A 57671-nucleotide genomic window follows, 5' to 3' on the forward strand; every position below is an offset into this window, starting at 1 on the left:
TTTTGCTGTTCTTCTGTGTCAACATGGAACATTTCACTTTTTGCTACCGGAATGCCTGCTGCAGCAAAAGATTCCTTTGCCTTCGACTTGCTCATCGCAAGCGAAGAAGCGAGAACTCCAGAACCGACATAAGGTATGTCTAGCATGTCCAGAAGTCCTTGAATGCGACCGTCTTCTCCGAATTTACCATGCAGGCCAATAAATACAAGATCCACATCCAGCTTAATTATTTCATCAAGCCGTTCCGGATGAAAATCAATTCCTTGAACATCGTGGCCATTTTTCTTCAAAGCTTCAATAATTCCTTTTCCAGAGGAAAGCGATACTTCTCTCTCTCCTGATACGCCTCCGTATAAGACTGCTATTTTCATGATGAACACTCCTTGCTTCTTGCCCGAAAACTCAGGGCAAGAAGCTTAACTAAATTTTTCAATAATGGTTTTCACAGCTTGATTCGCCATAATGATTTTTCCATATTCTTCTAACCTGTATGATGTTACCATACTTGGATTGGCGAACTCGGATAAAATGGCAATGACATTTTCTTTGTTCTCACCATTCAAGTCGTTTTCATCAAATTTCATATAATACAGGCCTTCCATAAAGAAGACTTTGCCACCTGAAATTCCAAGTGCATTCAAATACCCGGACACTTGGATAACCGACTCGAACTCCTGAAAGGAGAAAATCAACTCACTGCTCTCATCCAGGGTAACTTTCATCTCAACATAATCATCGTCTTCCCAATCAAGATTCTTCGGCTTTTGGGTAACAACGACATGCATTCCCTGTGCTTGCATCATATTGACCTGAACGAGGAGCATGCCCTCGAGTTCAAAACCGAGCTCACTGCTTGCTTCATTCATCATGTCGCTGAACAATGTTCTGACGCTTTGTGCATCCTGCCAGAGGTCTTCTTTAGTAAATCCACGCTCAATCAGATCATCAAAGGTGAGAAAAATTGTAAATTGACTTTCAGAGACTCGTTCAATACGCATGGATCATTCTCCTTTTTGCCATCCTTTGTGACTGCCGGACGCTTCATCTGGAAGCCGCAGCAGCGGTTCACATGCTTTATTGTTTATTATATGTATTCCCGCAATGAATTGAACTTCACCTGCATTATTTGTGCAGCCCAGTTCTACTTACGGTTGCTTGTATTCTTGAAAACCGTTAAATAGAACATATCTCAGATGTTCTTTCCAGGAATGCGGGACTGTTTCGCGCGCTGTCTCTTCAGGATGCCTAAACATGTCAAGATCAAGACCGCAATGGCTGCAGCAGTTGATTTCGGGAATTGTGCACGTTGGCTGCAAATAGTCATACAGCGCCACTCTAAGGCATTTTTCCTCATTAAGCCAGTCAAGCATCGATCCCAACTTGGCTTTTTTGAACTGCAAGCGGCTGGAAACATGCTCAGCGATTTTAGTCGCGGCTTCTTTAACATGTGCTTTTTTTATCATAATGCGATTGTCTTTAATCATACCATGTTTTTCAAATTGATAGTAAAGAAAACGCCACTGGGTCTCTGTCGTCTGGAATAAATTCCAATACTCCGGACCTGTCCCAATTTCATCCCTTCCGGACCTTTCAAGACTTTCAAGTAAGCGGACTGCGTGAAAAACCATTGATTGTTCCGGCAATTCACTTTCAATCAGACGCAGTTGCAGATGGATATCCTGGTCACTGTATAAGAGAACACTCAAGCTCTGCATTCCGTCTCGACCTGCTCGGCCAATTTCTTGAATAAATGATTCAATATCTGATGGAAAATGATAATGCATGACAAGCCTGACGTCGCTTTTATTGATTCCCATCCCAAAAGCGCTTGTACAACATATTAAGTCAAGTTGTTTATTCATGAATTGTTGCTGGACAAGAATTCGATCTGTCTGCTCCATACCGCCATGGTAAAAGGCGATTGATTGGTTAGGAAAACATCCAATCAGGCGCTGGGCGACGTCCTCACAAGCGCTTCTGCTTGAAAAATAAATAATCGTCGGACCAAGGTTTTCTTTCAGCCAATCAGACATAATAGAAAACTTCTCTTCGTCGTTTTTTACATGTTCAACAGCAAGCGCAATATTTTCTCTGTCCATTGGATGGATATGTCGTTCCATATTGGGACGATCAAGTATTTGGATTGTTTCTTCAACTGCGGCATCTGTTGCAGTAGCGCTTAATGCGAGAATTTGCGGATTGCCCAAATTTCGGGCCACTTCTCCGAGCTTCATATAATCTGTACGGAATTCATGTCCCCACTGACTAATGCAATGAGCTTCATCAATGACGAGAAGAGCAATCTTGACATTGCTCAAGTATTGCATTGCCTGTGGTTGCTGTAGAAGTTCCGGCGATACATAAAGCAAGTCCAGTCTTTTTAACTGACCATAGATTCGATTTCTCTCTTCTCGGTCAACAAAACTATTAATCGCAGCGGCCCCTTTGTAATGCATTGCCTGCAGTTGCTTCACTTGGTCCATCATCAATGAAACAAGCGGAGTCACAACAATTGTCAGTCCATCAAGCAGTTTCGCCGGCAGCTGATAGCAGAGAGATTTCCCAGTGCCTGTAGGAAGGATACCGAACACGTCTCGACCTGCCAGCACAGACTCAATAATATCTTTCTGTCCTCGTTTGAATACTTTATATCCGAAGTATTGCTCCAGACTTTGTTCCAAAGGAGAATCCATCATACACTACCTGCCTTTCTCTCCATTCTCGCAAGCGCCAGCCGGATCTGAAAATAGTCCGTATCATCATTCAGCATCTCCTTTATTTCCTTCAATTTACTTGTTTTTGAATTGCGGATCATCTGCTGAATTTTAGACTCTTTCTCTTTTGACAAATAGGACTCTACATTAAATTCCGGTTCATGGAGAGCGATTTCAACAATATGATCATGAATCGTATTCAGCTTAAGATTACGCTGTTGAGCGATTTCTTGAGCTTCCATCCCTACATCAAGCATCTGTTTTGTAACGGCTGTTGAGCCTGCAACTGTTTTTGTGTTTCCAACTGACTCTGCACATGCGCGTAAAATAGGAAACATTTTTATGTTTTCTTCAATCAGCCGTAGCATCTCATGATGGATTGCTATGAGAAGCAGATGCATGTCCGAATACGTCATCTTATACTGTTGTGCCAGTTGTTCAAGGCTTAACCCATAATATTCATAACCGGATAGACGTGCAGTAAAGATTTCTGCTTCATTGCTTAAAAACCCTTTAAGCACCTCCAACAATTCTTCATAAATCTGTTCAAGGAATTCCATTTCCTTGCCGCGAATGCGCGTATAATAACTGCGTACCCAGTTGATTGCATTTCGATCGTCGGTAACAGCGATGAATCGGTTATTTCCGCCCCCCATATTGGAAACGGTTTGAATGAGCAAAAGCAACCGCTGCATGAATTGATTAGCAAGTCTACCGTATTTAAGCCCATTAAAATAAGAAAACGGTCTTTCCGGCAACTCCTTTAACCATATGTATCCCGCTTCCTTTACATTGACGGATTCTCTTTCTCCAAATGTAAGTTCAATGATTCCTTCTATTTGAGATTGGTGAATGATTTGCTCAAAAGCAACCTTGGGAAGTCCCGGATATACGCCATACAGTTTCTCAAGATGGAACAGATGGACATCTTGTTTTGTTTGGATGGAGCTTCGCCCGGTAATAAGATGATATGCAGCTGCAGAGGAACGGCTACCGCTCATACCGATTAAAGCATGCAAAATCGCTTGTTTTAATATCAACAGTCCATCACTCCATTTTTGCCTTCGTTGTAATTTAGTTGGCTTCATTATACAATATGCTTGTTCAGCAAGTGGAAGAAGGGATTTGAATTGGCACTTTTCACGATTGTCGAGCAGGAGACATGCATTGCATGTGGAGCATGTGGCATGAACGCTCCGGAAGTGTTTGACTATGATGATGAGGGGCTTGCCTTTTCCTTACTGGATGGAAATAAAGGCATAGCCGAGGTTGCAGAAGAATTGGAAGATGAGGTTATGGAAGCTTACTATGGCTGCCCAACCGACTCAATCAAGATCTCGGAGTTCGGTCCTTTTAATGGGGATCCGCAGAAGTTTGCATAGCCCTCTTGATTATACGAAGTGCGGCCGGCAATATCAAGCCGGCCGTATTTTCATTTCCTCAAATATTTTTCATTATACTTTTCCAAAAGATAAGATAACGGTTTGTAAAGCAAAGCCATGAAAAACGCATTTCCAATTGCATGATATGTGTCAAATGGCAAGCCAGCCAAATAGTAAGGCCAGAAATCTCCTGTGATCTGAAAGGTAGGAATAGAGATTAGGAGGCCATATCCATACCCGCACAATACTGAATAAAAGATTAGAAATATTACATTCACTCTTAAAAGAAGATGGCTAAACAGTCCGCTCAAGCCACCAATCATTCCCCAGCAAACAACTTGCCATACACTCCAAATTCCCATGCCCAACAACATATTTGTCACAAATGTAATGACAATGGCGAGCATAATTGCTGGCCCTGCGCCCAGAAATAAGCCCGCCATAATTACAATTACTGTTACAGGCTGAACATTGGGTATATTGGCAAAAGCAATTCTTCCAATTACTGCGAGAGCACCTAACATCGCAATGACTGTCAGTCGGTAAGTATTATGGCTGATCACTTAAATGCCTTATATTCAAAGATAACTTTATCACCCGGCTTGAGTTTGTAGTCGGCCGCTCCAACATTCGGCATATCTCCATTAACATAATAGAGCCATCCGTAATTGTTCTCTTCACCTTTTTTCGGGTGGATTCCTTCTATACTAGTTATGAATCCTTTGTCTTCTTTGATGGAAAAGGTACTTTTCATCACATCCATCAAGATGTCATCTTTTTTTATGTCGACACCCTTCTGTGTAACAAGATCTTTCCCTTTCATAATTCTAATGCTGACTGTTTCTTTATTCTGCTCTGCAGTCTGATTTGTTTGTTTCTCGGACTTTTGATTCTCTGCTGTATTTTCTAGATTTCCGCAGGCGCCCAATGTTATTACAAGAAGTGCAGCGAATAGTATTTGAATTATAGATTTTTTCATCATATCATTCCTTTATCTTCTTTCAGATTATCAGGTACGGTCAAGCTGAAAACAGTTCCTTTACCGATTTCACTTGAAACAGAAATTGTTCCGCCATGTGCTTCCATGATGTTCTTTGCGATGGATAGTCCAAGACCGGTTCCCCTTTGCTTTCTCGTTCTCGATTTATCCGCCTTGTAGAATCTTTCAAAAACAAAGGGAAGGTCCTCTTGGGGAATCCCAGATCCCGTATCGGAAATTTGAGCAGAAAATGCTTCTCTCGTATTCCGGACATCTATTTGGACGGAACCAAATTCTTCAGTATGACGTAAAGCATTGTCTATCAGATTCGTGAATACTTGCTCCAATCGGTCTGGATCAAAGAATGCATTTGCTGTTTCATTATTAACGTTGATTTTCAGCTCAACTTTATTTTCCTGGGCGATTCCTTGAAACTTCTTAGCAATTTTGCTAATAAACTCTTGCACCGGAACTTCTGTAGGGTGCAACGTTATTTGTCCTGATTCCATGCGAGCAAGATCGAGCAATTCATTGACAAGGCGGCCCATTCGGAGTGATTCTTCATGGATGATACCGGCCAATTCATTCTTATCTTCAACCGTCTCTGCTATATCATCAACAATCGCTTCACTATAGCCTTGAAGCAGAGAAATCGGTGTCCGCAATTCATGCGACACATTCGCAATAAAGTCTTTACGAAGTTTGTCCAATCTCCGTTCCGCTGTCATATCACGAATTACTGCCACAGCCCCACGTACTTCATTCTCTTTATCATAGAGCGGTGTCATGATGATCACCCAGTAGCGGCCTGAATGTGAAATTTCTTTTTCTACTTCTTTTTCGCCACCAATGATCTGTTGCAGCAGCTCCGCCAAACCTGGTGGAACTTTTCTTTCCTCGCCTTCATTCTCAGCATAATGATTAAACAGTATTTCTGCTGTTGGATTAGAAACGATAAGTGTCCCTTCGCGGTTCATTGTCGCAACACCATCAGCCATCGAGTTCATAATGCTTGAGAGCTGCTCTTTCTCTTCACTTAGCGCCTGGATATTCATATTTAACTGTCTGCCCATCCTATTAAATGCAATGGCAAGTTCACCGATTTCGTCATGGGTAAGTATAGGAACTTTTGTATCAAACTTGCCTCTCGCCAAATCGAAAGCAGCTTCTCGCATCTTTATTAGCGGGGCAGTAATTCGAGTGGAAAGGAAGAAGGCAAAGACTGTCGTCAAGATGATCGCCGTGCCGGCAGCAACAAAAATTATTTTTGTCGTCTCCGCTTTTGTACGGTTAATCATTTCGAGTGATTGAAGTACATAGACAGCTCCTTCATTTTTCGGAAGCCGTATGCCGACGAGCATTACCTCTGTAGCGGTGCCCGGGAGCATGACCTCTTTATGCATCTTTTTCTCTTTATTAAGAAGCTTGTCAAAATCTCCGTAATCACGGTACCAAGAAAATTCAGGGTTCTCGCCTAAGGACTTATCTGTCGTACTTGAATTCCATACTGTACCATCTTTCAGTACAAGAGCAACTCTGCTTGACGGGTCCTTTACCCGTTCTACGGTTTCCTCCATTACGGAATTGCTGTCATATTCTTCGTAAAGAATTGATACTTTCTCGGCAGTCTGCAGCATCTGCTTTTTTGCTTCGTCAATATGATAGTTTTCAAAGAACTCCAGTAGCAGAATGGTTAGTACGAGCAATACAAATGATACAAGCAGTAAAATGGTTACAGCAAGCTTTCCAACTACACTTCTCCAGAACATCAGCTTGCCTCTACATCAAATTTATAACCGACGCCCCAAACAGTTACGATCATCTTGGCAGCTTCTTTTGATACACTTGTCAGCTTCTCGCGTAATCTCTTCACATGTGTATCAACTGTTCGCAAGTCACCAAAGAATTCATACTCCCATACTTCTTTCAGCAGCTGTTCTCGTTTGAACACTTTATCCGGGGACTTGGCCAAAAATACGAGTAGATCGAATTCCTTCGGTGTCAGCTGGATTTCCACATTATCGGAAGTGACTCTGTACGCATCAAGGTCTATAGATAAATGTGGGAATACAAGCAAATTCTTAGCCGACGGGTCAACCTCTTTCCGATCTGCTGGTGATGTTCGACGCAGTACCGCCTTCACCCTAAGCACTACTTCACGGGGACTGAATGGTTTCACTATATAATCATCCGCTCCTACTTCGAATCCCTGTACTCGGTTTGTTTCCTCGCCTTTAGCTGTAAGCATAAGAATTGGTGTTGTTTTCTTCTCCCGAATTCCGCCACAAACAGTAATTCCATCCATTTCCGGCATCATGATATCGAGGAGGATAACGTCATAATCATTTTCAAGCGCGAGGTCTAGTGCCTCCTGTCCATCTACCGCTTCGTCCACTTCAAAATCTTCTCTTTCCAGATACATGCGCAATAGTCTTCGAATACGATCTTCATCATCGGCAATCAGTGCTTTGTATTGTGTTTCCATCTTCTCATCCCTTTTAAATTTTTTAAACAAAAAACATGGCATAAGTTAAACTTAATGCCATGTCCTCTGTTTGGTCAAGCGTAGGAATGCAAGCCAGCCAGGATTAGATTGACAGCTACGAGGTTGAACATAATTATTGCAAATCCAACAACTGCAAGCCATGCAGATCTTTCTCCATGCCAGCCGCGTGATAACCTCAAGTGCAAGAATGCGGCATAAAAGAACCACGTAATAAGCGCCCATACTTCTTTAGGATCCCAGCCCCAGAAGCGATCCCATGCAATCTGAGCCCATATCGCTGCGAAAATCAGTCCTCCTAATGTGAAAACTGGAAAACCGATTGCCACAGAACGGTAAGAAACTTCATCTAGGAGATCTGGCTTAACTCTTTGCATGAGCGGTTGTAAAATGGCTCCCACACGCTTTCTGAACAGAAGCAGTGTCAAACCATAAAGTACTGCACCAGCGATTACAGACCAAATTAATGTGTTAAATTTACGACCTGCATCCGCTCCATGGAACCATGACGGGGTTTCTACCCAAGGCTTCATAACATCTTTTGAAAGAAGTTTACCTTCATTGGGTCCGGCAATGGCAGGCAAATGGTATGTTGTGTTTAAAGTCTTCCCATCAGCATTGTATTCAAACTCGGCATTATAGCCAATTGAATTGAATATGACTGTAATCAGGCTGAACCCGATGAATATATATAGGCTGAACATTACAACTTCCAGGAAGAAACTTCTCATATTCAATGTAGACTGGTCAATCTGACGTATTAAATAGATGAGACCAGCTACGAAACTGATCGTCAGGATGCCATTGCCAAGTGATACTGTTGTAACATGGATGTACAGCCAATGGCTTTGCAAAGACGGTACGAGGGGCGCAATATCACGCGGGAACATGCTTGCATAGGCAATGATCAGCATCGCTACCGGCAAAGCGAAGAGACCAAGCACATTCACTCTATAAATGAACCAAAGAATTATAAAGCCAAGGATGATTGTCATGCCAAAAAACGTTACAAATTCAAACATATTACTTACTGGTGCATGTCCGCTTGCAATCCACCTAGTTATAAAATAGACAGCTTGGGCAAGAAATCCAATTATCGTAAGCCCTATGCCTATTTTTCCACTGAAGCCTATTTTATCCTTTTGCTTTTGGTCACGGATTGTTGCTCCAAAGAAGAAGGTTGCAATCAGATAAAGGATGAAAGCGGTATAGAGAGCTGTACCGCTTACTTTAATCAGTTCTTCCGTGCTCATTCATTTTCCCCACTTTCCCTATCTCTCTCTTTGTCTAGTTCCTGTTGATCCTCTGGAGAATTAATTGGCAGATTACCTATTGCCCGCTCAATATCCCGCTGCAGGCTGAACCAGTTTTTGTTCGTATGAGCAGCTAGGAGAAGTTTGCCGTCATCAGTCGGGTGTATCCAAACACGGCGGTGTTGCCAATACATGCCTTGAATTACACCAATCATGAAGATAGCCGCACCAATGATATAAAACGGCAATGTATAATCTCTTCGTACCGTAAGACCGCTTACATTTCTCGTCGTGAAATCAGCGATGGCAAGTTTATATTTGTTCTTGCCTGATGCATCAATATTCTGACCAATGCCAGCAAAACTGACCTCAGGATTTTTTGCATCTTTTTCATAGACCGAGAACACAAATGCCGGGTTTCGCGGATAAGGAGACTTTGAATCCGGCTGCGGACCGCCTTCTTTATCCTCATTCAGAAAATAATCAGGATAGAACTGGGTCAGCTGAACTTTATAGCCGTCTTTTAACTTGTACTCTTTTTCAGGCGAGGTCAGGTCAACTTTAAAGGAATCAACCGGTTTTGCATCACGGTTGTCTTTTGGAACAAGCTTGAAGGTCATATCTTTGAATTCATTCAGCTGATAGTTTCGCTGGTACAATGCATAACCATCGAACTTTAGAGGCTGATTCATTCGAATTTCACCTGATTTGTATTGCTCAAGCTTAGGATCCTCTCCTGGAACTGCGCCTTCTTTCGTTTTGTATATGACAGCATTCGTCTGATAATTTTTGGCTACATCGCCTCTTTTTTCAATCGCATCTTTGAACTTTTCATCTTTTTCTCCATACGTCTCAAGGATAAACTTCTCGTTCTCGATGTAATAGGCACCATCTGTTCCTGGGATAACGATTCTCTCTCCTTCGCGTACGGAGACTGCTGCATCTTTGTACATTAGTGGAGTGAATCGCAGTATGGATGCAAGAAGGATGATAATTAGACCAATATGATTGATATAAGGACCCCATCTTGAGAAGCGTCCTTTTTCGGCAGCGATGTGACCGTCTTCTTCACGAATTCGATATCGCTGTTTGCGCAAATTATCGGTAAGTTCTGCCTTATGCTCAATTCCTTCTGTCACAGAGAAGAGACGCTGTTTGCGCAAGAACATTTCATGACGTTTCGGCTTTTGCTTTTTTAACGCTCTGTATAAAGGAACGACTCTATCAAGACTGCAAATGACGAGCGAGATCCCAATTAGAGCAACTAATGTTATGTACCACCAAGAACTATAAAGATTATGGAAGCCAAGCTGATAATAGATTTTTCCAGGCAATCCATAACGATCCTCATAAAATATAGACGGATCCCTTGAAACTGCCTCAGCCGGTATGTACATTTCTTGTGGAAGAAGTGTTCCAATGGCCGAGGCGACCAAAGTCAGGACTATTAGCCAGATACCTACTTTTACCGAAGAAAAAAAGGCCCATACTCTATCTACAATGGAAGTTTGATAGACTTGGGACCGACGGGCGCTTCCATCATAGCGCATGTTCGCAAGCCCGCCGCTGTTATATTCTTTTTCGTCAATCGGTTTACCACATGCTTCACAAAGAACTGTTCCTTCAGGGTTGACATGACCACATTCACATTTGATCCTGTTCATTTTAATTACCACCCTGTCCTGACTGGATTTCCTTCAAATAACTTTCCAGTGAATCCTCGTCTAGTTCTCCGTTCACTTTTCGGACAATTTTACCTTCGGGATTGATGAAAATAGAACTTGGTATTGGCTTAATTCCATACAAATCCCTCACTGTCATATCCTTGTCGCGGAGAACCGGGAATGTCAGATCGTATTTGTCAATGAAATTCTGAACGACGAGTTCAGTTGAGTCTAAATTGACGGAAACGATGGCAATACCCTGATCCTTGTATTTGTCATACATGGACTGTATGTAAGGCATCTCTCTTTCACATGGCGGACAATAAGTTGCCCAGAAATTAAGCATGATCCCTTTCTCTTTCAGTTTACTGAGCTGTACCGCATCCTCGGGATTCGCTTTATTCAGTTGGGAAAGCTTAAAATCCGGAGCCTTGTCCCCTTCAGCATATGTTTCCTTATCTCTTGTGAAATTAGAAATGAGGGCAAACGTCGTCGCACCTACGAGGACGACAAGGATTGCCGAACGGAACAGCAAGCGCTTTCTTTTTTTTCCTTTCTTGCTGTTTATCCGATCTTCCAAACTCATGCTGTTCACCTCCAATAATAAGTATAACATTGATTGTATGCTGAATTTCGACAATTCGGAAACAATTAGAGGGAGACTTGTTTCCGAAGTGCCTTAATTTCATGAGGTGCCAGCGGGCGCGACTCGCCTGGCTGCAAACTGTCAAGAGTAAGCGTGCCATATCTTTCACGCTTTAGTTTGAGAACAGGGAAACCTAATCCTTCCATCATGCGTCTTATATGACGGTTCTTCCCTTCCTCGAGTGTGAGCTGGATTATCATAGTATTCTTTTTTCTGTCTGTTGAAATAACATCATATCTGATTGCTTTTAACAGATCTTTTTCTGAACGAACACCCCTTTTAAGCTGTTTCAACTGTTCAGAAGTTGGAATCCCTTTGATTTTAGCAACATAAACCTTTTTGATGCCGTGGCGCGGGTGCATGAGCATGTTGGCAAATTCACCATCATTCGTCATGATCAACAATCCCGATGAATCATAATCCAGACGTCCGACAGGGAATAGACGTTCTCCAACGTGTCCGAAGAAATCCGTTACTGTCTTGCGGTCTTTGTCATCCTTAACACTGGAGATGACACCGCGGGGTTTGTAGAACACATAATAGGCGAGTTTCTCTTTCTTAATCTGCTCCCCTTCAACTTCTATTCTGTCAGTCGGAGAAACCTTAGTCCCTAGTTCAGTTACTGTCTCACCGTTCACTTTAACAAGACCGTCAAGAATCATCTGTTCAGCTTTTCTTCTTGAAGCAATACCACTGTGGGCAATAACTTTCTGCAATCTTTCCATTAATTGATCACCATGTCTTCTCTTTAAATTTGAACAAAAGTGCAGAACCGGTCTTAGGCCAGCACTGCACTCGTCACTTAACCAAATATTATTGTAACAATAATGATTGATGCTATTATACCAATTAGATCCGCCAATAGTCCAACCTTTAATGCGTATTTCATACGATTGATGCCAACTGCACCAAAGTATACCGTCAGTATATAAAGTGTCGTATCCGTGGAACCTTGCATTGTTGCGGCAAGCCTGCCGATGAAGCTGTCGGCTCCAAAACTGCTGATGATGTCTGTAGTCATGCCGAGTGCTGCTGTTCCTGAAATCGGCCTGATCAGCGCAAGTGGAAGTATTTCGGAAGGTACGCCTATATACGCAAGAAAAGGAGCAATAAGTCCAATTGCTGCATCAAGCGCACCCGAGCTCCGCAAAATAGAAATTGCTACAATCATGCCAACGAGAAATGGCAACAGGGACAAAGCCATTTTTGCGCCTTCCTTGCCGCCTTCAACGAATGCTTCATAGGCCGGGACACGCTTAATGGTCGCTACTACAAGTACTGTCGCTATGAAAAGAGGGATCAGCCAGACACTGATCCCTGTAAGAATGCTCATAGTACTCCTCCAATCAGCCGGACTTGCGCCGGTCAAGATAATAGAATAACCTGTCCAAACATAGGGCACCAGTTAGTCCAATGATAGTCGCGAGCAACGTCGGTCCGACAATTTCCGTAGGTGAAGCTGATCCGTATTTAAGCCGAATGGCAATCACAGTAGAAGGAATCAGTGTCAAGCCAGCTGTGTTGATAGCCATAAATGTAATCATTGAGCGTGAAGCTTCATTCGAGCCCGAGAGATTTTTTAATTCTTTCATCGCTTTTATTCCCATTGGTGTTGCCGCATTACCAAGTCCGAAGAGGTTTGCCGTTATATTGGATAAAATATAACCCATTGCCGGATGATCCTTTGGCACTTCAGGGAAGATACGACTAATCAGTGGACTAAGAGCTTTGGCCAGCATTTTTAGCATACCTGCCTGCTCAGCAACCTTCATAATACCAAGCCAGAAAACGAGAACACTAACGAGCCCGATTGTAAGGGCCACAGCATCATCTGCACTTTGAAAAATTGCTTTGTTCACTGCGTCCATATTGCCGAAAAGAGCCGCATACACAATGCCGATGACTGCCATTGCAGCCCAGATGATGTTGATCATTCAGCTCACCTCACTTTCAGAATCCGTAAAAACATCACTTGGACATCTTTAAGGAAACTTGACTCATCATTAATAGTACTTGCCGTTTCCTCCGTGAGACGTCCGAATCCATACTCATAAAGCTGGATATGATCATTCCAATCATCTGGAGCGTTTAAAGTAACGACTACAAGTGCATGTCCATCTTTCTCCGCTGTTGTTAGAAGGGTTCTCCCCGCTTTTTTCGTGAACCCTGTTTTTCCGCCCGTACAATATCTGTACTTTTCTGTAAGAAGGCGATTTTTGTTTTTCCAGGCATATGATCGTGACTCTGCTTTATGCATTTTTGTTCCGGAAATCTTTTGGAATTCCTTGTTTTCCATCGCATACCGCATAAGCAATGCCATATCATAGGCTGTTGAATAATGAGTGTCTGATTCAAGGCCATGCGGATTATCAAAATGTGTATTTTGCATGCCAATCCAAGCTGCTTTTTCATTCATCAAATGAACAAAACCCTCTTCACTGCCACCGATTTGTTCGGCAATTGCGATTGCTGAGTCATTGCCAGATCGAAGCATGAGCCCATACACAAGATCTTCCACGTTCATTTTCTCGCCTTGCTCCAAATAAATAGAAGAGCCTTCTGTATAAATTGCTTTTCGGCTTGTTTTGGCGATCTCATCCATTTTCCCCGACTCGATTGCTATAATAGCAGTCATCACTTTTGTTATGCTGGCAATAGACTGCTTCTCATGAGCTCTCTTTTCAAAAAGAACTTTCCCGCTCTTTTGATCAAGCAAGACGGCATTATTTGCAGAAACACCCTGAGCAGCAATTTCCTTCGCCGGAAAGAGAAACAGCAGCAGACAAGCCAAACATAGCGGGAATATACGCATCCCTTGTCCTCCCCGGTAAAAAAGTTAGTTCCCTAGAATGTATGCTCAGTTTGTCCTTCCTATGAAAAAACATGTCATGGCTTAGGCCATGACATGTTTAATGTTCCTGCTCTTTTTGCAAAGTCCTGAAGAAAAGATCTGCCTCTGTTTTTTCCTTGCCATCGTCCGGCAACTCCAAAGGCGGCAATTCCATAAGGGAAGTAAGACCAAATGAGATAAGAAACAATTTGCTAGTCCGGAATAATATCGGGCGTCCAATCGTTTCTTTCCTTCCTGCTTCTTCTATAAGTTCTCGCTGCATCAGCGTATGAATTGGCCGATCACTTTTCACTCCGCGTATTTCTTCAATTTCTGTTTTTGTTATTGGCTGCCGATAAGCTATAATTGCCAAAGTTTCCAACGATGCTTGTGAAAGTCTTGCCGGCTGTGCTGTTTCAAATAATTTTCTGCAATAGCTAGCCATTTCCGGTTTCGTCGCAAAAAAATAGACATCGCCTGATTTCATAATAGCGAGTCCGCTTTGATCTTTACTGTAGCGTTCTGAAAGGCGCGATAAAGATTCTCCTGCCTGATCCGGCTTAATAGAAAGGATGCTTTGAATTTGCCGCAGCGTCACACCTTCATCCCCGCTGGCAAATAGCAATGCTTCAACTGCAGCATCCATATGTGCATGTTCCAAAGGAATCCCCCCTTTTTATCGGCTTTTAATTAGTCCGATATGCATATCTGAAAACTGCCTTTCCTGATGACAATTGATACGACCGTTTTTAAGCAGCTCCAACAGTGCAAGGAAAGTCGCTACAATATGAGCTTTGGAAGGATACTGGAATAGCGTTTCAAACCGGAGTCCCTGCGGTGCATTCTCAAGAAGAAGAACGATTTCTCTCATTCTTTCTTCAACCGGAATTTCCGACCTTGTTACCGTAGCAAAAGAAGGTTTCTCCCATTCTTTTCGTTCCAACATATTTCCTAGCGCACTGATCAAATCGTAAACTGTACTCTCTGTCGGCGCTGGTGCTGTATGCTCGGCTTCATTATTTTCTTCAGGCGGCACAGAGGGCGCTCTTGTAAAAACAGACTTCTCTTCTTTTTCCTGCAGCTTGCGTGCAGCTTCCTTGAAAGTCTGATATGTAATGAGACGATCCATCAATTCTTCGCGTGGATCTTCCTCATACTCCTCATCCGGCTCAGGCACTTCCTGTCGCGGTAGGAGCATCTTGCTTTTAAGTGCAAGCAAAGTTGCGGCCATTACCAAATATTCTCCAGCAATATTCAATTCCAGTTCCTGCAGCTGGCGTATGTATTCAACATACTGCTCTGTTATAACTGCCACTGGAATGTCGTATATGTCTATTTCCAATTTATTGATCAGGTGTAGGAGCAGGTCAAGCGGGCCTTCAAATATATCTAGTTTTACTTCATATCCTTCGTTCATAAATTCATGCATCTCCTCATACCAAACGCCCAGACATCTTTTCGGGCTGGACATAAGCTAATCGTGTAAGGACCACAAAAAACAAGGAGGAATCAGCCATGAGTACAGGTGTAGGTTACGGTGGAGGTTTCGCTTTGCTTGTAGTATTGTTCATCCTTTTGATCATTGTGGGAGCTGCTTGGGTATATTAAGTCCGGTAAAAGCAGGAAAACCAGCTCATTTATGGAGCTGGTTTTCTACTTTTCCCCAACCTGTTCATCTTCGCATTTGCGATGAAAATCACCTGTGAAGTCATCCGCGCTGAACTCATACTTGCCATCATACATTTTTTTCACTTCATTGATCATCTTGCGACCAATCCCCTGATTCCTGTATGAAGGGTTTACTGAGATGTGCTGGAGGACAGCATGTGTTCCTTCCTCAATCTTAATGCCTATAATCCCAAGAATGTCATCTTCTCTCCAAAAGTAAAGGTGCCAGTCCGGATTTGTCTCATATTCCTTAACGGTCTGTTGCAGCTTTTTGACATCTTTTTCTTCGGGCATGAAGGAAAGCAGCCCCATCGCAATCTTTTCCAAGTTCTTTTTATAGCGAGTTAGCATATTGACCCCTCATTAAAATTAATTCACGGCTAGTATATAAAATGTGCGTTCACCGTCTGGCTTCGTCTTTTAAAAATCCACATACATATATAGTTATGCACGAAGTCCGTTTTTTTGTCAATTGACAGGAAAATGATGAGTTCCTGTTCATTCTTTTGCCATTAGCCTTGATATAGCAGAGTACCCATCCGATTCCAGATTTCCTATTTTAAATGGAAGGAAGTTAATGCAAGCAATCCATAAATTGAAGAGGAACGTCAATTCCCCCGTAAATTGAAAAACTGGTACATGTATAACATAAAACAGAAGTGCCATAATACCACTTGCCATTGGTCCGCCGAGAGATACTGCAGCCCTCTGCCAATGTTTTAGGCCCGGTTTTTCCACTCCTGAAGTGCTGCCTCCCGATATCCAATACAACCTTATGATCAAACTGAAGCCTGCAAAGCGCAAATAGGCAATCTTTTTGCCGATACCAATTGAGATTACAATCTCATCCGCTCCACAAAAATACGCTACTGTTGCATGACCAGCCTCATGAATCATAATTGATAAGGGAGCTGCAATAAGGAGGAATAGACACATTTCAATAAAAAGTTGCATTCAAAGTTCTCCGCAAAACAGGCTTAGCACATTCCGCACTAAGCCCGTTTCATAATTAGCCTTCTACTCGTACTTCTTTCATTACATCGCCATTATTCATAGCTTTCGCTTTGTCGATGCCTGAAGTGACCTGTCCAAATACAGTATGCACACCGTTCAGATGCGGTTGCGGCTCATGAACGATGAAGAACTGGCAGCTTCCTGTATCCTTGCCGGCATGTGCCATGGAAAGAGATCCTTCCACATGCTTATGAGGATTGCCCTCTGTCTCACATTTAATTGTATATCCTGCAGACCCAGTACCGTTACCGGTCGGGCAACCACCCTGACTGACAAATCCAGGGATGACACGGTGGAATGTCAAGCCATCATAGAAATGTTCATTCGCCAACTTTTCAAAGTTAGCTACAGTACCAGGTGCTTCTTCCGGGTACAATTCAAATTCGATTTTGTCGCCATTTTCCATCAAAATATGTCCTGTTTTTGCCATTATATGACATCTCCTTCTGTTACAGTCGATGAATTCAATTCATCTTACCATTTATAGTGAGTTGTGAAAAGAGAAGAGAATCAGGACAAGTAGGAAAGGTCGTTTTTCACGACATCTTCGTAAGTCTCACGCTTAATTACAAGTTTCTCTTTGCCATTTTCAGCGAAAACGACCGCTGGGCGTCCAAAACGATTGTAGTTGTTTGCCATCGAGTAACCGTAAGCTCCTGTTGCAAAAACAGCGAGAATATCACCAGGATTGATTTCAGGCACAGGTAGGTCCCAAATCAGCATGTCTCCTGACTCACAGCACTTTCCTGCGATTGATACTGTTTTCTCCTGTTTTGCTTCCGGACGGTCCGCGATTACTGCTTCATATTTTGCTTCGTATAGCGCCGGGCGAAGATTATCACTCATGCCACCATCGATAGAGACGTACTCACGGATACCCGGAATATCTTTAAAGGAACCGATTGTGTACAAAGTAATCGCTGCGTTTCCAACAATAGAGCGGCCTGGCTCAATCCAGATTTCCGGAACCGGAATATCAAGCTTTTCAGACTGCTTTACAACTTCAGCATAGATGCTTTCTACATAGTGTTCATATGGCAACGGCTCATCGTTCGATGTATAGCGGATTCCAAAACCGCCGCCGAGGTTGAGCACTTCCGGTACAAAGCCATGAGCTTCTTTCCATTTCTCCAGTTGTTTAAACAGAGCATCAACCGCAACAACGAAGCGATCAGTTTCAAAAATTTGTGATCCGATATGGCAATGGATTCCTTTGAAGCGGATTCGCGTATGATTATGAAGCAAATTGAATCCCTGATCTGCTTGTCCATTTGCAAGGTTGAAACCGAATTTAGAATCTTCATTCCCAGTCATGATGTATTTATGTGTTTTGGATTCAATTCCAGGTGTTACACGCATGAGTACATCAATTTGTTTGTCTTCTTTTTCTAGAATTTCGCCAATCAGCTCAATATCGTAGAAATTATCGACTACAATACAGCCTATTTCTTTCTCGATAGCCATTTCAAGTTCTGCCCTGCTTTTATTATTGCCGTGCAAATGGATTTTTTCTGTCGGGAAACCAGCCTGAATTGCTGTATAAAGCTCGCCTTCCGATACTACATCAAGGCTGAGCTTCTCCTGCTTTGCCACTTCTACCATGGCAACTGCTGAAAATGCCTTGCTTGCATATGCAACTTGTGCCTTTGCGCCAAGACGTTCGAATGTTTCGACAAAAGCGCGAGCATTTCTACGGATAATTCCAACATCATAAACATAAAGAGGCGTACCATATTTTTGAGCCAGTTCCATAGCATCGATTCCGCCAATCTCAAGATGTCCGCTAGCATTTACTTCAAAAGGATGTTTGTGCAACATAAGATGTCCCCCGTTCTAATATAGGAAAATAATCTATACTTTATCACATTAACGCGAAAAACAAAAGATTTTCCTGTATTTTGCGAATTGGGGGATATTGCTTTCTATTCTGGATGTTCAGCTGTTTTTCTTACGAGGTTGCCTGTAAACATTCTTCGGATGTGTAATACTAGGTCGTTTGTCTGCAAATGGTACTGGAATACGAAAAACGATATGAAGCATTGCATAGGCATTGAACGGTATAAATGGCCATAGGTACGGTGTTTTCAAAGCTCGTGTTTTAACAAGAACTAGAAGGTTCACTGTAATACCAATCATGAAACCTACGACACCGAACAGTGCTGTCATAACTAGAAGGAATAGCTTTGCAAGCTTATTTGATACACTAAGCTCATAACTCGGTGTTACATAGGAACCGATAACGCTAATTGCCACATACAAAATGACTTCCGGAGAAAAGAGACCAACATCCACTGCGATTTGACCGACAAGCACGGCCGCTATGAGGCCGAGTGCAGTTGTTAGCGGAGTCGGCGTATGAATGGCTGCCATCCTCAGAAACTCAACCCCAATTTCAGCGACAATTATTTGTAAAAATATTGGAATCTCACCTGTTTTATTAGGTCCGATAAAATCAAGCATCTTAGGAAGCAGTTCAGGTTTTGTCACAAATAGCAACCATAGTGGCAACAAGTAGATGGACAGAAAAACTGCAATGAAGCGAACCCATCTTACAAATGTGCCGACTGTAGGCGATTGCCTATATTCTTCCGCATGCTGTAAATGGTGAAAGTATGTTGTAGGTATGATGATGACACTTGGTGATGTGTCCGTCATGATAAGCACATGCCCTTCCAGAAGGTGAGCAGCTGCGACATCTGGCCTTTCCGTATAACGGACGAGCGGATACAAGTTCCATTTTGAATCCAAAATGAATTCATCCACTGTTTTATCAGCCATGGCAAGTCCATCAATATCTATTGCGCTCACTTTGTCCTTCACTTCGCGGACAAGTCCATCATCAGCAATATCCTCGATGTAACTTATACATATATCCGTTCTGGAACGTTCCCCCACTTTCAGCATTTCATTTCTTAATCTTGCATCCCTTACCCTGCGTCGTGTAAGTGCTGTGTTAAGCACAATATTTTCTGTGTAACCATCGCGAGAACCACGGATAACCCTTTCCGTATCTGGTTCTTCCGGATTTCTGCCTGGATATGACCTCAAGTCAACGACGAAAGCAAGCTTTTCTCCATCTAAGAAAATGACGATGAGACCTGCGAGCAGTTGGTCAACGGCTTCATCCATTGTTTCTACAATTTCTACCTGTTCATGGACAAGACGATTCTGGACAATCTCTTTTAGCTTTTTACGATTGCTTTCAAAGTCATTGATTTCAATCAGTTTTTTCATGATTTCAACTACAAGTGCTGAATCACATAGTCCATTGACATAATAAAGCTGAAGCTGTTGTTTCAACACGACGATCTCGCGGAAACCAACATCATAGGATACACCTGTGCCAATCCGGTCTTTCATATATTGTTCCGTATCTTTTATTTTGGGTGAGATAGGCTGTTTACTCTCAGTTCTCGCCAAACCAAGACACTCCTTTCATTACGATGTCATTGCTATTTAACAAAACTGAGCCACTGAAAGAGCGATCCTGCAATTTTCCCGAAAACGAACGCCATGATCAGCCATTTCAAGTATCTCTCTAGTCGGAGACGCTTTGATAAAATTGGAAAAACGTTCAGTATTTCGGTTAATGCAGCAGCAAGCATGCCAACGAAAAGGCCATGTAGCAGTCCCCAAACCGCAAGCACAATTACAGGCACACTCCATGTCCATCCTGTGAAAGACAAATATGTTCCCATAAGAGCTCCTGCGGTTGCACAGGTTCCGAACAGGCGAATATGCTTTTCTGCCCTTGCCAGCTGAACGAGACGTGGAATTACACCAAGTACAGTAATGAAAGCTACAAAACCGGCTCCGACTGCCAGTCCGCTTGAGAAGCCGAGCAAGATTTGCCCAGCTTCAGCTGCGATGGCTCGGACCATTCAGCCCATTCTCCTTGTCAATGATGTACTCTTTCATGCTTTGCTGGTATTTAAAAATTTCCACTTCAAGAGGGCTCGGCTCCTCATTGAAACGTTTTTTGAACCAGTGATTGAAGAAAACAAGCATGCCAATTCCGAGTCCAAACGAATAGGGCACTTGGATGGAAAGTGGATACTTCTCTTGTTTTCCGGTGAGCAAATAATGCAGTTTTTGCTGGACTTCCTGCATGGACACATCGTAGTGAAAATTCATGATTGTCATTGCAGACCCGATAAAAAGGATGATCCACACTGCCGCTGCCATCCAAACCGGCATACTCTTTTTCTCTGTTTCAACATGAATGATTGTCTGATTCGGTCCAATAAGCTGTATTTCCAGTGATGGGTCTGATTCCTGCAAATGACGAATGACCATGAACCCGTCAATGACAATGTAATTGCTGTCTTTTTCAGTAACTTTATAAATTTGTTGTTTCTCCAGCTTCTCTTTCGCTTCTGAGAAAGTCTCAACTAAAGCGATATCACGCAACCGTAATAACGGAGTGCCACTCGTTTTGACATATTTCTTCATGCGAATGTAGACGATTTTTCCCATATGCCCACCTTCCAATAAAGATGTCTTGCTTTAGTATTGGTCAAAGGCGGCTGTTTTATCATATTTTGCATGAAAAAAAGCACTGCCTGTATGGCAGTGCTTACGGAACGTTCATGGACAACTTTATATCTTGTAAGATTTTCTTCTCGAGACGCGATACTTGAACTTGAGAAATGCCAAGTCTCGCAGCCACTTCAGATTGAGTCTGATCTTTAAAATAACGCAAATAAACAATTAGCCGCTCTCGCTCATTCAGCTCTTTAATCGCTTCATGGAGCGTCAATTTATCGAACCAATTTGTGTCTTTGTCTGCGATCTGGTCAAGCAAAGTAATTGGATCACCGTCATTTTCATAGACAGTTTCATGAATTGACTGAGGTGCTCGCGCCGCTTCCTGCGCCTGGATAATATCTTCTGGGGGAAGTTCCAGGGCTGTCGCAATCTCAGTGATTGTCGGAGATCTGCCGAGTTCTTTCGTCAATTCATCTTTCTTACGGCGAATTTTATTGCCCGTTTCTTTAAGAGATCGACTCACCTTAATTGTGCCGTCATCACGTATGAAGCGCTGAATCTCGCCAATGATCATAGGCACTGCATAAGTGGAAAAACGCACATCGTAACTGAGATCAAATTTGTCGATGGATTTGATCAGCCCAATGCTGCCAATCTGGAAAAGGTCATCTGGCTCATACCCTCGGTTGATGAAACGCTGAACGACCGACCATACAAGCCGAACATTCCTCTCAACGAGCAGATCCCTTGCTTCTCTGTCACCTTCCTGACTGAGCTGGATATATTTCTTCACTTCTTCATCCGATAAAGTTCCGGTCTGATTATCACGTTTTACAAATACATCCATGGAGCTACCTAGTTGCAGACCGTTCTGCTGGTGGTCAGCTGTTTTTTCATTCTAATTTCTGTGCCTTCTCCGGCTTTTGAGGTGACCTCAACATGATCCATAAAATTCTCAATGATCGTAAAGCCCATTCCAGACCTTTCAAGTTCTGGCTTAGACGTGTAAAGCGGCTGGCGTGCCTCTTCAATATCGCCTATTCCAATTCCTTCATCACGAATTACAAGTGTGATCTCTCCATGATCGATGGCGCACTCCATATAGACAAATTTGTCCGGATCATTGTTATAGCCGTGAATAATTGCATTCGTCACGGCTTCTGAAACAACAGTTTTGATTTCAGTCATTTCATCAACTGTCGGGTCAAGTTGAGCAATAAACGATGCGACTGTAACACGTGCGAACGATTCATTAGCACTAATGCTTGAAAATTGGACTTTCATTGCATTTTTCATGAAGCCACCCCCAGTACTGAAAGCGCAGTATCCTCACACTCTGCATGCCGGACAATTTTATACAAACCTGACATCTCGAATAAACGCTGTACTGGAGGCGTGACTGAACAGACAACCATCTCTCCACCGAGCTGAAGTACTTCTTTATATCTACCTAGGACAACACCAAGGCCCGAACTGTCCATGAATGACACAGCTTCCAAGTTGAGTAGCACATGTTTGACGGGATTTTCGTAAATCATGTCTCTCCACTGATCCCGCAGCTTCTCGGCCTCATGATGATCCAATTCACCACTAAGGCGAACGACGAGAACATTCTCTCTCACTTCAAAATCTGCTTGCAATGACATCTTTTGTCCTCCTATCACAACTGTTGTGATAATAGGTTTCTGCCTGTTGCTGCTATATTCCTGCAACTCGACAAAACTAGAAGCAATGAGGCAAATTAATCTGTCATTCAGTCAATTTTCGCGACCTTCTGCAATGTACGTTTCAGCAATTGGAAGTAAGAAGCAGGTTCCAAGTCTTCCTTCATAACAAGATCGGCAGTTGATACAGTCTTATCGCCAGACTTGATGATAAGGGTTCCTACCTTATCGCCCTTTTTCAATGGAAGATCAAGATTTTCTTTCAATTTTTTCTCGACTTTAAACTTCTCTTTCTTACCGTTTTTCTTATGCAGCGTACTGACAGACTGAGAAACGACGACATCAGCTTTTCCTTTGTCGGATTTAAACATTTTCAGTTCAGTAATTTTATCGCCACGGTTAAATAGTTTATTCGTTTCATACTGTCCAAACCCATGGTTCAGTAACTCCGTTACCATTGAATTTCTATCCTTTGTCGTTTTTGCTCCCATAACAACAGAGATGACACGCATCCCATTCTTCTCTGCTGTTGCAGTCAGGCAATATTTCGCTTCACTTGTAAAGCCGGTTTTCAGGCCATCGACACCTTTATAGAACTTTACAAGCTTGTTTGTGTTGACAAGCCAAAATTCATTTTTCTGACCTTTACGCAAATAGTCTTCATACACGGATGTATACTTTGTAATGTCCTCATATTTCAATAATTCCTTAGCAATCATCGCCATATCATAGGCAGTACTGTAATGACCTTCTGCAGGCAGGCCCGTTGTATTTTTGAATGAACTGTTTTTTAGTTTTAGTTCCTTCAGTTTTTCATTCATTCTCTCGACAAAAGCATCTTCACTGCCTGAGATGTGTTCAGCCATTGCAACAGATGCATCGTTTCCGGACGCCATGGCAATTCCTTTCAGCATGTCATTTGCTGACATTTCTTCTCCAGCTTCCAGGAATATTTGAGAGCCGCCCATTGATGCTGCTTTTTCACTTACCGATACCATGTCGCTTTTCTTTAAGTTACCTTTGTCCATTTCTTCCATAATTAGCAACATAGTCATTAACTTGGTCATGCTTGCTGGCGGCAATTTTTCATGTGCATTCTTATCATAAATGAGTGTGCCTGTATCCTTTTCAATCAAAATTGCAGACTTTGCCCCTGTCGCAAGGCCCTTGTCTTCCTTTTCAGCTGCTTGAATCACAGGCGTCATCGTGACGCTCAACATAAAGGCTGTGATGACTGACGCTATCCACTTTTTCATAAAACGACCTCCACCATTCAATATAGGAACAGTGTTGCCAAAATAATCTCTTTTTATAACAAAAAAGGCATACATCAAAAATGATGTACACCTTTAAAAAAAATTGCTTCTCAGTGGATCGTTTTATAAATAAGCGGCCTTGAAATTGGTTTTTCGTTTGAAATAACAATTGCATCGAGCAGCTGATCGTTAACCTGTCCATACTCAGGCAAGTTCGTATGAATTGTGAGAAGAGCTTCTCCACTTTTCACATAATCTCCTGTCTTCTTATGAAGCATGATTCCTGCCGCAAGATCGATGACCGACTCTTTTGTTTCTCTTCCAGCCCCAAGTTTCATTGCTGCATGTCCAATTTTCTCTGCATGCATGCTACTTATAAAGCCTGAATATGGGGATGGCAATTCAATAATGTGGCTAGCTTGTGGAAGTCTGTCAGGCTTATCGATAATTCTGCCATCACCGTTTTGGCTTTCTATAAATGTACGGAATGTTTCAAGAGCTTGGCCGCTGCTAATTGAAGCTTCGAGCTGTCTCCATGCTTCTTCCTTTGTCTTCGCAACTCCGCCCAAAAGAGCCATATGGCTGCCTAGCTCAAGGCAGAGTTCTGTCAGGTCTTTTGAACCGTCTCCGCGAAGTACCTCCAAGGCTTCCCTAATTTCAAGTGAATTGCCTATAGCCTTTCCGAGCGGCTCGTTCATATCTGAAATAATAGCGGATACTTGCCTGCCCATATGTTTTCCGATTTCCACCATTGTCTGGGCAAGCACTTCAGCGTCTTGAAGTTCTTTCATGAATGCACCGCTTCCCGTTTTCACGTCAAGAACGATGGCTTCCGCTCCAGCAGCAATTTTCTTGCTCATTATGGAACTGGCAATGAGCGGGATGGAGTCGACAGTTGCTGTCACATCACGCAAACTGTAAAGCAATTTATCTGCAGGTGCCAGATTGCCTGTCTGTCCGACGACCGCGATTTTATTCTCATTGACCAGCCTGATGAATTGTTCGTTTTGTATTTCTGGGGTAAATCCAGGAATAGACTCCAGTTTGTCAATCGTTCCGCCTGTATGTCCAAGACCACGGCCACTCATTTTAGCAATCGGAACACCAATCGAGGCAACTAGTGGAGCAAGTATGATTGTTGTCGTATCCCCGACGCCTCCCGTTGAATGTTTGTCTACTTTTATTCCATTAATGGAAGACAAGTCAATCATATCACCGGATTCCGCCATTGCCTTTGTTAAATCGGCACATTCTCTGCTGTCCATTCCACGCAAATAGATTGCCATCATAAGAGCACTTGCCTGATAATCGGGAATTTCCTGCGCTACATAACCTTTGACGAAGTAACGGATCTCTTCCTCAGTCAGCATCTGGCCGTCTCTCTTTTTGGAAATGATATCGTACATACGCATGGCTTTCACCTCAATTCACATCCATTGTTGCGATTATTTTGTCAACGAGACTTGTGAATCGCTGTTCCGCAGCAGCTGCGGTCACAATAACTTCTTCATGTGAAAGCGGTTCATCCAGAATGCCTGCTGCCATATTCGTAATGCAGGACAGACCGATGATGCGCATGCTCATATGTCGTGCTGCGATAGCTTCAGGGACAGTCGACATCCCAACTGCATCCGCTCCAAGCACACGTAATGCACGGACTTCAGCAGGTGTTTCGTAAACCGGTCCAATGTTGGAGGCATATACACCTTCTTTAAGGTCGATGCCCAGCTCTTGAGAAGCATTCCGCGCACATTGTATGTAATCTCTATCATATACGGCTGACATATCAGGGAAGCGTTCCCCGAGTTCCGGATCATTCGGACCGACCAGAGGATTCGTTCCCAAATTGTTATAATGATCCGTGATCAGCATTAAATCTCCTGGCTTGAGCGACTCATTGATACCTCCAGCAGCATTCGTCAGTAACAGGGAGGTTGCACCGAGCGCCTTCATGACCCGGATTGGAAAGACGACCTGCTCCATTTCGTAACCTTCATAGAAATGGAAGCGGCCCTGCATTGCAAGTACTCGCTTCCCATTCAATTCCCCGCTGACAAATTGCCCTGCATGCCCCTCAACTGTAGAGACAGGAAAATGCGGAATTTCCTCATATCGAACAATTTGAGGATTTTTTATTTTTTCAGCATAACGGCCGAGTCCGGAACCAAGAACGAGCCCCATCTCCGGCTTGTCCGTAATTCTGGTGCGGATAAACTCAGCTGCTTCCAAGATCTTTTGGTCCATTCGAAATCCCTCCATCAGTTCGGCAAAATGTCGGAGAGGAAACTTTCTCCGTGTTTCGGAGCATCTACCTCAAAATTGTCCGCGACTGTTGCTCCTGCGTCTGCGAAAGTCTTCCTCGTTCCAAGATGTTTCCCTTCCACAATCTCTTTGTGATAAGCGAGAAGCGGGACATACTCCCTTGTATGATCTGTTCCATGATGGATTGGATCATTGCCATGATCCGCCGTTATGATAAGCAAATCGTCTTGACGCAACAGATCGAGGAACTCGGGAAGTCTTCTGTCAAAGTCCTCCAGTGCTTTACCATAGCCTTCGGGATCGCGTCTATGTCCATAAAGTGCATCGAAATCAACAAGGTTCAAGAAAGCAAGACCCTTAAATTCCCTCTTCATCGTATCAGCAAGCTTGTCCATGCCATCTTCATTGCTGACTGTTCGCAATGCCTCTGTTACCCCTTCGCCATCGTAGATATCTTTAATCTTGCCGAGGGCAATGACGTCGAGCCCCTTGTCCTTAAGGCTGTTCATGACCGTTTTTCCAAATGGCTTTAATGCATAATCGTGGCGATTTGATGTTCTTGTAAATTCTCCAGGCTTGCCTATGAACGGACGGGCGATGACTCTCCCGACCATGAATCGCTCATCAAGTGTAAGTTCACGCGCAATCTCACAAATTCTGTAAAGCTCTTCAAGCGGAATAACTTCCTCATGGGCGGCAATCTGAAGGACAGAATCCGCAGATGTATAAACGATAATTTTTCCTGTTTCCATATGCTCTTTACCGAGTTCTTCGATGATTTCTGTTCCGGAAGCCGGCTTGTTACCTAGAATACCTCGGCCTGTGCGATCTTCCAGTTCATTCAGCAGTTCAGCTGGAAAACCTTCAGGGAATGTCTGAAATGGTGTATCAATTTGCAGCCCCATCAATTCCCAATGACCTGTCATTGTATCTTTTCCAGCCGATGCTTCCTGCATTTTGGCATGGTGTGCAAGAGGACTTGCAACCGAATCCACACCCTTAATTGCCTGCTTGCGAATATTTCCCAGTCCGAGTGTTTTAAGATTCGGCAGATTCAGTCCATTCATCTTTTCAGCAATATGTCCGAGCGTATCTGCTCCTAAATCACCGTACCGTCCAGCGTCCGGTGCCTCACCGATACCGACCGAATCCAATACAACGAAAAAAATCCTTTTGAATCGATTCATTTTTCCCTCTCCTCTCATGCACGATTTATTCCCTTAACGAACATTTGCTATGCACGCGGGTGGTATGTTTCGTATACTTCACGGAGTCGCTTTTTCGTTACATGGGTGTAAATTTGTGTAGTAGAAATATCTGTGTGACCGAGCATTTCCTGCACAGAACGGAGGTCGGCTCCATTCTCAAGCAGGTGGGTCGCAAAAGAATGCCTCAATGTGTGTGGAGTTAGCGGATTTTTGATATTCGCTTCAACACTTTGTGCCTTTAACACTTTCCAGAATCCTTGCCTTGTGAGCGACCGTCCATTTCTATTCACAAAGACAGCTGTTTCATTCGGCTGCTTTTTCACCAATGCAGGGCGGCCATAACTTAGATAAGTTTCAACCGCATGCGCCGCCACCGTACCAAGCGGTACAATCCGCTCCTTGGATCCTTTACCGAAGCATTGCAGAAAACCGAGCTGCAGATGGAGATCATCCATTTTAAGGGTAATGAGCTCACTCACCCGAAGCCCGGTCGCATACATCAATTCAAACATCGCTTTATTTCTGTAATCGAGTGGTGCGTCTCCGGAGATTTCAAGCAGCTGTTCAATTTCGCCGACTGAGAGCACTCCCGGAAGTTTACGGTCTTTTCTCGGTGTTTCGATGTGAAGACTCGCATCTTGTTCTACAATGCGTTCCCGTACGAGAAACTGGTGGAAAAGCCTGATTGAAGATAGCATTCGTGCAATCGTGGCGGAAGATTTGCCTTCATCCTTCTGCACGCGGAGAAAACCGAGCAGGTCATGGCGCCCAACAAGCTCCCATTTTTCCTTTACAGCAACTTTTTCTATGTATGTTTTGTATTTATCCAAATCGCGGCGATATGAAATGATTGTGTTATCCGAGAGGCCGCGTTCAATTAGTAAATAATGAAAAAAATCTTCCACTGCATCTTTCAACATTTCATTCCCCTACCCTGAAAAACAAATTGAGCCTTTCAAGAACCGTTTTCTCTTCATTGAACACTTTAACCGCCGGTCCTTCCGGCATATCGTAGCGTCGATTCTGCTCCTGTTCAGCATGCATGACCTTCAACCCGAAATAGAAAAGGCATGTACATACAGCGAACAGGATAAACACTTTTATTGCATCTGACAGAAGCGGCTTCATAATCAGCATATCCCCTTTTCGGTGAAACTTCATACACGAGGATATGCTTTTGCCGCTCTGTTTTATGTGCATTTCTTCATTTAAACTTCTCTTAATAAAGCAAAAAAGCCTTCCTTCCTGATGAAAAAAGGCATACCGAATCTCAGTCTATTTTAACGACCGCTTCCTGACATTGCTTGCATACGCCATGGAATGTCAGCCTATGGTCCTTCACCTGGAAGCCCCAGTCATTCTCAACTATCTTCTCTACATCACCTAACAGATCATCAGCAATCTCTTCAACGGAACCACATTCCATACATACGAGATGATGTCGGAAATGGCGCGATCCTTCCTTGCGCAAATCATATCTCGCTACGCCGTCTCCAAAATTGATTTTATCAACGATTTTTAGTTCTGAGAGCAGTTCCAGTGTTCGATAGACTGTCGCCAGTCCAATCTCCGGGGCCCTCTCTTTCACAAGTAGGAATATGTCCTCCGCACTGAGATGGCTCTCTTCCTCTTCCAGAAGCACACTGACAGTCGCCTGCCGTTGGGGTGTCAGCTTGTAGCCTTGTGAGCGCAGCTGTTTCTTAATTCCCTCGATGCGGTTTTCCATGACATTCCCTCCTCTTTCCTCCTTTCAATTATAGGCTTTGCCGCTAATCGTGTCAAAATATAAATGATTATCATAAGTACTTGATATTCATTATCTATTTATATTTATTATTATTTGTAAAAAGCTCGGATAATCGCTTGCATCGCTTCATTTGAGATGAATGTTTCCATTAAAGCGGCCCCAAAACCAAGACAAATCAAAATGACATAGATTGAAACGTAGCGCAGAAACGGCTCCGCTATAGGCTGTGTTGTCTGACGTCCGAACAATCGGCCCAGCAATGCGAGCGAGAAGACCATCGACAGACTGCATGCCGCTACATAAATCGGGATGATGATCAGATTTTGCGGTGCAATTGCAAGAGATGCAAGCATAAGTCCTTTCATTCCTAACTGATTGACGATAAACCCTACGGAGAAACCGATCATCAGACCTTTAAGGAACAAGAAAATCCATACTAGCGGCAAACCAACAACAGATAAACCAAGAACGAACATAATTAGCAGATACTTTACATGATAAAGAAAACTGCTCTTTAATATGCGACCGTGTTCCAGCTGCTCGCCGTTCGCGATATGTCCAAAGAAACGTTCAAGATAAAAATACAAGTCCTGCTTCTGTACAAAATTCATACTGTTGACGATTATGGCACCAAAGACAATTCCTGTCAGGAACAGGATAACCATGAAAATATAGATTGTGGCATGCTCTTTCAAATGTCCGGCAATGCGTGTTTTTGTATTCATGAGAAACCCCCGCAATTGTTTGATAATGGATACTATCAACTCTATGAAGGGGTTCTTTGAAACATGACATGAACTCTATCTTTTTTCTCTATGGATTGATTTTTCCGTATTTGCCTCCGCCTCCGGCTTGAACATCCGCTTCACCGCGGCGATTGCGAATGATTGCTTCCGCAAGCGGGTCTGGGACAGTCTCTTTCAGACCTTCCAGTGAAGCACGATGAATAACTTCCATCTCTGTCCCAAAACGACTGAGCAGCTTTTCGAAAGTTTTCGGACCAAGCTTCGGCAAATATTCAAGCGGCACTTGATGCTTGTATGGTGGACGTTTGCGCACTCTTGGATGCTCTGTTGCCAGCTCTTCAATCCGGTCACGCACGCCTTTAACAATTTTTTTCGAACCACAGGATGGGCAAACTGCCGTCCCTGGAGGAGCTTCTGTGAAGCAGTCTGCACACACTGTCCTATAATATTTCCCGAGAAGCGGATTCATGCCGTAGTTCTCCGATACATGGCGCCCTTCCACTTCATGGAGAGCCAGCTCCAACTCCTTGAAGGATGGCTCTTTCATAAGGATACTCTGGTATTCTCGGCCGATTTTCGCCAATGAATGGGCATCTGAGTTCGTCACGAATGTATAACTCTGCAGCTCCTCAATCGCATCGGCCATCGTTGTGTCTGAACTGAGGCCGAGCTCCACACCGTCAACAAGATCGGGATCAAATACCTCTTCAAGTGATTGTGCAACACCTTTGCCGTAAAGACTTTTGAATGGCGTGAATGCGTGCGCAATTAGAAACAGTCCTGACAATTCCTTTGTCTTATACTGAAGTTCCTTGCCCGTTCCATAATACCGCTGGGAACTGAGTGTAATATTTTTCATCTTCCCTACAAGCCATTCGGAAAATTGGCCTATACGCTCCAACGACGGGAAGAAGCAGAGCACATGAATCGGTCCTTTTGCATATTCATCATACACTTCGATCTCCGCTCCGGGAATAAGCGTTACATTTTCAAATCTGATACCGCCATCAGCCAGTTCTTGTGCCTCTCCTGATTCCATAAGCTGCTTAATTTCCTCCTGAACTGCAGGTGCATGACAATCGATTACACCGATCAGCTCAATCCCTTTGCGGCGGCTCGCTTCCTTGAGCACATTTGTAAGAGTTAGCGATTTTGCTCCAGTTATTTTCACCGGCTTGCCGTACATATCTCTTCCAATATGAATGTGCAAATCGGCAAAATAGTTCTTAAGCATTTGAAAGCCGCCCTGATGCTTTCAAGTACATCATCGCGTAATTCGTCTTGGCATCGTGAATGCGCTGTTCTTTCATTGCCTCAAATGCTTCTTCAAGGTTCATTTCGACCAGTTCAAGAAATTCATCATCATCTACTTCAACCGGCTCCTCAAGTTTTTCAAGCTTATCTGTAAAATAAATGTACATAATTTCGTCTGCGAACCCGGGAGAAGTATAGAATGAATCTACGAAAACGAGATTCTCCCGCTTTGTCGTGTATCCTGTCTCTTCTTCAAGCTCTCTGATCGCCGTCACATCCGGAGATTCTCCCGCTTCAAGTTTTCCGGCCGGGATTTCGATAATGGATTTTTCAAGCGGCTTCCGGAATTGCTCCACCATGATAATCTTTCCTTCATCTGTAACCGGAATAATAGCGACCGCGCCTTGATGTTTGACGATTTCGCGTTTAGAAATTTTGCCATCAGGCAGTTCAACCTCATCTACTTGCAGACGGATGATTTTGCCATTGTAGATTTCCTTTGTGTTCAATGTTTTTTCTTCAAATTTCTTCATTTATTTGTCCTCCCGCATCTTTGTTTTTAGTATAAGGATTGATTTTCACAATGTAAATCTGTTGAATTCCCGCACCTCTTCTTTCTACAATGATTGTATCCACTTTTCATGGAGGCGAAACGATTGAAGAAAAACGAACTTGGTAAATCCGGGATTTTCACATCAGAACTTTCTCTCGGCTGCATGTCTCTAGGGACAGATGCAAAACAGGCTTTCCGCATTATTGATGCAGCGCTTGATAGAGGAATCAACCACTTCGACACAGCTGATTTATATGATTTTGGAAAAAACGAAGAGATTCTCGGAAAAGCAATCAAAAACAAGCGACAACAGGTAGTCCTCACTTCAAAGGTCGGCAATGATTTCAGCAAAGGGGACGGTTCATACAGGTGGAACCCTTCACATGAACATATCATTACGGGACTGAAAGCGAGCTTGAAGCGGCTTCAGACTGACTATCTTGACTTCTATATGCTGCATGGCGGAACAATTGACGACCCGCTTGATGAGTCGATTGATGCTTTTGAAACACTAAAAAAAGAAGGTCTGATCCGTTCTTATGGAATTTCTTCCATCCGCCCAAATGTCATTCGTGAATACGTAAAGCGAAGCACTATAGATGGTGTTATGATGCAATACAGTATGCTTGACCGCCGGCCTGAAGAAGAGATTCTTGACTTGCTGCAGGAGAAAAACATTAGTGTTCTAGCTCGAGGCCCGCTTGCGGGAGGTCTGCTCAGCAATGATTGGAAACACCAGCTGGCAAGAAAAGGTACCAATGGCTACCTCGGCTATATGCCGGAGGAGCTTGATAGCATTCTCCCTTCTATTGCAGAGCTAGCACAACAGCCGATGAACAGCTTTTCTTTTTCCTATGTTCTAAGCCATCCGGCTGTCGCTACTGCCGTATTTGGCGCAAGTTCAATCGAACAGCTTGAACAGAATACAAGTGCCCTTCCCTCTGCTCCTTTAGGAAAGACCCAGCTCGCTGAACTTCAAAAAATTACAAAACCGCTGCGCTATGAACAGCATCGTTAAGGCGAGACCGCCGCTCCAGAGCAACTGCACTGGAGCGGTTTTCCTTTTGTCCCACAATTATTCCCATGTATTTTAACGATGAAATGAGCTAATATAGGGTATAGAACAAATGTTCCTTTATAGGAAGGAGGGAAACAGATATGAAACAAACGATTTTGATGGCAGATATGCAGTCCTTCTATGCTTCAGTTGAAAAAGCGAGTCACCCTGAGTGGGCGAACAAACCGGTAATCGTTTCAGGAGACCCGGAAAAACGGAGCGGCATCATTCTCGCAGCATGCCCGCTTGCCAAGAAATACGGTATTGAGACGACTGAACCGCTCTGGCAGGCGCGGCGCAAATGTCCGGAAGCCGTCATTGTCCGTCCTCGCATGCAGCTTTATATCGATGTTTCCTGCCTGATTACATCAATCCTTGAACGGTATAGTGATAAAGTCGAAGTATTTTCCATCGATGAACAGTTTATTGATGTGACCGGCAGCACCGGATTGTTCGGAGATCCTGCTCTCATCGCCCGTCAGATGCAACAGGAGATTCTTGAACAAACCGGCATTTTTGCCCGTGTCGGGATTGCCCCAAATAAAGTGCTCGCAAAGATGGCATGTGATGCTTTTGCGAAAAAGAATAAAAGCGGCATTGCCAGGCTTAGCGATGATAATTTCCGGGAGAAAATGTGGCCGCTTCCCGTCAGCAAACTGTTTGGCGTCGGAAGCAGAATGAAACAGCATTTAAACCGGATTGGCATTCGAACGATTGGACAACTCGCTGAATTTCCTGTTGATCGCCTCAGGAAACGCTGGGGCATCAATGGCGAGGTGCTTTGGAGATTCGCCAATGGTATTGACTTGTCTCCAGTAAGTCCGGATACTCACGAGCAACATCAAAAAGCGATTGGGCATCGGATGACTTTGCCCCGCGATTACGAAACAGCCGAAGAAATCCGCGTCATTCTGCTCGAATTGAGCGAAGAAGTCGCCCGCCGCGCACGCCGACAAGGTTATATCGGGCAAACTGCCTCACTCACAATCGGAGGCACAGAATATCATGGACGGTCTGGCTTTCATCGACAAATCCGCATGCTATCAGCGACGAGCTCCGGTCTTGACCTGTATCGCGCTATCCTCCCTCTCTTTGAAAAACATTGGGATGGTTTACCGATCCGCAGTGCTGGAATCTCTCTTTCCCAGCTGTCTGATGCGGCGACAATCCAACTGAACTTGTTTGAACCGACGCTACAAAAAGAGAGGCTTAACGAGGCGATGGACGCAGTACGTGACAAATACGGACCGACGGCGATGTTCCGTGCCTCTTCCCTTGCTGCTGCCGGACAAGTGCATGAGCGAGCCGCAAAAATCGGAGGTCATTATAAATAATTGGAAGGGGGCATATCCATGCGGCCAAACAAATTATCACACGGCCATAATCTAATTTGGGAGTCAAGCCGGATGATGCTGCCGGAACATCGGGCAGCACTCAATTCACTCCATAAACAGAGGAAACATGTAAGAAAACTAGAACTCGATGAACAGGAACAGCTGCTGATTGACATTCAAATCCGCCTGGCGTATGAAACAGATGTCCCAATTAGACTGCATCTGTACAGTCCTGAAGGAAATTTCTCTCTTAGCGGCAACGTCAAGCAGATTGACAGACTTGCAGGGAAGCTGCGCCTGCAAGGTGCGGACAACCAAAAGGAATCCATTCCTCTTTCTGACATCATCGGTGCAGAAATTGATTTACTGCCAGAACACTTGTAGATGTTTTCTATTTCTTATTAAATTGGCTCTTCAACACTTTCTCCATCAAGCCCGGGATGAGCTGGTACATCTTGCTTCCGAATTCCATCCACCACGGCATATTGAGCTCCCTTCTGCTTGTGAATAGCAGACCGGCGACCTTGACGGCTACATCAGCCGGGTTCAGCATATAGCGCTCAACGCTTTTCGCATAACTTCCTTCTGGGTCGGCTTTATCAAAAAAGTCTGTACGCACGGGTCCTACATTCACGGTTGTCACCTGGACACCCATTTCCCTTGCTTCCTGGCGCAGTACATTGGAATAGCCGATCATCGCATGCTTGGAAGCACAATAACCAGCAGATTTTGGTGTAGCGATCTTTCCGGCTTGTGAAATGATATTGACAATATGTCCGCTGCTGTTCTTACGAAAATGGGGCAGCATATATTGAATTGTCCGTATCATCGCAAAGACGTTGAGGCGGAACATACGGTCAAGATCAGACCAATCCATATCAAGAACAGCATCGAACTTTCCGACCCCAGCGTTATTAATAAGAGCATCAATTCGCTCATGCTTTTCAAGAATCGTTTCAAATGTTCCGGAAAGCGCTGCTTCATCCAGCAAGTCTGCCGAATAGACGAATGCTTCAATGCCAGTCGTTTCGGCAATTTGCCGGCGGACAGCCTCAAGCTTGTCCAAAGATCTCGCAATCAAAATTGGAATGCCGCCAGCTTTTGCAATCTCCATTGCAAACTGTGCACCCAAACCGCCTGAAGCACCCGTAATAATAATTTTCTTTCCTGTAATCGATTTGTTCATCTGTTTTCAAGAAAGCTCTAAAGGCTTTCTCTCTCCCCTTTCAAATTGACTTTTGCGATCATTTCCAACAGAATAAATAACGAGGTGATATTCATGAGACCGAGCATCATTGCACATCGCGGAGCAAGCAATTTTGCCCCGGAGAATACGCTGCCGGCATTCCAACTCGCCTGGGAAATGGGTGCTGACGCAATCGAGACAGATTTGCATCTGACGAAAGATGGCATTCCGGTGCTCATTCATGATGAAACAGTGAATCGAACGACGAACGGCAGAGGATATGTGCAAGATTTCACACTGGCTGAACTGCAGATGCTCGATGCCGGCGCAAAGTTCTCTGCTGCGTATTCAGGCACAGGCATTCTCGATTTAGCGACCTTTCTTCAGTGGGCAAAGCCAAAACCGCTTAAACTGAACCTGGAATTGAAAAATAATAAAATCGACTATCCTCATCTCGAGGAAATCGCCTATGAATATGTAAGTGCTGCTGGCATGCTTGATCGCATTATATTTTCCACTTTCAACCTTGATAGTGTCAAGCGGCTTGGCCGCTATCGGGAAAAGACGGAAATCGCCATGCTCGCTTCCAGGAAAGCACTCGATGTATATGCCTTGGCAAAAGAGTTGCAAGTACACGCAGTCCATATAAAACATACATTGATGAAACCCGCACTTATATCAGCATGCCATAAAGAAAAAATTGCTGTCCGTGTCTTTACTGTCAATACGGAAGCGATGATGCTGCAAGCTTTTAACCATCACTGTGATGTAATCACCGATAAACCCGGCACAGCTGTCCGCTGTCTCGGAACATATATAAAATAGATACAGCAAAGGCAGGAGACTAGAAGAGTGGAACTAATATTTCTCGGAACAGGAGCCGGCATGCCGTCAAAGGAAAGAAACGTGACAGCAATCGCCCTTTCCATGCCACAGGAGCTGAACAGCGTATGGCTTTTCGACTGTGGCGAAGCAACCCAGCACCAAATCTTGCACACGCCGATACGGCCTCGCAAAATATCAAAAATTTTTATTACCCATATGCACGGTGATCATATATTTGGTCTGCCCGGACTGCTCGGCAGCCGCTCCTTTCAAGGCGGAGATTCAAAACTGGATATTTACGGCCCCGAAGGAATCCGGCAATTCATTGAAACAAGCCTCCATACAAGCAGGACACATCTCTCCTACCCGCTTGAAATCCATGAATTCACAGAAGAAGGATTGATCCTGGAGGAAAAAGGTTTCAAAGTGAGCATTAAAAAGCTTGAACATGGCATCCCGTGCTTTGGATTCCGGATTGAAGAGCCGGAGCGTAAAGGCGAATTGCTCGTCGACAAACTGAGAGCGGACGGAATCCAACCTGGACCTTTATACAAAGAAATAAAGATGAATGACACAGTCGTTTTGGAAGATGGAAGAATTGTGTATAGAGATGACTATCTCGGGCCTGCCAAACGCGGACGCATCGTCTCCATCCTTGGTGACACAAGAAACACAGCGCGCCATGCTGAATTCATACTTAATTCAGATACACTAGTCCATGAAGCGACCTTTGAAGCGGCGAAACCTGAGCTCGCTCATGATTATTTCCATTCAACAACTGAAGAGGCAGCAAGGCTTGCAGAAGCTGGCCAAGTCGGACAACTTATCATTACTCATATCTCTTCCCGTTATCAGGAAGAGGATGAAATGCGTCTGCTTGGGGAAGCACGAGCCATTTTTCCGAATACTGAGCTCGCCCATGATTTCTCCGTGTTTGATCTGCCAATGAAAAAATAATAAGGAGTGCCAGCATGTTTTTTGCAGGCACTCCTTATCTTTTGTAATCATCTAGGAAGTCTTTCTGAAAACTTGTCAACTGCTCCGCATCATTCTTGTGCACCAGCGGTTTCACAAACAGATTGGCCCCGTATTTCTCCTTTAATTGTTCAACTGCTTTATGCAGGGTTTCTCTTTCAGCCGCTTTTTCATAAGTGAAAAGATCAAGCTGCTCACCAATCTGATTTTTATCCATTGCATCCTGGACTGTAATTCCAAGAAGTCGTACAGCTTCCCCATTCCAATGTGTTCGGAACAGATCAGAAGCAATTTGATAAATGTCGTCTGCTTGATTTACATGGTGCGCAAGAGTCCGGCTCCTCGTTACCATCTTCCAATCATGATAACGGATCATAAGCTGAATCCCGAATCCTGCTGCCTGCTTCCGCTTCAGCCGGCGCTCTACATTTTCAGAAAGAGAACGGAGCAAAAGAGAGATTTCATCTTCATCGACTGTATCATGAGGAAGCGTCCTAGATGAACCAATACTTTTGAATTCATTGACTGCTTCCGGATCAACGGGACGGCTATCCTCTCCATTGGCACGTTTCCTCAATCTTTCTCCGTTTACACCGAGTAAGCTCTTAAGGGCAAAAAGGTCAGCATTTGCCAAGTCTCCAATCGTATGAATGCCAATTTGCTTCAATTTCTCCGCTGTCTTGTCACCAACACCGTGCATTTCACCTACAGCTTGGGGCCAGAGAATATTAGGAAGTTCTCGCTTCCGCAAAACTGTAATGCCCATCGGCTTTTTCATATCAGAAGCTGTTTTTGCCAAAAATTTATTCGGTGCGATTCCTATACTGCATGGAAGATCGAGCCTTTTCAGAATTTCTTCTTGCAAGCGAACCGCAATTTCAAGTGGGGTTCCAAGACTGGCACAACTCGTAATATCAAGATAACCTTCATCAATCGAAACCGGCTCCACAAGCGGAGTAATTTCACTCATTAGACGAAAGATTTCTTTGGAGGCAGCACGATATCTATCAAAATTCGGTGGCAGAAGGATCAGTTCAGGGCAAAGTCTGCGTGCCTGCCAAACAGCCATCGTCGTTTTGACACCTTTGGCACGGGCTTCATAGCTGCTCGTTACGATAATGCCTTTACGCTGTTCAGGATTGCCTGCAATCGCCAGTGGCTTTCCTTTCAGCTTAGGATTATAGGCCATCTCTACAGACGCATAAAAACAGTTCATATCAACATGAAGGATGACACGGCCGTTTTTCGGATACATATGAATGGGCATCGAGCCACTCCTTTCTCGGAGAGTTCAAATGCAAAGATACACAAAAGGATATGCGATAGAACGCATACCCTTTATGTGAAAATCATTTCTCCGTCGCTGTTGTTTCAATAATTGCAATGACAAGCCTTGCTGCATCGCTGAGGTGCTCCGGCTTAATCCGCTCGTTCGTTGTATGAATCTCTTCATAACCGATTGCAAGATTCACCGTTGGAATACCAAGTCCGGAAATGACGTTTGCATCACTACCTCCGCCGCTTTTCAACAGACGGCTATTTTTGCCAATTTTTTTTGAAGCTTTTTTGGCAATGCGCACAACTTCGTCTTCTTCAGTCAGTTTAAAGCCTGGGTACATAACCTTTGTTTCAACCTCGGCTACCGCACCATTTTCTTCAGCCGCTGTTTCAAATGCTTCTTTCATTTTCTTAACCTGAGCATGCATCTTATCATCAGAAAGTGAACGTGCCTCTGCAAGGACCTCAACGTAGTCACAGACGATATTAGTCTGCTGACCGCCTGCAAAGCTGCCAATATTTGCAGTTGTCTCCTCATCAATACGACCAAGTGGCATTTTAGCAATTGCTTTAGAAGCCACAGTAATCGCGGAAACTCCTTTTTCAGGTGCAAGTCCTGCATGAGCTGTCTTCCCTTTGATAACAGCATGAATTTTGGCTTGAGTAGGAGCGGCTACAATCAAATCACCGATTTCTCCATCACTATCAAGAGCATAGCCGTATTTAGCTTTGATCAGAGAAGCATCAAGTTCTTTAGCACCGACAAGTCCAGATTCTTCTCCAGCTGTGATGATGAACTGAATATCACCATGCTTGATATCATCTTCTTTCAAGACACGGAGTGCTTCAAAGATAGCAGCGAGACCCGCTTTATCATCCGCTCCAAGAATTGTTGTCCCGTCAGAAGTGATCCAACCATCCTGAAGACGAGGCTGAATGCCTTTACCCGGGACAACTGTATCCATATGAGAGGTAAAATAGATTGTATCCGCATCCGGAGTATTACCTTTCAATGTACAGATTAGATTGCCTGCTCCATGGCCGGTAACTTTGGCGCTGTCATCTTCAATCACTTCTATACCAAAGCTCTTGAACTTCTCCTTCAATACTTTGGCAATCTCTGTTTCATATTTTGTTTCGGAATCGATTTTAACAAGTTCCATGAACTCCTGAACAACTCTATCCTCATTTACTGGCATGGTGTTTTCCTCCTTTGCTACTTGTCCTCTATGAGAAGTAGCGTTAAAATGATGTTAATACAGACCCGCTAAGGAGGGATCCATTTGTCAGGCCAAAAGACATCCAAAAAGAATAAACGCGTCAAGCTTGTCGTGTATATTATGATATTCGCAATGCTTATCATGACATTCTCAACAGGACTTGCCCTTATTTTATAATACGGACAGACCAGGCCTAGGCAGGCCCGGTCTGTCTCTTTTTAGATTGTTTCGCCTTAATATCACTCTTTTTAAACTTGCTCTTAATAATAAGATAATCTTCAATCTCATGGAGCAGCTGGAAGAGGTTCGAGCGTGTTTCGAATTCTTCCTGATTAGCAGGCAAATCCTCCCTGCGGAACTGCCTCTTTAAATCTTTCAGCTCTTCTAGAAATTTATCCGCTGTGTTTCCTGGATGTACAGCGGTAGACAATCTTTCAAAAAAATCAGCGATTTGAACCGAAATCTCATCATGACGCGGCAATGTTTCAACGAGCGGAATCATTGTTTGAAGCAGAACGAACTGTCTTCCCCTCATAGAAAAGTAATCCGCATAAGGATGCTCGTCTCTCAGCAAATGATTCTCCTTGTCGATTCCGACCAAATTGCCCGCTCTTCTTAAGATGCGGTTAACTTCCTCTAGTTCCTTCCTGTCCCATTCGTGATCCGGGTCCTCTATCAAAGTAGCAATCTCATGCAGGATAAGCCGGAAATTATTTTCCAGTTTTACTTGCAGTGTCCGCATCTTGCGTTCAAGGTTTGGCATATATAAATTCATCAAAAGACCAACACCGACACCGACAACAATAATAATAAACTGGTCGGTGAGAAAAGGGAGCGTGATCATTTTCTGTCCGTATATATTCAATATGATGACGACACTCGTCCCAATACCTTGCGTAATATTGAAATAGACGAGAACAGGAATGAATGCCATAAGCATGAATCCAATGACGATTGGACTGTAGCCGAACAACTTGAAGAAAACATAGGAGAACAAAATGGCAAGAACACAGGCAAAGAAACGGTCCCAGGCACTAAGTACGGACAATTTCCGTGACGGCTGAATGCATAAAATTGTTAAAATGCCAGCCGAAACAAAGTTGGCTACGCCAAGTGTCTGCGTAATCCAGATTGCAATGGGTGTTCCAATCGCTGTCTTGATTGTCCGATAACCGATTTTCAATATAGTTCTCCCCTTGAGGAAACTTTTAATTCCATATTTCAGTCTGAAAAAGGCCCGGCCGTAAACGGCTGAGCCAAAAGGTCAAATTTCTTCACAATGTGCATCAAACAAGCGCTGTAGCTTGTTGATTACATCTATTGCTGTAAAACCTTCAATATCCTGACGATGCAGCATGCCGACGCATTCGCCGTCCTTCAATAGAGCAAAAGAAGGTGATGAAGGAGGATTGTCACCAAAATATTCACGTGCACGAGCAGTCGCCTCTTTATCCTGTCCGGCGAAAACCGTAACGAGATGGTCTGGACGGCAATCGTAATGGATTGCACTTGTCGCCGCAGGACGTGCTGTGCCGCCAGCACAACCGCAAACAGAATTAATCATGCAAAGTGTAATGCCATCCCGGCGAAAAGCCCCGTCGACCTCTTCAGGTGTCACCAGTTCCTGGTACCCTGCACTTTTCATATCATGGCGTGCGCGCTCTACAGCATCAGTCATGTAAAATTTAAAGTCCATCCACTCCAGCTCCCATCATATATCGCTTCAGTTCAAGTATAGCCGATGGCAGCTGGACAATGGAAGCAATTCGCTTAGAATACTTGTGCTGTTTCTTCGGAAATGTTTTCGAGAATTTCTTTGACTCGAGCCATGAACTTGCCACAAATAAGACCGTCCAAGATGCGGTGATCAAGGGACAGACACAGATTGACCATGTCCCGGGCAGCGAACATATCATTGATAATGACAGGGCGCTTCACGATTGACTCGACTTGCAGAATAGCAGCCTGCGGATGATTGATAATACCCATCGATTGGATTGAACCGAAGGAACCCGTATTGTTAACGGTAAATGTGCCGCCTTCAATATCCTTCGTTGTCAGTTTCCCGTCACGAGCCCTGCCAGCAAGCTCATGAATTTCCTTGGCAATTCCTTTAATGCTCAAATCATCAGCATTTTTTATAACCGGGACAAACAGTTCATCATCTTTTGCAACAGCAAATGAAAGGTTGATGTCACGATGCTGAATAATCCGGTTTCCTCCCCACGTGCTGTTCAATGAAGGGAATTCCTTCAAAGCTTGAGCTACTGCTTTGACGAAGAAAGCGAAGAAAGTCAAGTTATAACCTTCTTGATCCTTGAACTTTTTCTTGATTTTATTTCTATAGTTCACGAGGTTCGTGACATCTGCTTCAACCATCATCCAGGCATGCGGAATTTCCTGTTGAGATTGGACCATATGATCCGCAATCACTTTACGTACACCTTTTACTGGAATCTCGATATCACGTGGACCTGCTGAAGCATAAGTCGGTTCTGCTTTCGATTGAGAAACTGGGTTTTGAAGTGACGCAGTTTTACTTTCCTCCGTATTCCCGACCTCTGTCTTAACTGCTTGCGGTTCAGAAATTGCTTTCTCTACGTCTTTACGTGTGACCCGGCCGCCAAGGCCTGTTCCATCAACTGCTTCAAGATTGATATTATGCTCTTGTGCCAGACGTAAAACAGCCGGCGAATAGCGCTTTTTCATGCTTGTGTCCGTTACCTTTTCCTGATCAGTCTTTTCGACTGATTCAATGGAAGGCATTTCTGATTCAATCTCGGATTCGGCTGTCTCAATAATGCACATGAGATCGCCCACTGCAACTGTATCGCCTTCTGCAGCGATGATTTCAACAATCTTACCTGTAAAGGAGGAAGGAACTTCAGCATTTACCTTGTCAGTCGCCACCTCTGCAATCGGATCGTACTGGACAACCGTGTCTCCAACTGAAACGAGCCAGCTATTAATCGTTCCCTCGGTCACACTTTCTCCGAGCTTCGGCATAAGTATTTTTTCATTCGGCATCTGTATACCCTCCTTCTTTTAAAAAGCTGCCATTTCGCGCATAGCTGCAGTAACTTTATCCTGGTCCACAAGGAAAAACTTCTCAAGCGGCAGCGCATATGGCATCGCTGGGACATCAGGTGCTGCAAGACGGCGAATTGGTGCATCCAAGTCGAAAAGGCATTCTTCCGCAATCGTAGCAGAAACTTCGCTCATGATGCTGCCTTCTTTGTTGTCTTCTGTGATTAACAGGACTTTCCCTGTCTTTTTAGCAGATTCTACAATTGTCTCACGGTCAATCGGGTAAACAGTACGCAAATCTACAACCTCAGCAGAAATACCTTCTTTTTCAAGCTCTTTGGCAGCTTCAAGCGCATATTGTACACAGAGTCCGTACGTAATAACAGTAAGATCTGTTCCTTCGTGCTTCACCTCTGCCTTTCCGAGTGGCAGTACATAATCGTCTTCAGGTACTTCCTCTTTCAAAAGACGGTATGCCCGTTTATGTTCAAAGAAGAGAACAGGATCATCATCACGAATAGCCGCTTTAAGCAAACCTTTCGCATCATATGGAGAAGAAGGGATGACAATCTTAAGACCAGGCGTATTTGCGAACAGTGCTTCAACAGATTGTGAATGATAGAGTGCACCGTGGATGCCACCACCAAACGGAGCACGTACTGTGAGCGGGCATGACCAGTCATTATTGGAACGGTACCGAATCTTTGCCGCTTCCGATACAATCTGGTTCACAGCCGGCATAATAAAATCAGCAAACTGCATTTCTGCAACCGGACGCATCCCATACATCGCCGCACCAATTGCAACTCCGGCAATTGCAGATTCTGCGAGTGGCGTATCAATCACGCGTTCTTCACCGAATCGCTCCTGCAGACCATCTGTCGCGCGGAAAACACCGCCCTTTTTGCCGACATCCTCACCGAGGACAAATACATTTGCGTCTCTTACCATTTCTTCTTTCATTGCCAATGTAATAGCTTGCAAATATGTCATGATCGCCATTAGTTTTCCTCCTGCTCTGCATAAACATGCCGCAGTGCTGAAGCTGGTTCCCCAAAGGCTGCTTTTTCAGCATATTCCGTTCCCTCGTTCACCAGCTTGTCAATTTCTTCAGCCATTGCAGTTTCCTTTTCATCATTAAGCACGCCGCACTCTCGCAAGTAGGTCGAGAATTTGGCTAGCGAATCGCTTTCTTTAAGGGTTTCGAGCTCGCTCGCTTCCCGATACAAACGGTGATCATCATCGCTTGAATGCGCTGTGAGACGACTAACAAGGGCTTCTACAAGAGTTGGTCCCTCACCTGCCGCTGCACGGTCTCTAGCCTTCTTCATCACTTCATAAACAGCAAGCGGATCATTACCGTCCACTGTGTAACCAGGCATGCCATATCCTATTGCCCTGTCAGAAATACGTTCACAAGCATATTGTTTTGACACAGGAACAGAAATCGCATACTGATTGTTCTCTACAAATGTAATAACAGGCAGCTTATGAACTGCTGCAAAGTTAAGTCCTTCGTGGAAATCTCCCTGGTTTGTCGATCCTTCCCCAAGTGCCGTCAAAGTGACAAAATCCTTTTTTTGCATCTTTGCAGCGAGAGCAGTACCGACCGCATGTGGCAACTGAGTTGTAACTGGTGAAGATCCAGAAAGGATTCGATATTTCTTGCTGCCAAAGTGACCAGGCATCTGACGACCGCCGGAATTTGGATCATCCGCTTTTGCAAAAGCTGAAAGCATAAGCTCCTTGATTGTCATGCCAAATGCCATGACCATTGCAACATCCCTGTAATAAGGCGCAAGATAATCCTGAGAACGATCAAGTGCAAACGCAGCTCCAACCTGTGCCCCTTCCTGACCTTGGCAGGAAACGACAAATGGAATCTTGCCGGCCCGATTCAAAAGCCACATCCTTTCGTCCACTTTTCGTGCTGACAGCATTACACGATACATTTCTAATACATCCTGATCCGTCAGACCAAGTGCTTCATGGCGTTTTTCTGCCATAACCTTTTCCTCCTGTCGCTTATCCATGTATTTGTTTTCCGTCCACCGCTAATGCAGCTTCACCAATCGCTTCAGATAATGTCGGATGCGGGTGAATCGTTTCAGAAATTTCCCAGCTAGTTGCATCGAGCACTTTCGCAAGTCCTGCCTCTGTAATCATGTCCGTGGCATGAGTACCGACAATGTGGACACCGAGAAGATCATCAGTCGCTTCATCTGTAACGAATTTAACAAAGCCTGCTGTCTCTCCTTGAACAAGCGCTTTGCCATTTGCCTGAAACGGAAACTTACCAATTTTGATTGCATAACCTTTATCAACAGCTTCTTGTTCGGTAAAACCTACAGAAGCCGCTTCAGGTCTGCTGTATACGCAGACAGGAACCGTATTATAGTCAAGCAGCCGTTCCAAAGTCCCTGCCATATGCTCGACAGCTTTGATTCCTTCATGTGAAGCGACATGCGCGAGTTGAATTCCGCCAATACAATCACCAATTGCATATATATGTTTTTCTTTGGTCTGGTAAAATTCGTTCGTCCGGATATAACCGTTTTCCACTACAATGGAAGTATTCTCCAACCCAATTCCTTCTGTGTTCGCCTCTCTGCCGACTGATACAAGCATTTTCGAAGCCGTGAACTGCTCCAAGCCCTTTTTCGTTTCAGCCTTAACTTCTACACTTTCATTAATGGATAGCGTCTCTGGAAGCACTTTAGCGGAAAGAACAAATTTCACACCGCGTTTTTCAAGTTCAGTCTGTACTGTCCGAGACACATCTTTGTCCATTCCAGGCAAAATCCGGTCAGCATATTCTAGTACAGTCACTTCCACATCAAAATCAACAAGCATGGAAGCCCATTCTATTCCAATTGCTCCTCCACCTACTATAAGCATGGATTCCGGCAATCTATCCATCTCCAACGCTTCTTCAGAGCTGAGGATGAATTCACCGTCAATCGCAAGCCCAGGCAAAGTCCGTGGCCTTGAACCTGTCGCAATTAGTACATGCTTCGGTACAATCATTGTGTTTTCACGGCCATCTGCATATTCAATGGAAATTGTGCCTGGCATAGGAGAGAAAATACTTGGACCGAGAATGCGGCCAAACCCTTCAAAAACATCAATTTTCCCTTTTTTCATCAAATGTTGCACACCTGAATGAAGTTGTTCAACGATACCAGATTTTCGCTCCTGTACACGTGCAAAGTCTACCTTTACATCTCCCGCAATAACACCAAAATCAGCACCATGTTTCGCAAGATCATAGACTTCGGCGCTTCTCAATAAAGCTTTTGAGGGAATACAACCTTTATGAAGACATGTGCCCCCAAGCTTTTCCTTTTCTACTATTGCAACTTGTAAACCGCTCTGCGCCGCTTTAATCGCTGCTACATAACCGCCCGGTCCTCCACCAAGTACAACGAGATCGTATTCCTTAGCCATTCGATCACTCCTAAAATAAATGCCTGTTTAATAATTCTTTGCTTCTTCCAGTCCAGTCAGCACCCGAAAAGCTCCGGACGCAAGTGACTCCAGTATATTTTCACCAGGGAAAACAAACACATCTGCAATCCATGCAATTGGACCGAGCAGCCGTTGAACAAACAGACTTTGATCATTCAGCCTGCCCGTCAGTACGATTGCCTGGACTTCACCACGCAAAGCAGCAGCCATTGCCCCGATTTCTTTAGCGGATTGATAAACCATTGCATCTAGCAGTTTATCTGCCAGATCGTCCCCTTCTTCAATGCGTCTTTCCACTTCGTCAAGGTTTCCTGTTCCGAGATGTGCCGTTAAACCGCCAAGGGTAGATATTTTTCGCTTCAAATCAGTCTCTGTGAAGTCTCCGGAATAGCAAAGAGCAATCATATCTCCAGCCGGTAAAGTACCCGCCCGTTCCGGTGCCAGTGGCCCTTCTCCATCAAGACTATTATTTACATCGATGACGCACCCTGCTTTATGAGCACCGATTGAAATTCCGCCACCGAGGTGGAGTACGATGAAATTGCCTTCTTCATATGGAATGTTCCTCATATTGGCTGCTTTCCTCGCGGCCGCTTTATGACTGAGTGCGTGAAAAACACTTTTCCTCTTGATTTCGGGAATCCCAGTCATCCTAGCAACATCTGCCAGTTCATCTACAGTGACAGGATCTACAATATAGGCGGGAATTCCGTAATCATTTGCAATGCTTTCCGCAAGCCAGCCGCCGATTGCAGAAGCATGACCAGCTGCGAAACCATCTCGCAAATCTTCTTTCATATGTTCATTAACACAGTATGTACCGCCCTCTAAAGGACGCAGGATGCCGCCACGGCCCACAATCGCTGTACATTTTGAAATATTAAGTCCCATTGAGAAAAATTTCTCCAACAAGTCCTGTTTCCTCTGCTGCGTCTGCTTTTCAACATCTTCACCGAGGGACGAATGGCATATTTCAGCGGAAACGAGACAGCTCTCATTTTCAAAAAGTGCGGCTTCTGTAGATTTACCCTTTGGATTGATTGCAAGAATTCGCTGCATTCTTGTCACTCCTGTCTCTATTCTTGCCGAAAATAATAATGGCAAGAGCGATTGAATATAGCTTGCTTTCCCAGCAATCAGCACGGGAAGGAAGAACAATTGGAACTGAAGCTCCACAAACGACAGCAGCCACTTTTGCTCTGGCAAAAAAGACAAAAGCTTTATAGAGCGCATTTCCCGCTTCTATAGAAGGGACAAGCAAAATATCAGAACAACCTGCCACTTTTGATGCGACACCTTTCTGACGGGCTGTTTCAGGAGATATTGCATTATCAAAAGAGATCGGTCCTCCAACTAAGCAACCTGTAATCTCCCCTTTTTCCTGCATTTCCGCAAGCTTTGCCGCATCCAATGTAGATGGGATTGCTTCATTGATCACATCTACTGGTGCGATGGCAGCAACTTTTGGACACTTAATTCCAAGAGTATGACCGATATCCACTGCATGAGCAGCAATCCGTACTTTATCAGTAAGGTCTGGCGAGATATTGATTGCCGCATCTGTTAAAATTACCGGCTTTTCTCTGCCCGGAACATCAAAAACAGCGACATGTGAAAGCAATTTCTCCTGACGAAGTCCATGCTCTCTATCTAATACAGCTTGCAACATTTCTTTTGTGGAAACATCGCCCTTCATTAAAATGTGAGCATGACCGCTTTTTATGTGCCTCACAGCAGCTGAAGCAGCCGATCCATTTTCAACAGGATATGCTTTTATACTTGCAAAATCCGAATCGAGACCCGTCTCACGATGAAAGCGACTTATTTCTGACAGGGTGCCAAAGATATGAAAAGTAGCCAACTTCAGTTCAAGAGCCACTTTGACTGCATGGAACAGTTCGGAACCTTTAACTCCAGCCACCGCTATAACTGGCCGCAATTCAGTCTTGGCTGTTTCAAGCAGTTCATTCAAATGATTCATTGACTTCACCATCTATTATTCTGCATTATTTTGCATGCTCGTTTTATCAATATGGTACTTTTCCATCTTATAGTACAAGTTACGGATTGAAATTTTCAACATATCCGCTGTTTTGGTTTTATTATAGCCACTTTTCCTATATATGTCCTGGATATATCTTTTTTCAAAATCTTCCAAAGCGTCTTGCAACGGTCGGTGGTTCTCAAGCTCTTCCTCTTCCTTTACTCTCTCTGAAGTGTTGGAGCTTTCAAAATGGGAAGGCTTTAAATAAACTTCTTCTGGGTCAGTCCGTAGCATTGCAGTTTGTATAAAAACTTTTAACTCTGCAATATTTTTCAAGAATGTGCGCTTTTTTAACATTTCAACTGTTTCTTTTGTTGCAGATTGTACGTACCGGCCCAATTCATTATTTGAATCATAAATAAATCGGTTTACTAGAATTTCCATATCTGCTTTTCTAGAGCGCAATGGCGGCAAATATATAGTCATTCTGCTAAGGATTGCATACAGCTCTCTTGAAAAGTCATGGTCGCTGATTGCCTGTTCAAGGTTAGCAGAAGTAATACAAATGATTCGGCTTCCTCTTTTTTCTTCCTGCTCCAGAAATTCAAGAACTTTCTGCTGAGCCGACTTATTTAAAGACTCAATATGTTCAAGTACAATGGTACCTTTTGAAACTGTTCTAAATAGATGATCGGGAATTTTCTCGCGGCAGTCTTGAATAATAAAAGGCTGGAAACGAAGTTCACTTTCATTATGAATCGCTTCAGCGAAATGCCTCTTGCCCGTCCCTTCCTCTCCCCGCAACAAGACAGGTTGTAACGTGCGGGCTGCAAGCTTCCCATGATCAACAGCAAGCTGCATTGTATCGGATTGTGCGGAGAAATCAACGAAGAGCCGCATGCCTTCCAATTTTCGAACAAGCTGTTTAGAAGCAGACAATTCTTGTTCTAGAACTCGATCTTTATCTTCTTCATATACAGCAATACTTCCCTTCAGCTTGCCATCCAACATAAGCGGGACAGCACGCACATGAAGGTCTCCATGGTGTCCTGTCTCAGCTGCAAAGCATCGGTTGACAGCGCGGCGTGTCTGTTGAACTTGTTTATGAACGGCATTTTCAAGTTCAGGCAAGTCGGATCTCTGGCCTAAAAGCTGGAGACAACTATCATTTGCATACCACGTACGTCCTTGATGGTCTGCGATACTAAAAGGTTCTGCAAAAACGTTCAAGATTCCTTCCATAAGAACTGTTAAATCATTTAAATCTGCGTGCTTCTCTGCTAATCGGATCACTTCCCGTACTTTAGCACCGATTGCCGCAACTCCAGTAAGTTTTTCTTCACCATCAAAAAGTGGCAGCTTCGCCATGATCATGTCTTCTCCGTCACCCATTCGAAATCTGCCGTTCCAGTCCCCACGCCTGCTTCTCAGTACTTCCTCGAGATGAATTCCGGGGAATACATCTTCTGCCTTCATTCCAAAAATGTCGTTTTTACTGATTGCTATTTCAACAGCTTCTTTATTTGCAGCCTGAATACGTCCCTGCTCGTCTGCTGTCAGAAAAAAAACTGGAAATTGCTCAAGTAGCCATTGATAAGGGGGAGTTTGCCTTTTATCCACTTTTTCACCTCCACCATGCAAGAATTTGCTTGTTTTTATCATATACAACCATGCAATTATTAGCAAGTAATAGCCTTCATTCGGTTTTTTTCTTAATTGGTTGACTCTTTTAAGATTTCAGTATGATTTAATAGATAGTTTTGCTATAATCATTGATAGGTTTAACGATTTCAAGGAGATTGCAAATGAATCGATTTATGGCTCTCATGTTACTTTTTTTACCTGGCATCGCCGCAGCAATAGGCATCAAGCTTATGCGTGATGCACTTTTTGGAGAATATAGCCGATTCCTGTTACATGCGGGCGTGCAATTTTTTGCCGGCATGGTTCTTTTCATTGGCGGGCTTGTCTTTGTTGGCGGCTTTATCGTGTATCGAGATCGCAAAAACAATCGACATGCACAAAATCATCGTCAATGAGAATCCGAAGAAGCTTTGCAGTCCTTGCAATTGACGATCTCTTAACGCAACAGGAGGATATGAAAAATGAAAGTAGCCAAATTTGGCGGCAGCTCTGTCGCTAACGCAACTCAAATCAAAAAAGTGTGCGATATTATTAAATCAGACGATTCTCGCAAATTTGTAGTTGTTTCTGCACCAGGAAAACGTAATAAAGAGGATATCAAAGTTACTGACCTTCTGATCGAACTTGGTGACACATATGCAAGTGGAAAAGCATACGAGTCTGTTTTCGAGAAAATTGTAAAACGCTATGCTGATATTATTGAAGAGCTGGATCTTCCAAAATCTTTGCTTGATGAAATTACTGATTCTACAAAGAAAACACTTGAAAGCGATGAACCTGACGAAATCAAGTTTGACGCTGTGAAAGCATCGGGAGAAGACAGTTCTGCTAGGATTGTCAGCGCCTATCTTAATAAAATTGGCATTCAAGCAACTTATATTAATCCAAAGGAAGCGGGTATGATTGTAAGCAATCAGCCGGGTAATGCCCAAATCTTGCCTGAAAGCTTCCCTGAAATTAATAAGTTGCGCGACCGTGAAGGCGTCCTCGTCATTCCTGGTTTCTTTGGCTACACTGCAAATGATAAACTGATGACTTTCTCACGCGGGGGATCTGATATTACAGGGTCAATCATCGCTGCCGGCGTGAAAGCAGAACTTTATGAGAATTTTACAGATGTCGATTCCGTATTTTCCGTTAATCCGAACATTGTAGAAAATCCAAAAGAAATTACTGTTCTTACATACAAGGAAATGCGTGAACTTTCATACGCTGGTTTCTCAGTCTTCCATGACGAAGCACTCATCCCTGCTTTCCAGGAGAAGATTCCTGTCTGCATCAAGAACACGAATAACCCATCCGCTCCAGGTACAATGATTGTGGCGGAAAAGGAACAAAACGGTAATTGTGTTGTCGGTATTGCGAGTGATACAGATTTCTGCAGCCTCTATGTTGAGAAATATCTGATGAACCGTGAAGTCGGTTTCGGACGTAAATTACTGCAAATACTTGAGGATGAGCATGTTTCATTTGAACATGTCCCTTCTGGTATTGACGATATGTCTGTCATCATCCGCAACAGCGAATTCACACCTGAAAAAGAAACACGTGTAGTAGAACGCATTCAGCAAGAACTCCAGGTCAACACATTAAAGATACGTCGCAACCTCGCTATGATTATGGTTGTTGGTGAAGGTATGAAGAGTACAATAGGTATTATTAGTAAAGCAACAAATGCTTTTGCCGAAGCAAATGTTAACATTGAAATGGTCAACCAAGGATCTTCAGAAGTTTCCATCATGTTCGGTATTGAAGAAGAAGGACTGGAACGCTCAATACGTTCCCTATATAAAGCTTTCTTTGGATAAAGAAGGCACCGCAACGCCTATGCGTTGCGGTTTTTTAATGCAAAAAAACCGATTTATCCCTCTAAAACTTTGTAAATTATTGTATAATGAGTTTAATACTGAGCAAGGAGGTGTCCTATGGTTTCAGCTGAATTCATATCTATAGCAACACCTATCCTTCTCGGAATGCTAATAAATTTCATCGTCTATTTCATTTTCAGTAAAATTGAAAAAACGAAAAACAAAGCTATAAAATTCACATGGTTTGCAACTGTTGGGATGATTGTCTTTTCATATATCTCAGCCTTCACTTCAAGTATCACATGGGGCGGGTTTGGCTATTTTATCATTTCAATCGGAATGTTTGCTGTTGCCCTCGCACTTACGATTTTTAAAAATCCGATTTGGAAAACTTCAAAGGAACATGATTGATCACTCCAGCAGCCTGTAATTTATCAGGCTGCTGGAGTTTTTTAAAATTTTTAAAGGGTTTTCCGTTTTGTTGTCGAATTATGTAAATATAGAGAAAACTATAATCAAGAACTCTTTAAATCTTAGGTTAGGCGAAGTTTTTTAAAATTTACCCTATAAAAAGCAAAACCCTCTCGCTCACAGATCGAAGTGAACGGGAGAGGGCTAAATCTGAAAACTATTCTAGATGTTAAGAAGCTTTATGTTCCAAACGGAGTCTGTCAGCAACCATTGCAATGAACTCTGAATTCGTCGGTTTTGCTTTGGAAATGCTTACTGTATATCCGAATAAAGCAGAAATGGAATCCATATTGCCTCGGCTCCAGGCGACTTCGATGGCGTGACGGATTGCCCGTTCAACTCTCGAAGCTGTCGTATTGAATGCTTTTCCAATATCCGGATAAAGCACTTTTGTAATTGAGCCAAGCAATTCAACGTCATGGTAAACCATAGTGATTGCTTCACGCAAATACTGATAGCCTTTAATATGTGCCGGAACACCAATTTCATGAATGATATTTGTAATGCTTGCTTCAAGATCATGTTTCTTCCTGAGACCGCTGCCTCCACTGACATGACTGACTGTCTGAATATTAGAAGGTCTTCCTTGAATCTGGCGAATTTGATCACCGAGATTTTCAATATCAAATGGCTTGAGCATGAAATAGGAAGCACCCATATCTGCTGCCTTTTTCATAACCTCTTCCTGACCAAAAGCTGTAAGCATAATAACATTCGGGTAGGAAGATCGGTTCTGCTGTCGCAATTTATTCAAAACAGCTAGTCCATCTATATGAGGCATGATGATGTCGAGAATAAGTACATCGGGTTCAACTTCATCAAGCAATTCAAGGCAGGATTGTCCGTTAAAAGCTACACCAATAACTTCAATATCCTTCTGCGTTTCAAAATATTCTTCCATCATACGGATGAGTTCTCTGTTATCATCCACAAGACATAATTTTATCTTGTTCAAATCTTTTTCCTCCTTATGTAACGCATACAATACAAGTTCTGTTCTGTCCTATACAACATATTCGACATAGGAGACATTTATCCTTTTGAAAAATTGAATTTCTTTGAGTATTTTATTATTTTTCTTTGATTTGCTTTCGTTTAGTCGTATTTACGCCCTGCTTCTCTTAAATCAGACAAAATACGCCAAAAAGACTGCCCTCATCTTCGGACAGTCTTTTGGCAGTTCAGCTCGCTTTTTTATTACTTTTGTATAAATCAATTCCAGCATCCTGCAGCATCCATTCAATATGAACGCCATATCCGGAAGTTGGATCGTTTACAAATACATGAGTTACAGCACCAATTACTTTACCATTTTGGATAATCGGGCTTCCGCTCATGCCTTGCACAATACCACCAGTACGTTTTAACAGCTCTTTGTCCGTAATCTTGACAACCATTCCTTTTGTTGCTGGGTGCTTTTGTGGCACATTGCTTACAATTTCTACATCAAATGCTTCAACTTTCTCGCCTTTTACTACTGTAAGAATTTTAGCTGGCCCGTCTTTCACTTCATTGGACAGTGCAATTGGCAATGGCTGATCCATCATGCCATTTGCAAGATCACCATTCAATTTTCCAAAAATACCAAACGGACTGTTTTTTGTAATATTTCCAAGGTGATGATCTGCAATCGAGAACTTGGCCTGCTTTTCTCCTGGTTGTCCGCTATTCCCCTTTTCAATTGCTGTTACGGAGGAGCGGACTATCGTTCCGTTATTAATTTCGATCGGTTTTTTCGTATCCATGTCAGAAATTATATGACCTAATGCCCCATACTTCTTTGAGCCAGGCTCATAAAATGTCATCGTTCCAATCCCTGCTGCAGAATCGCGGATATAAAGACCAAGCTGGTACTCTCCGTTCTTCTTGCTTTTTTTCGGCATCAATTCAGTTTTAATCATTCTTTCTCCGCGCTTCAACTTAAGGTTAAGCGGCTTTTCTTCAGCACCTGACTTTTCAACATAAGGTTTGACATCTTCCATATGGTTGATTTTATCGCCATTGATTTCAAGAATTGCATCGCCAACTTTTACCTCTGCTTCTTCCCCGGGTGAAGCTTTACCTGTCTCTGTCGTCACAAGATGATGGCCAACAACGAGAACACCGAGCGTTTCCAGCTGGACTCCCAGTGACTGACCTCCAGGAATAACTTTCAGATTTTGAACTGCCGCTTTATCAATTTTTCTCTCGGCAGCGGCAGCAGGAATATGCGTTTCTTCAGCAGAAGCGAAAAAGCCGGACTCATCTGTTGTAAATCTGTCGTTAGACAATTGGCTGTTATCCTGCTTCGCTTGCACACCCGGTGCTGGCATTGCAAAAAGAACAAAGCCGATCATCAGTAAAATGAAGACAGCCCGTAACATGCCTGCTTTGCGTGTATCATCCAAACAGTTCACTCTCCTCTTCACACCCTTGTTCGGGATTTATTTGTCCTTCATAATGTGGCATTCTGAAGGACGAAATAAACTGGTGTATCGTTTCCTTTTTTAATGAAAAAAGCTGAGAATCCCATGTAACTCGGGATTCTCAGCTTTCAGCCGTTTTCAATTTAAAATGATTTGCAAGCTCAAGCATTTCTTTAGCATGGATTTTTGCAGTATCCGTTAAAGAAGCACCTGTAATCATTCGGCTCAATTCATCGATTTTTTCATCTGTGTTCAGCTCTCTGACAGATGTTTCAGTCCGTTCATCTGTTTGCGTCTTACTGATTAACTTATGCGTATCCGACATAGCAGCAACTTGTGGCAAATGTGTAATGCATAGAACTTGTGATGCTTTAGAAATCTCGAAAATTTTCTCTGCAATTGCTTGTGCTACCCTACCACTTACACCGGTATCCACTTCGTCAAAAATTACACTTGTCACACCTTGATGTCTTGCAAAAATATTTTTGAGCGCAAGCATGATCCGTGACAGTTCTCCCCCAGATGCAACTTTGTTCAATTCTTTTGGAGGTTCACCAGGGTTAGCTGAAATTAGAAACTGTACCTGATCAAATCCATTGGCGTTCAGTCTTGCTGAACCGGTTTGAAGCGCTTCAAGAATCTGCGCGTCCGTATCATGCCATTCCGGATTGAACCGTATAACGAACTTCGCTTTCTCAAGATAGAGACCTTGAAGTTCTTCATGAATGGCCACCATTAATTCCGCAGCTGCAGCCGATCGGATTTCATGCAAATGTTTAGCTTCAAGGAACGCATCATGCGTAAGCTCCCGAATTTCATTTTCAAGTTCATTTAGATGGACATCTTTATTTGTGATCTGTTCCAGTTCTTCTTCAACCTTTGCCAGATATTCCAACATTTCATTTACAGTAGATCCGTACTTTCGCTTCAAGCGGCTTATTTCATCTAAACGTGCTTCTATATCATTGAGACGTCCTTCATCATATTGCATCTGGTCACTATAATTACGGATATCATAGGAAAGTTCTTCAATTGCATAATAGGCATTGGACAGTGCTTCAGCTTTTTGAGAAATAAACTCATCAGCATCCTGCTGTTCCTGAAGAGCCTGTTCCGCTATGCGTACCCATTCAATTCCCCTTTGCTCTCCATACAGCGCATTGTAAGCCGTCTGCAAACTTTTATGAACCTTTTCGAAGTTGGCGAGCCTGTTACGTTCATTCTCCAATTCCACATCTTCATTTGGCTGGAGTTCTGCTTGTTCAAGCTCTTTCTTTTGGAAAGCGAGCAAATCTTGGCGATGACTCATTTCCTGTTCATTTTTACTCCAGCTTTTATAACGGAGTTTTAGCTCGGTTAAGCGTTCATACAGCTTTCTGTATTCTTCCTTCGCCACGCTGATCTGTTCAGGCCGAAAAGCGTCAAGCAGTTCAATATGGTTGTCAGGTTCCATTAAAGACTGCGTCTCATGCTGACTATGGATATCAATGAGCGTTTTTCCAAACTCACGTAGAATCGCCAGAGTAACAAGCTTTCCATTTACTCTGCATATGCTTTTTCCGCCAGAAGTGATTGTACGCTGCAGAACAGCCATCCCATCCGAAATCTCAACACCGTAAGCAGACCCCGCCTCATAAATTGGATGATCATCCCTGTCAATAAGGAACAGGCCTTCGATTTCTGCCTTCTTTGCACCATGCCGGACAAATTCAACTGAACCGCGGCCTCCAGCAAGCAATTGTATGGCATCAATAATAATTGATTTCCCCGCACCTGTTTCTCCAGTTAGTACGGTTAAACCTTCCTGAAAAGTAACGGATGTTTTATCAATGATCGCAAAATCCTGTATGGACAACTCAGCAAGCATTGTCTCACCTCCCCAGTTCAAACCTTAAAGCATGTTTATGAAACGTTCCTTTATTGTTAGGGCATCTTCTTCAGTCCTGCAAATAATTAGACATGTATCATCACCGCAAATTGTCCCCATAATTTCTTCCCAGTTCAGATTGTCTATGAGAGCACCCACTGCCTGCGCATTGCCCGGCAATGTTTTCAATACGATAAAATGACTCGCATGGTCAATTTTCAAAAAGGCATCCATGACGAGCCTTTTCAACTTGTCCAGAGGATTGAAACGCTGGTCTGCAGGAAGACTGTATTTATATTTCCCGAAAAGTGACGGGACTTTAACTAGATGAAGTTCTTTTATATCTCGTGATACCGTAGCTTGGGTTACATTGTACCCGGCAGCTTTAAGCATATCCACGAGTTCATCCTGAGTCTCTACTTCATTATCAGCGATCAACTCGCGAATTTTCACATGTCTTTGGATCTTGCTCATTTGTTTATTATCCTCCAGTACTATTCCGTCGCTTTTAAAGCTGCATGTGCTTCAGCAACGGTGTGCTCAATGTCAATTTCTACATCTGGCACTTCTTCGGCTTTCCATTTAAAGTGTGCAAGGAATTCTATATTTCCATCGCCACCGGTAATCGGCGAGTATGTAAGACCACACACTACATAGCCAAGGTTCTTTGCAAACGAAAGAATATCTTTGATGACTGCAGCATGAACTTTTGCATCTCGAACAATTCCCTTTTTCCCGACCTGTTCTCGTCCGGCTTCAAATTGCGGCTTAATTAGAGCAATAATATCACTACGCTCATCCAGAATTTCTGCCAATGGGGGCAGCATAAGCTTTAGAGAAATAAAGGAAACGTCTATGGAAGCTAGATCAGGTGCCCCTTTTGTAAACATATCAGGTGTTGCATGGCGAAAATTAGTGCGTTCCATAACGACGACACGATCGTCGCTGCGCAATTTCCAGTCGAGCTGATTATAGCCTACATCAACTGCATAGCATAGTTTTGCACCATTTTGCAGTGCACAGTCCGTAAATCCTCCCGTTGATGAGCCAACATCAATCATTGTACGGCCTTCTGGTGAAATCGGGAAAACTTGCAGTGCACGCTCAAGCTTAAGACCACCTCGGCCTACATACGGTATGACCCGGCCTTTTATTTCCAATGGAATATCGTCTTCAACTTTTACACCCGGCTTGTCCATTCTCTCGGTTCCGGAAAATACGAGGCCAGCCATGATAGCTCGTTTCGCTTTTTCCCTTGTTTCAATTAATTCTCTTTCAACGAGTAGTACAT

At 43.5% G+C, this 57671-nt stretch carries 64 protein-coding genes and 1 pseudogene (2 of these 65 running past the window's edge); 11 read left to right on the top strand and 54 right to left on the bottom strand.

Annotated elements, in window-relative coordinates; translation table 11 throughout:
* The 4 genes from QR721_RS07285 to QR721_RS07300 all read right to left on the bottom strand — a co-directional run.
* Positions 1-371: the 5' end (the start) of a D-alanine--D-alanine ligase gene (locus tag QR721_RS07285; protein ID WP_348025528.1), read on the bottom strand. It extends 556 nt beyond the left edge of the window; 371 of the gene's 927 nt are visible here — the first part of the coding sequence; its start codon is at positions 369-371; its stop codon lies beyond the left edge, outside the window.
* 45 nt (positions 372-416) lie between these two features.
* Positions 417-998: a genetic competence negative regulator gene (locus QR721_RS07290; RefSeq protein WP_348025529.1), complete on the bottom strand. Its 582-nt coding sequence runs from the start codon at positions 996-998 to the stop codon at positions 417-419.
* Between the two features lie 147 nt (positions 999-1145).
* Positions 1146-2693 carry a RecQ family ATP-dependent DNA helicase gene (locus QR721_RS07295; RefSeq protein ID WP_348025530.1) on the bottom strand — a complete coding sequence of 516 codons (1548 nt, stop codon included), beginning with the start codon at positions 2691-2693 and terminating at the stop codon, positions 1146-1148.
* On the bottom strand, positions 2693-3754 hold the full coding sequence (locus tag QR721_RS07300) for a YpbB family protein (RefSeq protein WP_348025531.1): 1062 nt from the start codon (positions 3752-3754) through the stop codon (positions 2693-2695). The genes QR721_RS07295 and QR721_RS07300 overlap by 1 nt, the downstream gene beginning before the upstream one ends.
* A gap of 90 nt (positions 3755-3844) precedes the next feature.
* Between QR721_RS07300 and QR721_RS07305 the strand changes: the two genes are divergently transcribed.
* Positions 3845-4096 (top strand): ferredoxin, encoded by a 252-nt coding sequence (locus QR721_RS07305; RefSeq protein WP_348025532.1) that lies wholly within the window; start codon positions 3845-3847, stop codon positions 4094-4096.
* Positions 4097-4146: 50 nt separating this feature from the next.
* Here QR721_RS07305 and QR721_RS07310 read toward each other — a convergent pair whose 3' ends face one another.
* The 13 genes and pseudogenes from QR721_RS07310 to QR721_RS07370 all read right to left on the bottom strand — a co-directional run bounded on the left by QR721_RS07310 (position 4147) and on the right by QR721_RS07370 (position 15388).
* Positions 4147-4659 carry an ECF transporter S component gene (locus QR721_RS07310; protein WP_348025533.1) on the bottom strand — a complete coding sequence of 171 codons (513 nt, stop codon included), beginning with the start codon at positions 4657-4659 and terminating at the stop codon, positions 4147-4149.
* Positions 4656-5075, bottom strand: a complete 420-nt coding sequence (locus QR721_RS07315; protein WP_348025534.1) for a DUF4430 domain-containing protein — start codon at positions 5073-5075, stop codon at positions 4656-4658. The genes QR721_RS07310 and QR721_RS07315 overlap by 4 nt, the downstream gene beginning before the upstream one ends.
* Positions 5075-6844: an ATP-binding protein gene (locus tag QR721_RS07320; protein ID WP_348025535.1), complete on the bottom strand. Its 1770-nt coding sequence runs from the start codon at positions 6842-6844 to the stop codon at positions 5075-5077. Before QR721_RS07320 ends, QR721_RS07315 begins: the two co-directional genes overlap by 1 nt.
* Entirely contained in the window at positions 6844-7560 is a 717-nt protein-coding gene (locus QR721_RS07325; protein ID WP_348025536.1) for a response regulator transcription factor, read from the bottom strand. The genes QR721_RS07320 and QR721_RS07325 overlap by 1 nt, the downstream gene beginning before the upstream one ends.
* Positions 7561-7634: 74 nt before the next feature.
* The gene (ccsB, locus tag QR721_RS07330) at positions 7635-8831 is read right to left on the bottom strand and encodes a c-type cytochrome biogenesis protein CcsB (protein WP_348025537.1); all 1197 of its coding nucleotides are present in this window, start codon (positions 8829-8831) and stop codon (positions 7635-7637) included.
* On the bottom strand, positions 8828-10495 hold the full coding sequence (resB, locus tag QR721_RS07335) for a cytochrome c biogenesis protein ResB (RefSeq protein WP_348025538.1): 1668 nt from the start codon (positions 10493-10495) through the stop codon (positions 8828-8830). Before resB ends, ccsB begins: the two co-directional genes overlap by 4 nt.
* A gap of 1 nt (position 10496) precedes the next feature.
* Complete coding sequence (gene resA / locus QR721_RS07340) at positions 10497-11081, bottom strand: thiol-disulfide oxidoreductase ResA (RefSeq protein WP_348025539.1); 585 nt, start codon at positions 11079-11081, stop codon at positions 10497-10499.
* A 65-nt stretch (positions 11082-11146) separates the two neighbouring features.
* On the bottom strand, positions 11147-11866 hold the full coding sequence (locus QR721_RS07345) for a pseudouridine synthase (protein WP_348025540.1): 720 nt from the start codon (positions 11864-11866) through the stop codon (positions 11147-11149).
* Positions 11867-11943: 77 nt separating this feature from the next.
* Positions 11944-12474: a spore maturation protein gene (locus QR721_RS07350; RefSeq protein ID WP_348025541.1), complete on the bottom strand. Its 531-nt coding sequence runs from the start codon at positions 12472-12474 to the stop codon at positions 11944-11946.
* Between the two features lie 13 nt (positions 12475-12487).
* Positions 12488-13075 (bottom strand): nucleoside recognition domain-containing protein, encoded by a 588-nt coding sequence (locus tag QR721_RS07355; RefSeq protein WP_348025542.1) that lies wholly within the window; start codon positions 13073-13075, stop codon positions 12488-12490.
* A 104-nt stretch (positions 13076-13179) separates the two neighbouring features.
* Positions 13180-13953, bottom strand: a pseudogene (locus QR721_RS07360) (D-alanyl-D-alanine carboxypeptidase family protein); the annotation flags it as partial.
* A gap of 97 nt (positions 13954-14050) precedes the next feature.
* Positions 14051-14617: an SMC-Scp complex subunit ScpB gene (gene scpB, locus QR721_RS07365; RefSeq protein WP_348029807.1), complete on the bottom strand. Its 567-nt coding sequence runs from the start codon at positions 14615-14617 to the stop codon at positions 14051-14053.
* Positions 14618-14647: 30 nt separating this feature from the next.
* The gene (locus QR721_RS07370) at positions 14648-15388 is read right to left on the bottom strand and encodes a segregation/condensation protein A (protein WP_348025544.1); all 741 of its coding nucleotides are present in this window, start codon (positions 15386-15388) and stop codon (positions 14648-14650) included.
* Between the two features lie 98 nt (positions 15389-15486).
* On the opposite strand from QR721_RS07370, the gene QR721_RS07375 reads away from it, so the two are divergent.
* The gene (locus QR721_RS07375) at positions 15487-15579 is read left to right on the top strand and encodes a YjcZ family sporulation protein (RefSeq protein ID WP_348025545.1); all 93 of its coding nucleotides are present in this window, start codon (positions 15487-15489) and stop codon (positions 15577-15579) included.
* Between the two features lie 45 nt (positions 15580-15624).
* Here the strand turns inward: QR721_RS07375 and QR721_RS07380 are convergent, their stop codons facing one another.
* The 20 genes from QR721_RS07380 to QR721_RS07475 form a co-directional block, all read right to left on the bottom strand.
* Positions 15625-15990 (bottom strand): GNAT family N-acetyltransferase, encoded by a 366-nt coding sequence (locus QR721_RS07380; protein WP_348025546.1) that lies wholly within the window; start codon positions 15988-15990, stop codon positions 15625-15627.
* 147 nt (positions 15991-16137) lie between these two features.
* A complete protein-coding gene (locus QR721_RS07385; protein WP_348025547.1) occupies positions 16138-16593 on the bottom strand; it encodes a M50 family metallopeptidase in 456 nt (151 codons plus the stop codon).
* 55 nt (positions 16594-16648) lie between these two features.
* Positions 16649-17083, bottom strand: coding sequence for a peptidylprolyl isomerase (locus tag QR721_RS07390; RefSeq protein ID WP_348025548.1), 435 nt, complete (start codon positions 17081-17083; stop codon positions 16649-16651).
* An 80-nt stretch (positions 17084-17163) separates the two neighbouring features.
* Positions 17164-18471, bottom strand: a complete 1308-nt coding sequence (lysA, locus tag QR721_RS07395) for a diaminopimelate decarboxylase (RefSeq protein WP_348025549.1) — start codon at positions 18469-18471, stop codon at positions 17164-17166.
* A gap of 117 nt (positions 18472-18588) precedes the next feature.
* Complete coding sequence (locus QR721_RS07400; RefSeq protein WP_348025550.1) at positions 18589-20073, bottom strand: spore germination protein; 1485 nt, start codon at positions 20071-20073, stop codon at positions 18589-18591.
* Positions 20074-20105: 32 nt separating this feature from the next.
* The gene (locus QR721_RS07405) at positions 20106-20534 is read right to left on the bottom strand and encodes a stage V sporulation protein AB (protein ID WP_348025551.1); all 429 of its coding nucleotides are present in this window, start codon (positions 20532-20534) and stop codon (positions 20106-20108) included.
* A complete protein-coding gene (locus tag QR721_RS07410; protein WP_348025552.1) occupies positions 20512-21129 on the bottom strand; it encodes a stage V sporulation protein AA in 618 nt (205 codons plus the stop codon). The genes QR721_RS07405 and QR721_RS07410 overlap by 23 nt, the downstream gene beginning before the upstream one ends.
* A 100-nt stretch (positions 21130-21229) precedes the next feature.
* A complete protein-coding gene (gene sigF / locus QR721_RS07415) occupies positions 21230-21988 on the bottom strand; it encodes an RNA polymerase sporulation sigma factor SigF (protein ID WP_348025553.1) in 759 nt (252 codons plus the stop codon).
* An 8-nt stretch (positions 21989-21996) separates the two neighbouring features.
* A complete protein-coding gene (gene spoIIAB, locus QR721_RS07420; RefSeq protein ID WP_348025554.1) occupies positions 21997-22437 on the bottom strand; it encodes an anti-sigma F factor in 441 nt (146 codons plus the stop codon).
* Entirely contained in the window at positions 22434-22787 is a 354-nt protein-coding gene (gene spoIIAA, locus QR721_RS07425) for an anti-sigma F factor antagonist (protein ID WP_348025555.1), read from the bottom strand. Before spoIIAA ends, spoIIAB begins: the two co-directional genes overlap by 4 nt.
* A gap of 107 nt (positions 22788-22894) precedes the next feature.
* Complete coding sequence (locus QR721_RS07430; protein WP_348025556.1) at positions 22895-24061, bottom strand: D-alanyl-D-alanine carboxypeptidase family protein; 1167 nt, start codon at positions 24059-24061, stop codon at positions 22895-22897.
* A gap of 110 nt (positions 24062-24171) precedes the next feature.
* On the bottom strand, positions 24172-25473 hold the full coding sequence (locus QR721_RS07435; RefSeq protein ID WP_348029808.1) for a pyrimidine-nucleoside phosphorylase: 1302 nt from the start codon (positions 25471-25473) through the stop codon (positions 24172-24174).
* A gap of 10 nt (positions 25474-25483) precedes the next feature.
* Positions 25484-26305, bottom strand: a complete 822-nt coding sequence (locus QR721_RS07440; RefSeq protein WP_348025557.1) for a purine-nucleoside phosphorylase — start codon at positions 26303-26305, stop codon at positions 25484-25486.
* Between the two features lie 14 nt (positions 26306-26319).
* Positions 26320-27510 carry a phosphopentomutase gene (deoB, locus tag QR721_RS07445; protein WP_348025558.1) on the bottom strand — a complete coding sequence of 397 codons (1191 nt, stop codon included), beginning with the start codon at positions 27508-27510 and terminating at the stop codon, positions 26320-26322.
* A gap of 47 nt (positions 27511-27557) precedes the next feature.
* Positions 27558-28451 (bottom strand): site-specific tyrosine recombinase XerD, encoded by an 894-nt coding sequence (gene xerD / locus QR721_RS07450; protein WP_348025559.1) that lies wholly within the window; start codon positions 28449-28451, stop codon positions 27558-27560.
* Between the two features lies 1 nt (position 28452).
* Positions 28453-28659 carry a DUF4227 family protein gene (locus QR721_RS07455; RefSeq protein ID WP_348025560.1) on the bottom strand — a complete coding sequence of 69 codons (207 nt, stop codon included), beginning with the start codon at positions 28657-28659 and terminating at the stop codon, positions 28453-28455.
* A 142-nt stretch (positions 28660-28801) separates the two neighbouring features.
* Entirely contained in the window at positions 28802-29257 is a 456-nt protein-coding gene (gene fur, locus QR721_RS07460) for a ferric iron uptake transcriptional regulator (RefSeq protein WP_348025561.1), read from the bottom strand.
* 110 nt (positions 29258-29367) lie between these two features.
* Entirely contained in the window at positions 29368-30003 is a 636-nt protein-coding gene (gene spoIIM, locus QR721_RS07465) for a stage II sporulation protein M (protein ID WP_348025562.1), read from the bottom strand.
* Between the two features lie 88 nt (positions 30004-30091).
* The gene (locus QR721_RS07470) at positions 30092-31258 is read right to left on the bottom strand and encodes an endonuclease Q family protein (protein WP_348025563.1); all 1167 of its coding nucleotides are present in this window, start codon (positions 31256-31258) and stop codon (positions 30092-30094) included.
* Positions 31251-31811, bottom strand: coding sequence for an NUDIX domain-containing protein (locus QR721_RS07475; RefSeq protein ID WP_348025564.1), 561 nt, complete (start codon positions 31809-31811; stop codon positions 31251-31253). Before QR721_RS07475 ends, QR721_RS07470 begins: the two co-directional genes overlap by 8 nt.
* Before the next feature lie 123 nt (positions 31812-31934).
* Between QR721_RS07475 and QR721_RS07480 the strand changes: the two genes are divergently transcribed.
* The 3 genes from QR721_RS07480 to QR721_RS07490 all read left to right on the top strand — a co-directional run bounded on the left by QR721_RS07480 (position 31935) and on the right by QR721_RS07490 (position 34606).
* Positions 31935-32849: an aldo/keto reductase gene (locus QR721_RS07480; protein WP_348025565.1), complete on the top strand. Its 915-nt coding sequence runs from the start codon at positions 31935-31937 to the stop codon at positions 32847-32849.
* Positions 32850-32989: 140 nt separating this feature from the next.
* Positions 32990-34222, top strand: a complete 1233-nt coding sequence (locus QR721_RS07485; RefSeq protein WP_348025566.1) for a DNA polymerase IV — start codon at positions 32990-32992, stop codon at positions 34220-34222.
* An 18-nt stretch (positions 34223-34240) separates the two neighbouring features.
* On the top strand, positions 34241-34606 hold the full coding sequence (locus QR721_RS07490; protein WP_348025567.1) for a YolD-like family protein: 366 nt from the start codon (positions 34241-34243) through the stop codon (positions 34604-34606).
* A 7-nt stretch (positions 34607-34613) separates the two neighbouring features.
* Here QR721_RS07490 and QR721_RS07495 read toward each other — a convergent pair whose 3' ends face one another.
* Positions 34614-35408, bottom strand: a complete 795-nt coding sequence (locus tag QR721_RS07495; RefSeq protein ID WP_348025568.1) for an SDR family NAD(P)-dependent oxidoreductase — start codon at positions 35406-35408, stop codon at positions 34614-34616.
* A gap of 93 nt (positions 35409-35501) precedes the next feature.
* Between QR721_RS07495 and QR721_RS07500 the strand changes: the two genes are divergently transcribed.
* A complete protein-coding gene (locus tag QR721_RS07500) occupies positions 35502-36233 on the top strand; it encodes a glycerophosphodiester phosphodiesterase (protein ID WP_348025569.1) in 732 nt (243 codons plus the stop codon).
* Between the two features lie 27 nt (positions 36234-36260).
* The gene (gene rnz / locus QR721_RS07505) at positions 36261-37190 is read left to right on the top strand and encodes a ribonuclease Z (RefSeq protein ID WP_348025570.1); all 930 of its coding nucleotides are present in this window, start codon (positions 36261-36263) and stop codon (positions 37188-37190) included.
* A gap of 34 nt (positions 37191-37224) precedes the next feature.
* Here the strand turns inward: rnz and QR721_RS07510 are convergent, their stop codons facing one another.
* Complete coding sequence (locus QR721_RS07510) at positions 37225-38475, bottom strand: DNA polymerase IV (protein ID WP_348025571.1); 1251 nt, start codon at positions 38473-38475, stop codon at positions 37225-37227.
* An 82-nt stretch (positions 38476-38557) separates the two neighbouring features.
* On the bottom strand, positions 38558-39685 hold the full coding sequence (locus QR721_RS07515) for a M20/M25/M40 family metallo-hydrolase (protein WP_348025572.1): 1128 nt from the start codon (positions 39683-39685) through the stop codon (positions 38558-38560).
* Between the two features lie 84 nt (positions 39686-39769).
* On the opposite strand from QR721_RS07515, the gene QR721_RS13905 reads away from it, so the two are divergent.
* Positions 39770-39883, top strand: coding sequence for a DUF4044 domain-containing protein (locus tag QR721_RS13905; RefSeq protein WP_431189493.1), 114 nt, complete (start codon positions 39770-39772; stop codon positions 39881-39883).
* Between the two features lie 16 nt (positions 39884-39899).
* Here the strand turns inward: QR721_RS13905 and QR721_RS07520 are convergent, their stop codons facing one another.
* The 9 genes from QR721_RS07520 to QR721_RS07560 all read right to left on the bottom strand — a co-directional run bounded on the left by QR721_RS07520 (position 39900) and on the right by QR721_RS07560 (position 49805).
* Positions 39900-40889, bottom strand: coding sequence for an aromatic acid exporter family protein (locus tag QR721_RS07520; protein ID WP_348025573.1), 990 nt, complete (start codon positions 40887-40889; stop codon positions 39900-39902).
* A gap of 81 nt (positions 40890-40970) precedes the next feature.
* Positions 40971-41402, bottom strand: a complete 432-nt coding sequence (locus QR721_RS07525; RefSeq protein ID WP_348025574.1) for a BrxA/BrxB family bacilliredoxin — start codon at positions 41400-41402, stop codon at positions 40971-40973.
* Between the two features lie 74 nt (positions 41403-41476).
* Positions 41477-42733 carry a dihydrolipoamide acetyltransferase family protein gene (locus QR721_RS07530; RefSeq protein WP_348025575.1) on the bottom strand — a complete coding sequence of 419 codons (1257 nt, stop codon included), beginning with the start codon at positions 42731-42733 and terminating at the stop codon, positions 41477-41479.
* A gap of 18 nt (positions 42734-42751) precedes the next feature.
* A complete protein-coding gene (locus tag QR721_RS07535; RefSeq protein ID WP_348025576.1) occupies positions 42752-43735 on the bottom strand; it encodes an alpha-ketoacid dehydrogenase subunit beta in 984 nt (327 codons plus the stop codon).
* On the bottom strand, positions 43735-44739 hold the full coding sequence (locus QR721_RS07540) for a thiamine pyrophosphate-dependent dehydrogenase E1 component subunit alpha (protein WP_348025577.1): 1005 nt from the start codon (positions 44737-44739) through the stop codon (positions 43735-43737). Before QR721_RS07540 ends, QR721_RS07535 begins: the two co-directional genes overlap by 1 nt.
* Positions 44740-44758: 19 nt before the next feature.
* A complete protein-coding gene (lpdA, locus tag QR721_RS07545) occupies positions 44759-46180 on the bottom strand; it encodes a dihydrolipoyl dehydrogenase (protein WP_348025579.1) in 1422 nt (473 codons plus the stop codon).
* A gap of 27 nt (positions 46181-46207) precedes the next feature.
* Positions 46208-47260 (bottom strand): butyrate kinase, encoded by a 1053-nt coding sequence (buk, locus tag QR721_RS07550; protein WP_348025581.1) that lies wholly within the window; start codon positions 47258-47260, stop codon positions 46208-46210.
* Positions 47226-48182 carry a bifunctional enoyl-CoA hydratase/phosphate acetyltransferase gene (locus QR721_RS07555; RefSeq protein ID WP_348025583.1) on the bottom strand — a complete coding sequence of 319 codons (957 nt, stop codon included), beginning with the start codon at positions 48180-48182 and terminating at the stop codon, positions 47226-47228. The genes buk and QR721_RS07555 overlap by 35 nt, the downstream gene beginning before the upstream one ends.
* Positions 48183-48197: 15 nt before the next feature.
* The gene (locus tag QR721_RS07560) at positions 48198-49805 is read right to left on the bottom strand and encodes a sigma 54-interacting transcriptional regulator (RefSeq protein WP_348025585.1); all 1608 of its coding nucleotides are present in this window, start codon (positions 49803-49805) and stop codon (positions 48198-48200) included.
* A 185-nt stretch (positions 49806-49990) separates the two neighbouring features.
* On the opposite strand from QR721_RS07560, the gene QR721_RS07565 reads away from it, so the two are divergent.
* The 3 genes from QR721_RS07565 (at position 49991) to QR721_RS07575 (ending at position 52048) form a co-directional block, all read left to right on the top strand.
* Positions 49991-50224: a DUF2627 domain-containing protein gene (locus QR721_RS07565; RefSeq protein WP_348025587.1), complete on the top strand. Its 234-nt coding sequence runs from the start codon at positions 49991-49993 to the stop codon at positions 50222-50224.
* A 66-nt stretch (positions 50225-50290) separates the two neighbouring features.
* Positions 50291-51637: an aspartate kinase gene (locus tag QR721_RS07570; protein WP_348025589.1), complete on the top strand. Its 1347-nt coding sequence runs from the start codon at positions 50291-50293 to the stop codon at positions 51635-51637.
* A gap of 117 nt (positions 51638-51754) precedes the next feature.
* Positions 51755-52048, top strand: coding sequence for a hypothetical protein (locus QR721_RS07575; RefSeq protein WP_348025591.1), 294 nt, complete (start codon positions 51755-51757; stop codon positions 52046-52048).
* 229 nt (positions 52049-52277) lie between these two features.
* On the opposite strand, the gene spo0A is transcribed toward QR721_RS07575, so the two are convergent.
* From spo0A to QR721_RS07600, 5 genes are all read right to left on the bottom strand, one after another.
* Entirely contained in the window at positions 52278-53063 is a 786-nt protein-coding gene (gene spo0A, locus QR721_RS07580) for a sporulation transcription factor Spo0A (RefSeq protein WP_348025593.1), read from the bottom strand.
* 226 nt (positions 53064-53289) lie between these two features.
* Positions 53290-54495, bottom strand: coding sequence for a SpoIVB peptidase (gene spoIVB, locus QR721_RS07585; RefSeq protein WP_348025596.1), 1206 nt, complete (start codon positions 54493-54495; stop codon positions 53290-53292).
* 139 nt (positions 54496-54634) lie between these two features.
* The gene (gene recN / locus QR721_RS07590) at positions 54635-56380 is read right to left on the bottom strand and encodes a DNA repair protein RecN (RefSeq protein WP_348025601.1); all 1746 of its coding nucleotides are present in this window, start codon (positions 56378-56380) and stop codon (positions 54635-54637) included.
* 24 nt (positions 56381-56404) lie between these two features.
* A complete protein-coding gene (gene ahrC / locus QR721_RS07595) occupies positions 56405-56854 on the bottom strand; it encodes a transcriptional regulator AhrC/ArgR (RefSeq protein ID WP_348025603.1) in 450 nt (149 codons plus the stop codon).
* 20 nt (positions 56855-56874) lie between these two features.
* Positions 56875-57671: the 3' portion of a TlyA family RNA methyltransferase gene (locus QR721_RS07600; protein ID WP_348025605.1), read on the bottom strand. It continues 19 nt past the right edge of the window; only the last 797 of its 816 coding nucleotides appear in the window; its start codon lies beyond the right edge, outside the window; the stop codon is at positions 56875-56877.

The organism is Aciduricibacillus chroicocephali (genome assembly GCF_030762805.1).
Taxonomy (GTDB): domain Bacteria; phylum Bacillota; class Bacilli; order Bacillales; family Amphibacillaceae; genus Aciduricibacillus; species Aciduricibacillus chroicocephali.

Excerpts from the sequence above, each read along its gene's own strand:
- QR721_RS07290 (WP_348025529.1), bottom strand. The coding sequence starts at position 998 with ATGCGTATTGAACGAGTCTCTGAAAGTCAATTTACAATTTTTCTCACC.
- QR721_RS07295 (WP_348025530.1), bottom strand. The coding sequence starts at position 2,693 with ATGGATTCTCCTTTGGAACAAAGTCTGGAGCAATACTTCGGATATAAA.
- QR721_RS07315 (WP_348025534.1), bottom strand. The coding sequence starts at position 5,075 with ATGAAAAAATCTATAATTCAAATACTATTCGCTGCACTTCTTGTAATA.
- QR721_RS07320 (WP_348025535.1), bottom strand. The coding sequence starts at position 6,844 with ATGTTCTGGAGAAGTGTAGTTGGAAAGCTTGCTGTAACCATTTTACTG.
- QR721_RS07325 (WP_348025536.1), bottom strand. The coding sequence starts at position 7,560 with ATGGAAACACAATACAAAGCACTGATTGCCGATGATGAAGATCGTATT.
- ccsB (WP_348025537.1), bottom strand. The coding sequence starts at position 8,831 with ATGAGCACGGAAGAACTGATTAAAGTAAGCGGTACAGCTCTCTATACC.
- resB (WP_348025538.1), bottom strand. The coding sequence starts at position 10,495 with ATGAACAGGATCAAATGTGAATGTGGTCATGTCAACCCTGAAGGAACA.
- resA (WP_348025539.1), bottom strand. The coding sequence starts at position 11,081 with ATGAGTTTGGAAGATCGGATAAACAGCAAGAAAGGAAAAAAAAGAAAG.
- QR721_RS07345 (WP_348025540.1), bottom strand. The coding sequence starts at position 11,866 with ATGGAAAGATTGCAGAAAGTTATTGCCCACAGTGGTATTGCTTCAAGA.
- QR721_RS07350 (WP_348025541.1), bottom strand. The coding sequence starts at position 12,474 with ATGAGCATTCTTACAGGGATCAGTGTCTGGCTGATCCCTCTTTTCATA.
- QR721_RS07355 (WP_348025542.1), bottom strand. The coding sequence starts at position 13,075 with ATGATCAACATCATCTGGGCTGCAATGGCAGTCATCGGCATTGTGTAT.
- scpB (WP_348029807.1), bottom strand. The coding sequence starts at position 14,617 with ATGGATGCTGCAGTTGAAGCATTGCTATTTGCCAGCGGGGATGAAGGT.
- QR721_RS07370 (WP_348025544.1), bottom strand. The coding sequence starts at position 15,388 with ATGAACGAAGGATATGAAGTAAAACTAGATATATTTGAAGGCCCGCTT.
- QR721_RS07375 (WP_348025545.1), top strand. The coding sequence starts at position 15,487 with ATGAGTACAGGTGTAGGTTACGGTGGAGGTTTCGCTTTGCTTGTAGTA.
- QR721_RS07380 (WP_348025546.1), bottom strand. The coding sequence starts at position 15,990 with ATGCTAACTCGCTATAAAAAGAACTTGGAAAAGATTGCGATGGGGCTG.
- QR721_RS07385 (WP_348025547.1), bottom strand. The coding sequence starts at position 16,593 with ATGCAACTTTTTATTGAAATGTGTCTATTCCTCCTTATTGCAGCTCCC.
- QR721_RS07390 (WP_348025548.1), bottom strand. The coding sequence starts at position 17,083 with ATGGCAAAAACAGGACATATTTTGATGGAAAATGGCGACAAAATCGAA.
- lysA (WP_348025549.1), bottom strand. The coding sequence starts at position 18,471 with ATGTTGCACAAACATCCTTTTGAAGTAAATGCTAGCGGACATCTTGAG.
- QR721_RS07405 (WP_348025551.1), bottom strand. The coding sequence starts at position 20,534 with ATGGTCCGAGCCATCGCAGCTGAAGCTGGGCAAATCTTGCTCGGCTTC.
- QR721_RS07410 (WP_348025552.1), bottom strand. The coding sequence starts at position 21,129 with ATGGGAAAAATCGTCTACATTCGCATGAAGAAATATGTCAAAACGAGT.
- sigF (WP_348025553.1), bottom strand. The coding sequence starts at position 21,988 with ATGGATGTATTTGTAAAACGTGATAATCAGACCGGAACTTTATCGGAT.
- spoIIAB (WP_348025554.1), bottom strand. The coding sequence starts at position 22,437 with ATGAAAAATGCAATGAAAGTCCAATTTTCAAGCATTAGTGCTAATGAA.
- spoIIAA (WP_348025555.1), bottom strand. The coding sequence starts at position 22,787 with ATGTCATTGCAAGCAGATTTTGAAGTGAGAGAGAATGTTCTCGTCGTT.
- QR721_RS07430 (WP_348025556.1), bottom strand. The coding sequence starts at position 24,061 with ATGAAAAAGTGGATAGCGTCAGTCATCACAGCCTTTATGTTGAGCGTC.
- QR721_RS07435 (WP_348029808.1), bottom strand. The coding sequence starts at position 25,473 with ATGCGTATGTACGATATCATTTCCAAAAAGAGAGACGGCCAGATGCTG.
- QR721_RS07440 (WP_348025557.1), bottom strand. The coding sequence starts at position 26,305 with ATGGACCAAAAGATCTTGGAAGCAGCTGAGTTTATCCGCACCAGAATT.
- deoB (WP_348025558.1), bottom strand. The coding sequence starts at position 27,510 with ATGAATCGATTCAAAAGGATTTTTTTCGTTGTATTGGATTCGGTCGGT.
- xerD (WP_348025559.1), bottom strand. The coding sequence starts at position 28,451 with ATGTTGAAAGATGCAGTGGAAGATTTTTTTCATTATTTACTAATTGAA.
- QR721_RS07455 (WP_348025560.1), bottom strand. The coding sequence starts at position 28,659 with ATGAAGCCGCTTCTGTCAGATGCAATAAAAGTGTTTATCCTGTTCGCT.
- fur (WP_348025561.1), bottom strand. The coding sequence starts at position 29,257 with ATGGAAAACCGCATCGAGGGAATTAAGAAACAGCTGCGCTCACAAGGC.
- spoIIM (WP_348025562.1), bottom strand. The coding sequence starts at position 30,003 with ATGAATACAAAAACACGCATTGCCGGACATTTGAAAGAGCATGCCACA.
- QR721_RS07470 (WP_348025563.1), bottom strand. The coding sequence starts at position 31,258 with ATGCTTAAGAACTATTTTGCCGATTTGCACATTCATATTGGAAGAGAT.
- QR721_RS07475 (WP_348025564.1), bottom strand. The coding sequence starts at position 31,811 with ATGAAGAAATTTGAAGAAAAAACATTGAACACAAAGGAAATCTACAAT.
- QR721_RS07485 (WP_348025566.1), top strand. The coding sequence starts at position 32,990 with ATGAAACAAACGATTTTGATGGCAGATATGCAGTCCTTCTATGCTTCA.
- QR721_RS07490 (WP_348025567.1), top strand. The coding sequence starts at position 34,241 with ATGCGGCCAAACAAATTATCACACGGCCATAATCTAATTTGGGAGTCA.
- QR721_RS07495 (WP_348025568.1), bottom strand. The coding sequence starts at position 35,408 with ATGAACAAATCGATTACAGGAAAGAAAATTATTATTACGGGTGCTTCA.
- QR721_RS07500 (WP_348025569.1), top strand. The coding sequence starts at position 35,502 with ATGAGACCGAGCATCATTGCACATCGCGGAGCAAGCAATTTTGCCCCG.
- QR721_RS07510 (WP_348025571.1), bottom strand. The coding sequence starts at position 38,475 with ATGCCCATTCATATGTATCCGAAAAACGGCCGTGTCATCCTTCATGTT.
- QR721_RS07515 (WP_348025572.1), bottom strand. The coding sequence starts at position 39,685 with ATGCCAGTAAATGAGGATAGAGTTGTTCAGGAGTTCATGGAACTTGTT.
- QR721_RS07525 (WP_348025574.1), bottom strand. The coding sequence starts at position 41,402 with ATGGACTTTAAATTTTACATGACTGATGCTGTAGAGCGCGCACGCCAT.
- QR721_RS07530 (WP_348025575.1), bottom strand. The coding sequence starts at position 42,733 with ATGCCGAATGAAAAAATACTTATGCCGAAGCTCGGAGAAAGTGTGACC.
- QR721_RS07535 (WP_348025576.1), bottom strand. The coding sequence starts at position 43,735 with ATGGCGATCATGACATATTTGCAAGCTATTACATTGGCAATGAAAGAA.
- QR721_RS07540 (WP_348025577.1), bottom strand. The coding sequence starts at position 44,739 with ATGGCAGAAAAACGCCATGAAGCACTTGGTCTGACGGATCAGGATGTA.
- lpdA (WP_348025579.1), bottom strand. The coding sequence starts at position 46,180 with ATGGCTAAGGAATACGATCTCGTTGTACTTGGTGGAGGACCGGGCGGT.
- buk (WP_348025581.1), bottom strand. The coding sequence starts at position 47,260 with ATGCAGCGAATTCTTGCAATCAATCCAAAGGGTAAATCTACAGAAGCC.
- QR721_RS07555 (WP_348025583.1), bottom strand. The coding sequence starts at position 48,182 with ATGAATCATTTGAATGAACTGCTTGAAACAGCCAAGACTGAATTGCGG.
- QR721_RS07565 (WP_348025587.1), top strand. The coding sequence starts at position 49,991 with ATGAATCGATTTATGGCTCTCATGTTACTTTTTTTACCTGGCATCGCC.
- QR721_RS07570 (WP_348025589.1), top strand. The coding sequence starts at position 50,291 with ATGAAAGTAGCCAAATTTGGCGGCAGCTCTGTCGCTAACGCAACTCAA.
- QR721_RS07575 (WP_348025591.1), top strand. The coding sequence starts at position 51,755 with ATGGTTTCAGCTGAATTCATATCTATAGCAACACCTATCCTTCTCGGA.
- recN (WP_348025601.1), bottom strand. The coding sequence starts at position 56,380 with ATGCTTGCTGAGTTGTCCATACAGGATTTTGCGATCATTGATAAAACA.
- ahrC (WP_348025603.1), bottom strand. The coding sequence starts at position 56,854 with ATGAGCAAGATCCAAAGACATGTGAAAATTCGCGAGTTGATCGCTGAT.